Genomic DNA, 55579 nt, shown 5'->3' with positions numbered 1-55579 from the left:
CGATCCGGTCTCACAGCTTATATATGCCACCGGACGCGATAGCGTGAAACACCTTTGGGTCGCCGGCAAGCAGTTGCTCGACAACCGGCAGTTGACCCGCATGGATGAACCACAGTTGACCGCCATGGCCATTGCCTGGGGCCAGCGCATCAGCGGGCACCGCGAATAACGCCGGTCCTGAACCCGGGTTCAGGGCCGACAAACCGATTTATCCGATTTAGAGGAACCACCATGAGCAACGTCGACCACGCCGAAATCGCCAAATTCGAAGCCCTGGCCCACCGCTGGTGGGACCGCGAAAGCGAGTTCAAACCCCTGCACGACATCAACCCGCTGCGGGTCAACTGGATTGACGAACGCATCAACCTGGCCGGCAAGAAGGTGCTGGACGTCGGTTGCGGCGGCGGCATCCTCAGCGAAGCCATGGCCCAGCGCGGCGCCACCGTGCTGGGGATCGACATGGGCGAAGCGCCGTTGGCCGTGGCCCAGTTGCATCAGTTGGAATCCGGGGTGAACGTCGAATACCGCCAGATCACCGCCGAAGCCCTGGCCGAGGAAATGCCCGAGCAGTTCGACGTGATCACCTGCCTGGAAATGCTCGAACACGTACCGGACCCCTCCTCGGTGATCCGCGCCTGCTTCCGCATGGTCAAGCCCGGCGGCCAGGTGTTCTTCTCCACGATCAACCGCAACCCCAAGGCCTACCTGTTCGCAATCATCGGCGCCGAATACATCATGAAGCTGCTGCCGCGCGGCACCCACGACTTCAAGAAATTCATCCGCCCTTCCGAGCTGGGCGCCTGGAGCCGTCAGGCCGGGCTGAGCGTCAAGGACATCATCGGCCTGACCTACAACCCGCTGACCAAGCACTACAAGCTGGCCAGCGACGTCGACGTCAACTACATGATCCAGACCCTGCGCGAGGAGTAAGCCTGTGAAGTTGCGAGCGGTTCTCTTCGATATGGACGGTACCCTGCTGGACACTGCGCCGGACTTTATCGCCATCTGCCAGGCCATGCGCGCCGACCGTAACCTGGCGCCGATCAACGACCAGCATATCCGCGATGAAATCTCCGGCGGCGCGCGGGCGATGGTCGCCGTGACCTTCTCGATGGACCCGGAATCCCCGGGCTTTGAAGAACTGCGCCTGGAGTTCCTCGAGCGCTACCTCAAGGGCTGCGCGATCCACAGCGCGTTGTTCGACGGGATGGCCGAGCTGCTGGCAGACATCGAAAAATCCAAGCTGATCTGGGGCGTGGTCACCAACAAACCGCTGCGGTTTGCCGAGCCGATCATGCAGCAGCTGGGCCTGGCCGAGCGCTCGGCGCTGCTGATCTGCCCAGACCACGTGACGAACAGCAAGCCGCACCCGGAGCCGTTGATCCTAGCGTGCCAGATGCTCAACCTGGACCCGGCCAGCGTGCTGTTCGTCGGCGATGACCTGCGCGACATCGAGTCCGGCCGCGACGCCGGCACCCGCACGGCGGCGGTCACCTATGGCTACATCCACCCGGACGACAACCCACGTCACTGGGGCGCGGATGTGGTGGTGGATCACCCGCTGGAATTGCGCAAGGTGCTGGATAACGCGCTGTGCAGTTGCTGATGCTTGACCGGTCTTGCTGACCCATGAAGATCTAATGTGGGAGGGGGATCTTCAGTGTTTTCCAGCTCGGTGTTGGTCACCTAGTGAATTTTGTCGAGGCTATTTATGTTTGATTACTCTGCACGTCCCGAACTGCTCAAAGGCCGCGTCATCCTGGTGACCGGTGCCGGTCGCGGGATTGGCGCGGCGGCGGCGAAAACCTATGCCGCCCATGGCGCGACCGTGCTGTTGCTGGGCAAGACCGAAGCCAACCTGGCCCAGGTGTACGACGAGATCGAAGCCGCCGGCCACCCGCAACCGGTGGTGATCCCGTTCAACCTGGAGACCGCCCTGCCCCATCAATACGATGAGCTGGCGGCGATGATCGAAAAGGAATTCGGCCACCTCGACGGCCTGCTGCACAACGCCTCGATCATCGGCCCACGCACGCCGATCGAGCAGTTGTCCGGTGAGAACTTCATGCGGGTGATGCACATCAACGTCAACGCGATGTTCATGCTGACCAGCACGCTGTTGCCGCTGCTCAAGCTGTCCCAGGACGCCTCGGTGGTGTTCACTTCCAGCAGCGTCGGGCGCAAGGGCCGGGCGTATTGGGGTGCCTATGGCGTATCGAAATTCGCCACCGAAGGCCTGATGCAAACCCTGGCCGACGAGCTCGACACCGTTGCGCCAGTACGGGCCAACAGCATCAACCCCGGCGCCACGCGCACCAGCATGCGGGCCCAGGCGTACCCGGGGGAAAACCCGGCCGACAACCCGGCGCCGGAAGACATCATGCCGGTGTACCTGTACCTGATGGGGCCGGACAGCAGCGGGATCAACGGGCAAGCGTTCGACGCGCAGTAACGGCCGACACATGTGGGAGGGGGCTTGCCCCCGATAGCGGTGGGTCAGTCACAGATGCAGTGACTGACACCCTGCTATCGGGGGCAAGCCCCCTCCCACATTTATTTAGCGGTGTTCTTTAGTTTTTCACGACTTCCTCGAGGGTGAAGCGACCCAATGGGTTTTGCAGGAAGTTGCTCACATTCTTGCGTGAGATGTTGATGTACGGGCTGTAGTACAGGTCGATCCAGTTCACATCCTGTTTCGCCAGTTTCTGCAGGTCGACATACATCTGCTCACGCTTGGCCGGGTCGGCCTCGATGCGTGCGGCGGCGACCAGTTCCTTGACCTTGTCGTTCCTGTAGCGGGTCATGTAGTTCTTGTTGGTGTCGTGGCCCAGCACGAAGGTGGTCTTCTGGTCCGGGTCGAGGATGTCGTTGGTCCAGTACATCACCGAAATATCGTAATCACCGTCCACCAGCATCTGCCAGCTTTGGGTCGGGTCGACTTTCTGCAGGTTGGCCGTCACGCCGACCTTGGCCAACTGGTCCTTGATGATCACCGCGATCTGCTCGTCGGCTTCGTTGCCGGCGTTGACCACGTAGTTCAACTTCAAGTCCTTGGCACCGGCGTCGGCCAGCAGTTTCTTCGCCGCGGTCGGGTCATACGGGCGCTGCAGGTTGTTGGCGTAGTGGTACAACGAACCTTTGGGGATGTAGGAATAAGCCACGGTGCCTTGACCGTAAGTGGCCGTCTTTACCAGCGATTGTTTGTCGATGGCCATGTCCAGCGCCTGGCGTACTTCCGGCTTGGCCAGCAGGCCATGCTCGTGGTTGATCAGCAGGTGATCTTCGCGGGTGGACGGGTCGGAATGGATCACCACGTTTTTGTCTTTCTTCAGTTCTTCAACCCGGGAGAACGGTACGAAGATCGCCGTGTCCAGCTCGTTGTTCTGCACCATACGCATGCGCGTGTTGTCGTCGGTCACCGAGACCCACTCCACGCCATCCAGGCTGACGTTCCCGGCCTGCCAGAAGTTCGGGTTTTTCTTCAGGATCACCCGATCGCCCTTGCGCCATTCGCCCACGGTAAACGCGCCGGAGGTCACCGGGTTTTCCGCGTAGGCGTCTTCGCCCATTTTGCTCATGGCCTTTTCCGACAGGATCGACACCGTCGGCGACGCCAGTTGCGAGAGGAAGGCGACCGCCGGGGTCTTCAGCGTCACCACCAGGGTTTGCGGGCCGGCGGCCTTGGCCGTGTCGATCAGGCTGAACGGGTCGCTCCACAGCGAGGCCTTGTTGTCGCGGATGCGCAACAGGCTGAACGCCGCATCCTCTGCGGTGATCGGCGAGCCATCCGAGAACTTCGCCGCACGCAGCTTGAAGGTGTAGGTCAGGCCGTCCTTGGAAATCTCCCAGCTTTCAGCCAGCCCCGGCTCCATCTTGGTGCCCAGGTTGTCCACGCGCACCAGGGTGTCGTAGACGTTGGCAAAGACCCAGGTGTCGCGGTTTTGCGCGCTTTTGATCGGATCGAACGTGGTGCTGTCTTCCCGGCAACCGATGGTGAGAACACCGGCGGCCTGGGCAAGACCGGCGGTCAGCGACCAGGCGGTCAATGTGGCGGCGGCGAGCAACTTCAAGTGGCGCGATTGCATGTCATAACTCCTTGTTTATAACGGCGGTTGTTCAAGAATGGCAGGGGTCAAAGCAAAGGTTCTTCAAGCACGCAACTGTACCGATGCTCGTGCAGGAAATGGGTCGGCGGCAACACCACGGAACACACGGTCTGGGCATACCGGCAACGCGGGTGAAAAGCACAGCCTGTAGGCAAATTCAGCGGGCTCGGCGGCTCGCCGGGCAAGGGCTCCGTGGGCAACGGCCGATGCGGATCGATCTCGGGAATCGCCTGGATCAACGCCGCCGTATACGGGTGACGCGGTGAAGTGAAGACCGCTTCCACCGGCCCCTCCTCGACGATCTGGCCCAGGTACATCACCGCCACGCGGTCGCACAGGCGGCGCACGATGGCCAGGTCATGGGCGATGAACAGGATCGCCAGGTTCATGCGCTGTTGCAGTTCCAGCAACAGGTTGATGATCTGTCCCTGGATCGAGACATCCAGTGCCGCCACGCATTCATCGGCAACGATCAAGCGCGGCTCCACCGCCAGCGCCCGGGCGATGCCGACTCGCTGGCACTGGCCGCCGCTGAGGGAGCCGGGCTTGCGAGCGGCCAATTCAGGGCGCAGGCCGACCAGCTCGAGTAATTCGTCGACACGCCGCGCGATCTGCTGCGGCGCGACTTTGCGCTGCACCCGCAACACTTCGGCAAGGGTTTCGCCGATGGTGTGGCGTGGGTTCAGCGCGGCATACGGGTCTTGGAAGATCATCGCGGTTTCATGGCGCAGGCGGGCGATGTCGACGGCGCTGCCGTGGGCCATGTCGATGCCGTCGAACAGCACCTGCCCGGCGCTGATCGGGTTGAGGTGCAGAATCGCCCGGCCGAGGGTACTTTTGCCGCTGCCGGATTCGCCCACCAGCCCCAGGGTCTCGCCCGCCGCCAGGTTCAGCGACACACCGTTGACCGCCCTCACCCACTGTTTGTGCAGGCCGAACATCCCGCTGCCGGACGCGGCAAACCGCACCTCCAGGTCCTTGATCTGCAACAGGCTCATGGGCGATCTCCCAACGGATAGTGACAGGCCACCCGCGCACCTTCCGGCAAGCGTTCGCGACACAGGCTGCCGACTTGCGGGCAACGCGGGTGGAAGCGGCACCCGACGGGCAACGCATCGAGCAACGGCGGCTGGCCAGCAATGGTGCGCAGCAAGGCGTGGCCGCTGCTGTGGGCCGGCTGGCAATCGATCAGCCCCGCGGTGTACGGGTGTCGGGGATGGGCGAGCAACTCGTATTTACTGGCGTGCTCGCACAGGCGCCCGGCGTACATCACCGCGATGGTGTCGCAGGTTTGCGCCACCACGCCGAGGTCGTGAGTGATCATGATGATCGACAAGCCACGCTGGTCGCGCAGCTCCAGCAACAGCCGCAGGATTTGCGCCTGCACGGTCACATCGAGGGCCGTGGTGGGTTCGTCGGCAATCAGCACTGTCGGGTTGCAGCCCAATGCCACGGCGATCATGGCGCGCTGGCGCATGCCGCCGGAAAACTCGTGAGGGTAGTTGTCGACCCGCGCCTGGGGATCGGGAATGCCCACTTGGCGCAACACTTCGATGGCTTGCCGGCGCGCGTCTTTTTTCGACGCGCCTTGATGCAGACGGATGCCCTCGGCGATCTGTTCGCCGATACGCATCAGCGGGTCGAGGTGGCTGCTGGGGTTCTGGAAGATCATGCCCAATTGCCCGCCACGGATTGCGCGCATGCCTGCGTCGTCCAGTGGCAGCAAGTCCTGGCCGGCCAGGCGCACCGCGCCGCCCTGCACGCGCAGGTTGGGCGACGGCAACAGGCGGATCAGCCCGCGACAGGCCATGGTCTTGCCCGAGCCGCTTTCGCCTACCAGGCCGAGGATCTCGCCTTCGGCCAGGTCGAAGGAGACGCGGTCGACCAGGGTCACGTCGCGCCCGGCATTGTTGGCGATCACGCTCAGGTCGCGCACTTGCAGCAGGCTCATGGGCGCTCTCCCAACACTTGCGCCACGCCATCGGCCAGCAGGCTGAAGCCCATGGCCAGGGTCACGATGGCCAGCCCCGGAAAGGTGCAGATCCACCAGGCGGTGGTAATGAAGGCCTGCCCTTCGGCGACCATCGTCCCCCACTCGGCGGTCGGCGGTTGCACGCCCAGGCCCAGGTAACTCACCGCTGCGCCGTTGAGCAGCACCAGCACCGCGTCAGACATGGAAAACACAATCGAGCCAAACATCGCATTCGGCAGCAAGTGCCGGAACAGAATGCGCCCATGGCCAAAGCCGAGGCTTTTGGCCGCCAGGGCGAAGTCACTTTCCTTGAGCACCAGGATCTGCGAGCGGATCAACCGCGCATACGACACCCAGCCCACCAACGCCATGGCGATATAAAAACTCTTCAAGCCCGGACCGAGGATGGCCATGATTGCCAGCATCAACACCAGGAACGGGAACGCCAGGATCACGTCGATGACGCGCATGCAGACGCTGTCGAAACGCCCGCCGATATAGCCGGAGACCGCGCCGATAAAGGTACCGATCATGAACGGGAAGATCACCCCGACAATCGCTAATTGCAGGTCGATGCGTGCGCCCCAGATCACCCGCGAGAGAATATCGCGGCCATAATTATCCGTACCGAAGGGATGGCCCAGGCTCGGCCCGAGCAAGCTGAGATCGGTGTTCTGCGCGATCGGGTCGAACGGCGCGAGCCACGGCGCAAACAACGCCAGGCCCAGCCACGCCAGCAGAATCAGCAAACCCCACGCGGCGGTCAGCCGCCCGTCGCGCAAGCCAAAGCGCAGGCGCAGGCGCCATGGCGCGATCAGTGGACGAGTGCTCATTGCATCTTCACCCGTGGGTCGAGGGCGACGGTCACCACATCCGCGACGAAGTTGACCACCACCGTCGCACAGGCCAGCACCATGGCCACGCCCTGCACCACCATGTAGTCGCGGGTAAAGATGCCGCGCACCAGTAACTGGCCGATGCCGGGAATGGCGAACAGGCTTTCGATGACCACCGTGCCGCTGATCAGCCAACCGATATTCACCGCCAGCAGGTTGACCGTCGGCACCAGGGAATTGGGCAGTACATGCCGGCGAAACACCGCCGCTTCCGACAACCCGCGCGCCCGGGCAGCGGTGACATGGTCCGCCTGCAACTCCATCAACATGCTCGCCCGCAGGTTGCGCACCAGCACCGCCGACAGGGCCAGGGCGATGGTCAGGCACGGCAGGACCATATGGTGCGCCTTGTCCAGCCAGGTGCGACCGTAGCCAGACACCGGAAACAGGCCCCATTGCACGCTAAGCAGCAGGATCAGCATCAACCCCAGCCAAAATGCCGGCATACCCAGGCCGACAGTGGTGAACACGCGGATCAGGTTGTCCGCCCAGCCGCCTTTGCGCCGCGCCGCGACGGTGGCCAGCGGCACTGCGATCAGCAGCGCCAGCAGCACACTGCCGAGCACCAGCACCAGGGTCGGCTCGATACGGGTGACGATCAGCTTCAACGCATCGACCTTGTACAACAGCGATTGGCCGAGGTCGCCCTTGAGCAGGTTTTTCAAGAAGTAAAAATATTGCAGCCACAGCGGCTGGTCGAGCCCGAACTGTGCGCGGATCTTCAGCAACGCATCCGGCGTGCTGCGCGAGCCGAGCAGCGCGCGCGCCGGGTCACCGGGAATCGAGCGCACCAGCACGAAGGTGATCAGGCTGATGCCGAACAGCACCGGCAGCAATTGCAGCGGCCGGGTCAGCACGAAGCGGTAGCGCGCCAGGTTCATCCGTCAGCCTCGGTGACGAGCGAGGAAGTCCAGCAGTACCGGGAAGTACGCCTGGGGCTCTTCGTAAAATGGCATATGGCTGCTGTTGCGGAACACATGCAATTCGGCGTGCCGGGCGGCCAGTTTCATGCGCAGGGCGCAGGCCGGGGTGAGTTCGTCGTGCTGGCCGGTGGTGATCAGCATCGGCATGTTGAAATCGGCCATCTCGGCGATGCGGTTCCAGTCCTTGAGGTTGCCGATATACAGAAATTCGTTGGGACCCTGCATGGTTGCGTAAGGGCCCATGTTCCAGTCGTCAAGGGAGCGCCGGAGCGGCGCCGGCCATTCGTCCAGGCGGCACACATGGCGATAATTGAGCAAGGTGATCGCGGCCTGGTACTGCGGATGATCCAGCGTCCCCATGGCTTCATGGCGCTGCATCATCGCCACGGTTTCACTGCCGAGGGCGCCGCGCAGGCGTTCGAGTTCCTGGGAGAGGTGCGGAATGTCGCCGACGGTGTTTTCCAGGATCAGGCTTTTCAGCGCATCGGGGTAATGGATGGCGTATTCGATGCCCAGCCAGCCGCCCCAGGAATGCCCGAGCAAATGCACACGGCCCAGGCCCAGGGTTTGGCGCACGGTTTCGACTTCTTCGACATAACGGCCGATTTCCCACAGGGAAACATCGGTCGGTCTGGCTGAAGCACCGGTGCCAAGCTGGTCGAATGCAACCACTCGCAGGTCATGCTCTTTGAGCCAGCCATGGGCGTCGCGCAAATAGTCACACGGTAGCCCTGGCCCGCCGTTGAGGCACAACAGCACCTCATCGCCTTCGCCAAAGCTGTAGACCGCGAGGTCATGGCCATCGACTTGCACGGTGTACTGCTGGTCGGGGGCTATTTCACGCCACATGCATACGTTCCTTGTGTGGTATCGGCCTGGCGGGTTGCGGCCGCTTATGAGGCCATAAGCTACCGAGGATGCCGTGCATCCATAACCTAGTATTTCTTATAGGTTTGGCCTGGCAGTCCTTCGCCGGGGCGTGGCATTCTACTTGCAGCAAGTCGAGATTCATATGAATTCGGGAGCAGAACGGATGCTGGCCAAGCTAACTGCCTTCAATCACCGTCTCATGCCGGGCAGGAGCCTGGACGAGCAGATGGACAATGCGTTTATCCTAGCCCAACAGTTGGGTTTCGATGCGCTGGTGTATGACTACTCACCGGTGCCCATCGACCTCAACGGCACGTTGATCACACCTTCGGTGCTGCAACTGCGCAACACACCTTCCGATTGGCATGCCTTGTGGTGCGGCGAAGGGTTCTACCAGATCGATCCGGTGCAGCATCTGGCCTTGAATACGGTGTCGCCGTTTGTCTGGTCCTACGAGGCCAAGGCGCAGACGGCGCTGCAGAAGATCATCGACCCGTGCCACGCCCCCGTCTCGTCTTACCTGCATGACCAGCAACTGACCTGCGGCGTCAGCGTGCCGATTCATCTGCCCCGGGGCGGCTTCGCATCGTTGACCGGCTTGCGCACCGGCAAGGCGCATACGGTGCTGGAGGACGCGCAACAGAGCTTGTCGGATTTCGGCCTGATTTCCCATGCCCTGCAGGAAGCGGCCTACCCACTGTTCAGCAATGAACTACGCACCTACCCGCATATCCGTCTGACCAAACGCGAGCGCGAGTGCCTGAAATGGGCCGCCGACGGCCTGACCGCCGCCGAAATCGCCACGCAACTGAGCCGCTCGCTGGCGGTCGTCACCCTGCATCTTGCCTCGGCAATGCACAAACTGGGGGCGAAAAATCGCGTACAGGCCGTGGTGCGCGCCACTCATTACCGTTTGCTGGAAGATTGACCCTTCGGCAAAACCTAGCTGTTTTGCTAGTTACCTAAACGTCGCGTGCCGATTATCGTGTCCCTGATACTTTTTTTTCAAAGCAGGATACGAAATGGAATTCATCGAAAAAGTCCGCGAAGGGTTTGCGCCCTTCGGCCCCTATCAGACCTGGTATCGCGTCACCGGCGACCTCACCTCGGGCCGTACACCGCTGGTGATCATCCACGGCGGTCCCGGCTGCACCCATGATTACGTCGATGCCTTCAAGGACGTCGCCGCCAGTGGTCACGCCGTCATCCACTACGACCAACTGGGCAACGGCCGCTCCACGCACTTGCCCGACAAAGCCCCGTCCTTCTGGACTGTCAGCCTGTTCCTCGACGAACTGAACAACCTGCTGGACCACCTGCAAATCAGCCAGGACTACGCGATTCTCGGGCAATCCTGGGGCGGCATGCTCGGCAGCGAACACGCGATTCTGCAACCCAAGGGCCTGCGTGCGTTTATCCCGGCCAACTCGCCCACCTGCATGCGTACCTGGGTCAGCGAAGCCAACCGCCTGCGTCAGCTGCTGCCCGAAGGCGTGCATGAAACCCTGCTCAAGCATGAAGCCGCCGGCACCTACCAGGACCCGGAATACCTCGCCGCCTCGCGGATTTTCTACGACCAGCACGTCTGCCGGGTCAACCCATGGCCGGACGAGGTTGCGCGCACGTTCGCCCAGGTCGATGCAGACCCGACCGTGTACCACGCCATGAGCGGCCCGACCGAGTTCCATGTGATCGGCAGTTTGAAGGACTGGAACGTGATTGGCCGTCTGTCGGCAATCAAGGTGCCGACCCTGGTGATTTCCGGCCGGCATGACGAAGCCACGCCGCTGGTGGTCAAGCCGTTCCTGGATGAAATCGCGGATGTGCGCTGGGCGCTGTTTGAAGACTCCAGCCACATGCCCCATGTCGAAGAGCGCCAGGCGTGCATGGGGACAGTGGTGAAGTTTTTGGATGAGGCCTGTTCAGTGCCGCACAAGACCCTCAAAGCAAGCTGACGAGCAATGTGGCAGCGGGCCTGCTCATGATGGCGGTGGTTCAGTCAGCGCCTGACCGCCATCGCGAGCAAACCCGCTGCCACCGTTTCAAACCTCGCTGGTCTCGGCCTTCGCGGTTTTTCTCGGCACCTCGGCCACCAGTGGAATCTCCTTGCCTTCGGCATCGAACAGCTTGCCGCCCCTGAAGTAATCGCCTTCGCGCAAGACGGCCACATCCTGGAAACACAGGCTGCGCTCAGTCCCGGCCACAAACACCGACTGCTGGTCCGAATTGCCGGCGGTGAAGTGGTTGAACGCCAGGTTCAGCAAGATCGCCATGATCGCCGACGAACTGATGCCCGAATGGAAAATGGTCGCGAACCAGCTGGGAAAATGATCGTAGAAGCTCGGCGCGGCAATCGGGATCATGCCGAAACCGATGGACGTGGCCACGATGATCAGGTTCATGTTGTTGCGGTAATCCACCTTGGACAGTGTGCGAATACCGCTGGCCGCCACGGTGCCGAACAACACGATTCCGGCACCGCCCAACACCGAGGTCGGCACTGCCGCAATCACCCGCCCCATGAACGGCAGCAGGCCGAGGACGACCAGGAACAACCCGCCCGTCGCGACCACAAAACGACTTTTCACCCCGGTGACCGCCACCAGGCCGACGTTCTGGGCGAACGCGCTCTGGGTAAACGAACCAAAGATCGGCGCGAACAGGCTCGACAGCATGTCGGCACGCAAGCCATTGCCCAGGCGTTTGGAGTCGACTTTGGTGTCGATGATCTCGCCCACGGCCAGGATGTCCGCCGAAGTCTCCACCAGCGTCACCATCACCACAATGCACATGGAAATGATCGCGGCCACATGGAAGGTCGGCATGCCGAAATGGAACGGCGTGGGGAAGCCGAACATCGGCCCCTGGGTCACGCCGGAAAAGTCCGCCATGCCCAGGAACACCGCAATCACGGTGCCGATCACCATCGCCAGCAGGATCGATAACCGCGAGATCGTCGCGCTGCCGATCTTGCTCAGCAACAACACCAGCAACAGGGTCAACGCGGCCAGGCCGACGTTCGCCATGCTGCCGAAATCCGCCGCGCGGCTGTTGCCGCCCATGGCCCAGCGTGCGGCTACCGGCATCAGCGTCAGGCCGATGGTGGTGATCACAATGCCGGTCACCAACGGCGGGAAAAACTGGGTGATCCGCGAGAACACCGGCGTGATCAGCAGCCCGATAAACGACGCAGCCATCACCGCCCCGAGAATCGCCGGCACCCCACCGGCGCCATCACTGCCGACAATCGCCACCATCGTCGCCACGCCGGCAAACGACACGCCCTGCACCAGCGGCAACTGACAACCGAAGAACGGCAGGCCAAGGGTTTGCAACAACGTGGCCAGGCCGCCGGCAAACAGCGACGCGGCGATCAACAGGCCGATATCCGCCGGCGACAACCCGGCCGCCTGGCCGACGATCAACGGTACGGCAACGATGCCGCCGTACATGGTGAGCACATGCTGCAGGCCGTAAGCCATGTTGGCGGCGACGCCGAGATTCTCATCTTCGGGTCGTTGCGATGACGCCTTCGGGATAGTCATGGTGAGGGGTTCTCTGTTTTTGTTGTGGCGCCACTGTATGCAATACCGAGACTAGATGTCCATAGAGTTGTATACAATCATTCGAACAAGATACCCTCCACCGGCGTTACAAAAACAATCCGGCCGTCATGAGCCAGAACGCCATAGGACCTAAAACAATGAAAAAGGCATTACAGGGCGCAACCGTTGCATTGACCCTCCTCGGCGGCGGGGAGGCTGTCGCGCTGGAATGGATGAACAACAGCGTAGGATTTCGCTACGGCCAGCAATTCACCAACCCGAACAACCCCGACGCATTCAGCAAGCGCATCTACAGCGTCACCCACGCCAGTGGCTACCAGTACGGCAGCAACTTTCTGAACCTCGATGTGTTTTTGTCCGACAGCCGCGACCCGCGCAAGGGCACCGACCACGGCGGCAGTGAGGTGTATGCGGTATACCGACACCAGTTGTATGCCTCCCGCGTTTTCGATACGCCGCTGGGCACCGGGTTGATCAAGGACTACGCCCTGACCCTGGGCTTCGATGCCAACCGCAACAACAACTTTGCCTCGGCGAAAAAACGCGCGCTGGTGCTCGGCCCGACCTTGAAGTTCAACACCGTCGGCGTATTGGACCTGAGCCTGATGTATTACAAAGAACGCAATCACAGCGGGATTCCCGGCGCGAAAGAGTCGGACCATACCTTCGACGACACCTACATGCTCAACCTGACGTGGATGCGTCCGTTCGAGATCGGCAGCCACGCGGCCAAGTTCCAGGGGTTTATCAACCATGTCGGCAACAAGGGCGAGGACTTCCACGGCCGCGATACCGCAGCGGAAACGCTGATGCGTAGCGCGCTGATGGTCGCGGTGCGACCCGGCAAGCGCGTAACGCCGAACCTGTACCTCGGAGTGGGCTACGAGTACTGGCATAACAAGTTCGGTGTGGACGGCGGTCGGGGCAGTCGCACGTCGACACCCACGCTGAACATGGAAGTGACGTTCTAGGATTTACCGCTCAAGCCCCTGAAGAAACCGTAATCACGTGTGGGGGTTGGCTTGCCTGCGATCGCATCGGCTCGGTAAACCTGATGCAGCGCAGGCAATCCAGCACCCACCTGTCAGATCAAGCATTCGCCAATTGCGAATCATCGGTTTTCGGCCGCGCCAACCAGTAACCCAGCACCGCCAGCGGCGCGGTCGCCAGCATCACGATCACGGTGATCAGCAGCGGCTGCTCGAGCATCGACGACACCAACAGGCTGCTGAGAAAACACAGGCCCAGTTGCAGGGTGTTTTGCAGCGCCGCTGCCTTGCCGGAATTTTCCGCAAACGGCATCAGCGCATTCGCCACCACGATGGGATAACTGGCGCCGTTGACCAGCGCCATCAGGCAGAACGGGATCAGCAAGGTGGTCAGGGTCGGCACGCTCAAGGTGGCGACCAGGTACAACGCCAGCATGCTGATGCAGTAGGCCACCAGCAGCCAGGGCAACAGCGTCTTGCCCTGGAATCGCTGCAACGCGCTGCGGCAGCTGTAGCCTCCGATCAGGAACGCGAGGGTCGGCAGCACATAACTCAGGCCGATGTCATTCGGGCTGTAGCCCATATCGCCGAGGATGAACGGCGAGGCGGTCAACCAGGCGAAGAAACTGGCGGAGCAGGCAGCAAAGATCATGACGTTGCCGGTGAACACGCGCGAGCCGAGCAGTTGTCCATAACCGAGGCGCGTCGGTTCGCCTTCCTCCGCCAGCCGTTTCGGCGCCGTGCGCAGGAACAGAGTCGGCAGCAGCAACAGCAGCGACACGCCCAGCAACACCGCGAAAATCGCCTGCCAGCCAAAGTGATTCAGCACCATGGCCCCCAACAGCGGCGCCAGGGCCGGCGACAACGACATCAGCGGCATGATGCTGGCGAACACGCGGTGAGCCTTGTCGGCCGGGTAGCGGTCAATCACCAGTGCCTGCCAGCTCACGGCGGCGGAACACACGCCAATCGCCTGGATAAAACGCAGTGCCAGCAGTTGCGTGGCGGTCTCGACCCAGAACATGCCGACGCAACCCAGCACGAACAGGCTCAGGCCCGTGAGCAGGATCGGTTTGCGCCCCAGTCGGTCAGACAACGGCCCCCACAACAACTGCCCCACGGCAAAGCCCGCGAGGAAAATACTCAAGCTGGCGCCCACCGCGCCCGCGCCGATGTGTAATTGCTCGCCCATGGCACCGAACGCCGGCAAGTACATGTCCATGGCGAGATAACCGAGCATGCTCAGCCCCGCCAGGTACCAGGTGAAACCAAAAGAATTTTTCATTGAAGCCTTGTTGAACCTGCCATCAAACTATTTGCTGACTGCTGCCCATTATGAAGCTGGCAGCCTCTCTGTGAAGCGATAATAATTGGATACTTCTATCAATTAATTTGAAGGCAACCGCGATGTGGTCCGAATACTCCCTGGATGTGGTCGATGCCGTCGCACGCCATGGCAGCTTCAGCGCCGCCGCCCAGGAATTGCACCGTGTGCCGTCGGCCATCAGCTACACGGTGCGTCAGTTGGAAGAGTGGCTGGCCGTGCCCTTGTTCGTGCGGCGCCATCGCGACGTCGAGCTCACCGCGGCCGGCCGTCTATTTATAGACGAAGCCCGCGGCGTGATGAAAACCATGCTCGGCACACGGCGCCTGTGCCAGCAAGTGGCCAATGGCTGGAGCGGCCAGTTGAAGGTCGCGGTGGACTCCATCGTCAAACCCCAGCGCTGCCGGCAACTGGTGCTGGATTTCTATCGGCAGTTCCCTGACGTGGAATTGCTGCTGGAGTACGAGGTATACAACGGCGTGTGGGACGCCCTCGCCGATGAGCGCACCGACATCGTGATCGGCGCCACCAGCGCGGTGCCGGTGACGAGTCACTTCACATTTCGCGATATGGGCCTGTTGAACTGGTTGTGCGTGGTCAGCGCGAAACATCCGCTGGCGGCGCAGGATGGTTTGCTCAGTGACGATCAACTGCGCCCGTTCGCGTCCCTGTGCATGACCGATACCTCGCGCAACCTGCCCAAGCGCGATACTTGGACCCTGGATAACCAGCGCCGGCTGGTGGTACCGAACTGGGCCTCGGCCATTGACTGCCTGCGCGACGGCCTGTGCGTCGGCATGGCGCCGGCGCATCAGGTGTTGCCGTGGATCGAACGCGGTGAGCTGGTCGCGCTGCAACTGCACAGGCCGTTCCCGGCCAGCCCGTCATGCGTGGCCTGGGCACAGAACAAACTGTCCCCGGCGATGAGTTGGTTGCTGGACTACCTGGGGGATAGCGAGACGATGAACCAAGAGTGGTTGAATGGGAGTGACCACTGAAGGTCACCGGAATCCCTTGTAGGAGGGGGCTTGCCCCCGATGGCGGTGTGTCAGTTGCAGATTGCTCGACTGATACACCGCCATCGGGGGCAAGCACCCTCCCACAGGGGATCTCATTTCAATCCAGCAAGCGGGTGATGGCCCGCACGATCATCTCGACCTCCTTGGCCTCCAGGGTCAGCGGCGGCAGCAGGCGAATCACCTTGCCCCGCGTCACGTTGATCAACAACCCATGTTCCTCGGCGGCGCGCAGGGCCAGCTCGCGACACGGGTCTGCCAGCTCGATGCCGATCATCAAGCCCTTGCCGCGAATCGCCAGGACCTGCGGGTGCTCATCCAACTCCACCCGTAAGCGGGCCAACAAGCGCTCGCCCTGTTGCGCGGCGTTCTGCAGCAGGCCTTGTTCTTCAATGATCTCCAGCACGGTGCAACCCACCCGGCAGGCCAATGGGTTGCCGCCGAACGTGCTGCCGTGGCTGCCCGGGGTGAACAAGTCGGCCGCCACGTTCCTGGCCAGGCAGGCACCGATGGGCACGCCGTTGCCGAGGCCTTTGGCCAGGGTCATCACGTCCGGCACGATGCCCTCGTGCTGGAAGGCAAACCAGGCGCCGGTGCGGCCGATGCCGGTCTGGATTTCATCGAGCATCATCAGCCAGCCGTGGCGCGTGCAGTGAGCGCGCAGGGCTTTCAGGTAACCCGGCGGCGCCACTTGCACCCCGCTTTCGCCCTGGATCGGTTCCAGCAAGACCGCTGCGATGCGCGTGCCGAACGTCTGCGTGATCGCCTCCAGCGCCGCCAGGTCGCCGAAGCCGACTTTGAGAAAATCCCCCGGCAAGCGCTGGAACCCCAAGCGTACCGAAGGCCCGTCGCTGGCCGCCATGGTGCCCAGCGTGCGGCCGTGGAAGGCGTTTTCCATCACCACCACCAACGGCGCCTCGATGCCTTTTTTCCAGCCGTGCAGCCGCGCCAGTTTTAGCGCGGTCTCGTTGGCTTCGGCGCCGGAGTTGTTGAAAAACGCACGATCGAGGCCCGACAGTTGGGTCAGACGCTGGGCCAAGCGTTGTTGCCAATCGATGCTGTAGAGGTTGGAGGTGTGCAACAGCAGCCCGGCTTGTTCGCTGATGGCTGTCACCAGTTTCGGATGGGAGTGTCCGACGTTGGTCACGGCCACGCCTGCCACGGCGTCCAGGTATTCGCGCCCCTGCTGGTCCCACAGGCGCGTGCCCAGGCCACGCGTAAAGCTCAAGGCCAAGGGTTGGTAAGTGGTCATCAGGCAAGCGGCGGTCATGGTGGCAAGCTCCAGTGCAGGGTTGGGATGGGTCCAGTATCGTTAGCCACCCAAGCTGGATAAACTGTGCTTTTCTGCAATGACTTTAAACCAGGGCTTGATAATGGATCTGTTCCAGGCGATGTCGGTGTATGTGAAAGTGGTCGAGACCGGCAGCATGACCGCCGCGGCCCATGCCAGTGGGATGTCGACCACCATGGTCGGCAACCATTTGCGTGCCCTGGAGCAACGCCTGGGGGTCAGCCTGCTCAAGCGCACCACGCGCAAGCAAAGCCTCACGGAATTCGGCGGGCAGTATTACCAGCGCTGCCTGGAAGTGCTGGGGCTGGTGGCCGACTCCGAGCAATTGGCCGAACAGGCCCACAGCGACGTGCCCAAGGGCACCCTGCGCATCACCGCCCCGCCCGCCTTCGGCACCGAACGCCTGGCGCCGGCCTTGAGCGAATTTTCCCAACGTTACCCGCTGATCAAGCTGTACGTGGTGCTCAGCAATCAACGCATGGACCTGGTCGACAGCGGCTTCGACGTGGCCATCCGCCTGGGCGAGCTGGAACCCTCAAGCCTGATCGCCCGGCCCCTGCAGGACTACACCATCACCCTGTGCGCCGCACCGGATTACCTGGCGCGACGCGGCACGCCGCAAACGCCCGAGGATCTGCAACAACACGACTGCCTGGCCTTCGCCTACCCATCCGGCGACGATTGGCGTAACGCCGACAAACTGTGGCGCATGAGCGACGCGGACGGCGAAGTGGAGATTCCGGTGTCCGGCTCGCTGACCATCAACAGCTCGCAAGCCCTGCGCCAGGCGGCAGTGCAAGGCATGGGCATCGTCATGCTGCCCGATGCCCTGGTGCAGCCCGACCTGCAGAGCGGGAAGCTGGTGGCCTTGCTGACCGCCTATCAACTGCCCCGCCGGCCCATGCATTTGCTGTACGGCCAGGATCGTTACCGCCTGCCTAAACTGCGGGCTTTCGTGGATTTTGCCCTGGAGAAATGGGCGCGCTAAAAGCCCACGCCCAATTCACGCAGACGCTCAGCGGTGCGCTCGGCGCAAACGTGGTGAATGCCTTGCCAGCCCAGCGCGATAGCCGCGTCGATATTGCCCGCGACATCATCGATGAACACCACTTCGGCAGGCTGGATATCCGGCAGATGAGCGCGCACCTGGCCGAGGCTGGCGTGATAGATCGCGGCATCGGGCTTGATCACCTTCAACTCGCCGGAGACCACGATATCGCGAAAACACTGCAGGAACGGGTAGTTGGCCCGCGCATAGGGGAACGTCTCGGCCGACCAATTGGTGAGCCCGAACAGCGGCACGTCGGCCTGATGCAGCGCCTTGAGAATGGCCACGCCCTCGGGCAACGGCCCGCGCAGCATTTCATGCCAGCGGTCGTAGTAGGCCGTGATCAAGGTTTCGTGCTGGGGATATTGCGCGACCAGGCTGCGCGTCGCCTCGGCCAGGGTGCGACCGGCGTCTTGCTCGGTGTTCCAGGCCTGGGTGCAGATGTTGTCGAGGAACCATTGCCGCTCGTCATCATCGGCGATCAGCTGGCGGTACAGGTGCTGCGGGCTCCAATCGAACAGGACACCGCCAAAATCAAAAACGACTGCACGAATCGTCATCAGATCCTCCGTTAGCGTGAGTTGATAGCGGATGGAGTCTGGCAGATCGCGATGGCTTTACACACAACGAATGTGGGAGCGGGCTTGCTCGCGATGGCGGTTTGTCAGTGCCGGAGGTTTCGGCTGACCCACTGCAATCGCGGGCAAGCCCGCTCCCACATGTTTTTCGAGCGTGTTTAGGCTTGGACCAGACCGTTGATCTTCACGGTCGGATTCACATCAGCCTCGTAGTCCACGCCGTCGATCTCAAAGCCGAACAAGCGCAGGAACTCAGCCTTGTAGCCGGCAAAATCGCTGATCTCGTTGACGTTGTCGTCGGTGACCTGATTCCACAGCGCAGCCACGGCGTCCTGGACTTTCGGTTGCAGCTCGGCCAGGTCGGCACGCAGGCGGCCGTCGGCGTCGAGCTTCGGCTCGCGGCCGTACAGGCTGTCCTTGAACAGGCCATAGACCTGCTCGATGCAACCTTCGTGAGTGCCCTGCTCTTTCATCACTTTGAACAGCAACGACAGGTACAGCGGCATGATCGGGATCGCCGAGCTGGCCTGGGTGACCACAGCCTTGAGCACCGACACGCGGGCGTCGCCCTTCAGTGCGGCCAGGTTGTCGCGCAGGGTCAGGACTTTCTTGTCCAGGTCCTTCTTGGCTTCGCCGATGGAGCCGTTCCAGTAGATATCCTGGGTCAGCTTCTCGCCGAGGTAGGTGAACGCCGTGGTCTTGGCGCCTTCAGCCAGCACGTCCGCTTCACGCAGGGCGTCGATCCACAGCTGCCAGTCTTCGCCGCCCATGACTTTCACGGTGCCGTCGATTTCTTCCTGGGTGGCCGGCTCAAGGGTGGTGTCGACGACAACGCCCTTGTCGGTGTTGATCCCGCGCAGGGTCACGGCCTTGCCGATCGGCTTGAGCGTGGAGTTGTGCACCACGCCCTGCGGGTCGGTGCGGCGTGGCGCGGCCAGGCTGTAGACCACCAGGTCGATCTTGCCCAGGTCTTTCTTGATGGTCTCGATGGTCAGGCGCTTGATCTCGTCAGAGAACGCGTCGCCGTTGATGCTCTTGGCGTACAGGCCTTTTTCGACGGCAAACTTCTCGAACGCGGCGCTGTTGTACCAGCCGGCGGAGCTCAGCTTGCCTTCTTCGCCTTCTTTCTCAAAAAACACGCCCAGGGTATCGGCGCCGCAGCCAAACGCAGCACTGATGCGCGCGGCCAGACCGTAACCGGTGGAAGCACCGAGGACCAGCACCTTTTTCGGGCCGCCTTCGATGACGCCGTGTTGGGTGACGTAGTCGATCTGTTCCTTGACGTTCGCTTCACAGCCAACAGGGTGAGCGGTCACACAGATAAAGCCACGAACCCGCGGTTTGATGATCATAAAATTTCTGCCTCTTCCAAGGTGCCGAAGGCCAATGGTGACCATTCAACGTAATCGTACCGGTCTATGACGTCCAAAAAACCGAAGCGTCACGATAGTCGCAAATCTTCTGTTTACAAAATCCAATCCCAAACTCGCCGCGCAAGCCGCGCCGCGGGTTAAAAACTGTGTCAGTTCTTCACAATTTCGCAATATTTAAAACGCCCATCGACCTGAGAACGTCTTATCATGACGAGGTTATTTCAATATGTTTCGCAACCCCACCACTCGCAGCCACGCATCTGGACCTGTCGAATGGAGTCCAGCTGGAGCTGAGTTTCATGAGTAAATCTGCGTTACGCAAAAAAGCCGTGTCGTTCGCCTGGGCATTCGGCGTCCTGCTGATTATCTACCTCTTTCCCCTGACCACCGTGGTGTTCCTCGGCCTCGTGCTGGTCTGCGGTATCTATGATTTCCTGCGTAACGGCCTGTATGACCGCGACACCTTCAAGAAATACTTCATCGGCAGCGGCCGCAATACCTGGCTGCTGGCACCGTTCAACACCCTGTTCGACCTGCTGAGCAGCCGCAACCGCCACGTCTACACGATGCGCGACCTGCCGCCCGCCTGGCGTGAAGACCTGCAACAGGTGATCGACGACGCCATGGCCCACAAGGATGAAATCATCGGCTACCTGGACGAACGCATGGCCGAGAAGAAACGCGGCATGCTGTTTTTCCAATGGTACGGCCGGCCGATCGAAACCACCCTGGACATCCCGGAACTGCGCAAGAAATTGCCGTTCGTGAAGACCATCGGCGTGTCGGTGTTCAACGAAAACCGTTCGACCTCCTTCCACTTCGGCCCCCTGCGCATGATGTTCCGGGTGCTCTATAACATGGCGCCGGCGCCTCACCATGAGGGCGTGTACATCCAGGTGGGCAAACACAAGCATTACTGGCACGACGACCCACTGTTTATCTTCGATGACACGCTGATGCATGCGTCCTTCAACAAGAACGATGCCAAGCGCTACTGCCTGTTCATTGATATCGTGCGGCCGACCGCGTTGCCCGCCGTCCTCAATGCCGTGATCACAGGGTTTGCCGGCCTGGTGTTCACGCTGCGTCGGGTTTTCTACAAAAACTGGAAGCTGATCCAGTAGGTTCTGCGGCATGATGGGGCTGGACAGTATTTGCGTAGCGCCTGCGGGCCAGCGAAAATAGCCGTCTCGTGCGACCGTATCCGGCGCCCATTCTTCTCAAGCCATCGCCCCCATGACGGGCGCGGTGGCTGTGCTTTCAAGGAATCAGAATGCCCCAACGTCAAGTCATCAATGCCTCCGTCAGCCCCAAGGGCAGCCTCGAAACACTCTCCCAGCGTGAAGTCCAGCAACTGAGCGAAGCCGGCTCCGGCAGCATCTATACCCTGTTCCGCCAGTGCGCCCTGGCCATCCTCAACACCGGCGCGCACATCGACAACGCCAAGACCATCCTCGACGCCTATAAAGACTTTGAAGTGCGTATCCACCAGCAGGATCGCGGCGTGCGCCTGGAACTGCTGAACGCCCCGGCCGACGCCTTCGTCGATGGCGAAATGATCGCCAGTACCCGCGAAATGCTGTTCAGCGCCCTGCGCGACATCGTCTACACCGAGAACGAACTGGACAGCCAGCGCATCGACCTGAGCAACTCCCAGGGCATCACCGACTACGTGTTCCACCTGTTGCGCAACGCACGCACGCTGCGCCCGGGTGTCGAGCCGAAGATCGTGGTGTGCTGGGGCGGGCACTCGATCAACACCGAAGAATACAAATACACCAAGAAAGTCGGCCACGAACTGGGCCTGCGCAGCCTCGACGTCTGCACCGGTTGCGGCCCCGGCGTGATGAAAGGGCCGATGAAGGGCGCGACCATTTCCCACGCCAAGCAACGCATCAACGGCGGGCGCTACCTGGGCCTGACCGAGCCGGGCATCATCGCTGCGGAAGCACCGAACCCGATCGTCAATGAGCTGGTGATCCTGCCGGACATCGAGAAGCGCCTGGAAGCCTTCGTGCGCGTCGGCCACGGCATCATCATCTTCCCGGGCGGCGCCGGCACGGCGGAAGAGTTCCTCTACCTGCTGGGCATCCTGATGCACCCGGACAACCGCGGCCTGCCGTTCCCGGTCATCCTCACCGGGCCAAAGCACGCCGCACCGTACCTGCAACAGTTGCACGCATTCGTCGGCGCCACCCTCGGCGAGGCCGCGCAGGCGCACTACCAGATCATCATCGACGATCCAGCCGAAGTGGCCCGCCAGATGACCGCCGGGCTCAAGGCCGTCAAGCAGTTCCGCCGCGAGCGTAACGATGCGTTCCACTTCAACTGGCTGTTGAAGATCGACGAAGGCTTCCAGCGCCCGTTCGACCCGACCCACGAAAACATGGCCAGCCTGCAACTGAACCACGCGCTGCCGCCCCATGAACTGGCAGCCAACCTGCGTCGCGCGTTCTCGGGGATTGTGGCGGGCAACGTCAAGGACAAGGGCATTCGCCTGATCGAGCAGAACGGCCCTTACCAGATCCATGGCGACCCAGCCATCATGAAGCCGCTGGATGAACTGCTGCAGGCGTTCGTCGCCCAGCACCGCATGAAGTTGCCGGGTGGCGCGGCATATGTGCCGTGCTACCGCGTGGTGCAATAAGTCAGCACACATGCTGTAGCGCTTTAACCTTGTGTTCAGGCTTGTCGGCGGGAGACGTCGGGCTATCGTTTTTACGAAGCCCGACTGACCCACACCGAGGAGCGACCTATGGACCAACGGATCTTGTTCTCCCAGGCGCCTTACCCTAATGTAAGGAGCATCACGATGGAGACCTTCAATATGGCGACCGCCACGCTGACTTCAAAAGGACAAATCACCATCCCCGTCCAGGTCAGGACAGCCCTGGGCCTGGAAACGGGAGACCGGGTTGAATTCGTCGAAATGGAAGACGGCAAATTTTCCATTATTGCCGCGAGCAAAACCGTTCACGACCTCAAGGGGCTGATCCGCAAGCCTGCCCAGGCCATTTCCATCGAGGACATGAACCGCGCGATTGCGGCACAGGGAGCGAAAGCCCGATGATCGGCCTGGATACCAATGTGCTGGTGCGCTATGTCACCCAGGATGATCCGGTCCAATCCGCCAAGGCATCCGAGCTGATCGAATCCCTCACCACCCTGTCGCCAGGCTTTGTCAGCCTGGTGTCGGTGGTGGAGTTGGTATGGGTGCTACAAAGTTGCTACCAGTCAGCCAAGAGCGATGTGGTGGCGGTGCTGGAAACGCTGCTGCGAACCCGTGAATTGATCGTCGAGCATGCCGAGATCATCTGGCAGGCGCTCCGGCGGTTTTCGGCGAACAAAGCCGATTTCGCCGACTGTTTGATAGCGCGCTGCGCCCACGCAGCCGGCTGCGAGTACACCGCCACCTTTGACCTCGATGCGGCCAAGGCTGCGGGCATGAAGCGACTGGCCTGAGCGGGGTTCAGCGAACCCAGCCACCATGCTGCCAGTGGTAACCGTCATTTCGTTGCACCCAATGCGGATGCACATAACGGTAGCCCTCGCGCACCGGCTCCCAATGGCCGTGTACCGCCACATAACGCCCGCCTTCCCAACGCCAGTACCCGCGTGACCATACATAACCTTCGCGCACCGCCGGCTCGACTTCGATCACTTGCATCGGCGGCGGTTGTGGCGCGACCACTTCCACATACTCACGTTCTACCGGTCGACGCTCATGCACGACACGCTCTTGCACACACCCGGACGCCGCGACGACCATGGCCGCCAATGCTGCATAACGTAGCAACATACAAACCCCTCGGGCGCTAACGCCCCACACCTGCCTCAGTAAAAAATCCCCCCTTGTTCCAGCCGCGCTCCTGCAAGGCCTGGGTACTTTTTAACAGGTGGTGTCTGTCGGGTTGCTGAACCTGCCGACAGTGCATCCCGAGGAACAGACGGAAGGCCGAGTCGCGATTTGAACGCTCAAGCCGGGCCAAAGCGCTCCAGCACAGCCTCGACAAAACGCCGCAACTTGGCGGTACGCTGGCGGTTGGCGGTGTAGACCAAATGCATGGGCCGGCTCGGCGCGTCAAAGTCCGGCAGCACTCGCACCAACTCGCCCCTGGCCAGGGCCGGGCGCAGAAAATCTTCCGGGCCGAGCACAATGCCAAACCCATCCAGCGCGGCCGACATCAAGGCCCTGCTTTCGTTGATCTGCAAACGGCTGGCAACCTGCACGGTGTGCGGGACCGAGCCCTGGCAGAACACCCATTCGCGATCTGCCGGGCGTGACCAGAAGGCGTAGCCCAGGCATTCATGCTGTTGAAGGTCCGCCGGCCACAGCGGTGTGCCTCGTGCCGCCAGGTAGGCCGGCGCCGCGCAGACCACCAGGCGATACGGCGCCAGGGGCCTGGCGGTCAGCCCCGTGATCGCCGGGGGGCCAATGCGGAAGGCGGCTTCGTAGCCTTCCTCCACCAGGTCGACAAAACGATCGGTGAGGTGCAGGTCGATGTTCACATCGGGGTTGTCACGCAAAAACGCGGTCACCAAGGGCATCAGGCTGTAGGAGCCGAAGGTCACCGGAGCGGTGATTTTCAGCGTGCCGCGTGGGGTGTCATTCATGATCTGCGCCAGGGAATCGGCGGCCTCAGCCTCCGTCAGAATATGCTTGCAACGCTCGTAGTAAGCGCTACCCAACTCCGTCAGGCTTTGTCGGCGCGTGGTGCGATTGAGCAAGCGCGCACCCAGGCGCTGCTCCAGCGCTGTGACATGCTTGGCCACCATCTGCGCCGACATATTCAAACGCTCGGCGGCTCGCGCATACGAGCCCAACTCGGCGGCGACCACAAAGGCATTCATGCTCGAAAGACGGTCCATCATTCCCAACTCCCAGTAACGACACTCACGCCAATACGCTCGTTTATCACCCTGTGATTGTTAATCATCATAACCGCTCCCCTACTTTGCAGGAGCAAGGCCATGAAGATTGGCGTGATTGGAGCAGGTTTCATCGGACGCGCGGTGGCCCAACTGGCGCTGGCGGCCGGTCACGAAGTGATGTTGAGCAACTCCCGCGGCCCGCAGTCCATGAGCAGCGTACTCAGCGGCATCTGGGGCGTTAAAGTGGGCAGCGCGCAAGACGCAGCCAGATTTGGCGACGTGGTCCTCGTGGCGATCCCCCTGGAACATTACCGCAGCGTGCCCGCGCAGTGGCTGGAAGGCAAAACAGTGATGGACGCCAACAATTACTACCCCGAGCGCGACGGGCATATCCCTGAATTGGACCGTTTTGAAACCACCACCAGCCGGCTGCTCGCCGAGCATTTGCCGCATTCCCATGTGGTGAAGGTATTCAACGCAATCTTTGCACCGGACCTGACGCGGGACGCCCGCCCTCACGGCGCACCCGACCGCCGCGCACTGCCGGTGGCGGCGGATGACGCCGCGGCGAAAGCGCAAGTGATCGAGTTACTCGACGAACTCGGTTTCGACGCCGTGGATGCCGGTGGGCTGGATGAAAGCTGGCGGTTCGAGCGGGCCAAACCGGCCTATTGCGTTGTGCTGGACCGAGCCGGCTTGACGGCGGCGCTGGCGGCAGCCGAACGAACGGTTGAACTGCCTGCGGTGGAGCGCACCCACCCCCGCGCATAAATACGCGCCCACAAAAAGCCCGCTGAGCGTCATCGGCTCAGCGGGCTTTTTTTGACCGATCGGCCCCAGTCTCAGGGCCTGGTCTTACAGCGCCAGATCAGACGCCGGTTTGCTCGGCTCAGCCGCAGGCTTGGCAGCCTCGGTGGCCTTGGGAGCGGTCATCTGCGGAATCGCTGGTGGTGGAGTCAGTTGCAGGATACCGGCGGTGTAGGCCCATTCCTTGGCAACAGCCTCAGGACTGTCGTTCAGCTTGGTGCCGTAGCTTGGCACGATCTGATGCAGTTTTTCCTGCCAGGCCGGAGTCGCCACCTTGTCCTTGAACACTTTCTGCAGCACGGTCAGCATGATCGGCGCCGCGGTCGACGCGCCTGGCGATGCACCCAACAGGCCGGCGATGGTGTTGTCGGCGGAGCTGACCACTTCGGTGCCGAGTTTCAGCACGCCGCCCTGCTCTTCGTCACGCTTGATGATCTGCACACGCTGGCCGGCTTGCCACAGGCGCCAGTCGGACTGCTTGGCGTTCGGGAAGTACTCTTGCAGTGCCTTGAAGCGGTCGTCATCCGACAGCATCAGTTGCCCGGCGAGGTACTCGACCAGCGGGTATTCGCGAATACCGACTTTGGTCATCGGCCAGATGTTGTGGGTGGTGGTGCTGGTCAGCAGGTCCAGGTACGAGCCTTCTTTCAGGAACTTGGTCGAGAAGGTCGCGAACGGGCCAAACAGAATCACGCGCTTGCCATCCAGCACGCGGGTGTCCAGGTGCGGCACCGACATCGGCGGCGCGCCCACCGAAGCTTTACCGTAGGCCTTGGCCAGGTGCTGCTCGGCGATGGTTGGGTTATCGGTCACCAGGAACGAACCACCCACCGGGAAGCCCGCGTATTCCTTGGCTTCAGGAATGCCCGACTTTTGCAGCAGGTGCAGGGCACCGCCGCCGGCACCGATGAACACGAACTTGGCGTCGGTTTCGGTCTTGCTGCCATCTTTCAGGTTTTTGTAGCTGACACGCCACGAACCGTCGGCGTTCTTGGTGATGTCCTGCACTTCGCTCGACAGTTTCAGGTCGAACTTAGGCGTGGTTTGCAGGTGAGCGACGAACTGGCGGGTGATCTCGCCGAAGTTCATGTCCGTACCCAGCGGGCTCCAGGTGGCCGCGATTTTCTGGTTCGGGTCACGCCCTTCCATCATCAGCGGAACCCACTTGGCGATCTGCGCCGGGTCTTCGGAATACTGCATGCCAGCGAACAGTGGGCTCGCTTGCAAGGCTTCGTAACGCTTTTTCAGGAACTTGATGTTGTCATCGCCCCACACAAAGCTCATGTGCGGAGTGGAGTTGATGAACGAACGCGGGTTCTTCAGCACGCCCTGCTGGACCTGCCAGGACCAGAACTGGCGGGAGATCTGGAACGCTTCGTTGATTTCGACCGCTTTCGGGATCTCAACGTTGCCGTTCTTGTCTTCCGGGGTGTAGTTCAGCTCGGCGAGGGCCGAGTGACCGGTACCGGCGTTGTTCCAGCCGTTGGAGCTTTCTTCGGCGACGCCGTCGAGGCGCTCGACCATTTCCATCGACCAGCCCGGCTCCAGCTCGTTGAGCCAGACACCCAGGGTCGCACTCATGATGCCGCCGCCGATCAGCAGCACATCGACTTTCTTTGCCTCTTCCGCATGAACGGACGTGATCCCCATCGACAAAGCCAGCCCCAGCAGGGCCGTGTTTACTTTCTTAAACATCAGTAGCACCTATGATAAAACGCCATCCGCCCCACTGCCCCTGAGCCCGGGCAACCCTCGATCACGCGGCGTCAGGCAACGCAGCGCCGGGTTTGCACATTCACTCAAAGACCGCAGGGTGGGCACACAAGGCCGACGTATCGACCTCACTTTTATGTCCCTTCTGCGCTGACTTCTTATCATTATTGGCTTCAGCTACCTGGGCGACAGCCAGCCGCCGGGACGTATACGGGTGTACGTTCCGGAGAAAGACTAGACCAAGATGGCGCGCAGAATATCACGCCAACCGGCGATCATGCGCTGTTTGGCTAATTGACAGCTCTAAAATAGGCGTTTTGGCAAGGCTGATCGGGGTGAGTGTCAAGCCTGACAGACGCGACGTGAAGTCACAGGCATGGCTATTTGATAGCGTGCAGCCTCACGCGCCGGGGCCCCTCATGTGGGAGGGGGCTTGCTCCCGATAGCGGCGGTTCAATCAACACATCCCTGACTGCCCCACTGCCCCATCAGTCATCATGCAACAACCCAGAACCATACTCACCATAACTACTACCCAGCCCACTGCCGCCAAAATTCATCTTGGCGGCCTTGTTGGGGCTGTGGTCACCAAACGCCTGGCATCCCCCTGCAAAACAAGGGTCGCGACTCACGCCCGACGAATCCGACGAACAAGCGCTCAACAGCAACGCGCCGGCGATCATCACGACTTTGACAAGGTTCGAGATCATTTTTTCAGCTCCCTGTGGGTTCGGGGGTTTCCCATAGAGATAATCGTAGGCCTCAACGGCACAGGGAATGATGAAACTTCGCCAGAAGACAGAATGGGTTCAGGTTGCCGCCTTGGGCTAAGGCGGCAGAGGTCGATTGTCAGGCTGTAGCCGGGCTGATGACACGAGCGACTTGGTCATGGGCCCGGTCAACGAGTAGCGCACTCAGGTCGATCAGTTGCTGAATGCCCAAGACAATGGAGCGCTGTGACTCGTCGAGGTTGAAAGCCACGGTAGCGGCCATTTCGCTGGCGGACGCGAGGTTTTCGGAAGCGTTGGCCAGGAGGGTTTCGGTGTCTATGTCGGGGCTGACGAGGAATAGGTTGTGGGTTGGGTGTTCGTCAGGCGCATTGTCGGTGGATTGAGGCAAGTCACGAGCAATGACACGTTGAGCTGTGGCGTGAAGCTTGGTATCGACGGGCGAAGGGTCGCGATCAATAGAGCGACTGGGCGTGTTGCTGTGCATGGGCGAAGCTCCAAATAGTGACGGGAGTTAAAACGCCTTTAGCGATACGGACTTCCACCTCCGGCCGCTGGATTGGCAGCGGCTTGAGGAGGTTAGCGGCGGGAGGTTTGAGGAGCAAGTCGAGAAGAATGCGGGATATTTCACCGATATTCCTGGCATATTCCACACATGGCAACGCCCCGCTCGAAGTGGTGAAGAGCACGGTATACACCTCCCCGACACCTAAGAAACATCCCCGATAAACTACGCCATTCGCCTCGTTGACTCAGATTGCCAATGTCCCTACAGACAGGTCCACTTTCCCGCCGTTTATCTGTCGCGCCGATTATGGATTGGAACTGCTAATCCTGTAGGCCACGTATTCCTTGCCCTACAGAGCCGACCTGAAAGCCGCGTACCACTTTGTACCAACGTTACTTCTTTGATAAAGCAAACAGTGTCCGGTGCTAGCTAACTTCAACGCCAAGCTGGTCGCAATAACTTGGGCTGTAAGCTCCAACAGATGCTTATCGGCCTTGAATAACCGAAAATGCTGCCCTCACTCATTTTGTTCGCTCTCCTCCTTCCTCCACTCCTGTTCTGTGCACCGTATTTTTTTATCGAGCCTTATAGGATTCATAGCCGAGCTGTATTCATATTGGCTCTCGGCATACGCTTCGATGCCGAGTACGACAAGGTCTCGGGTTTCACACAAATATGATTCCGAACCAAACTCTCGAGTGTTCAAATACAACGCGTGATACGAGAGTTGCATTATCAATGTTTTTCTCCAGTGCTTTTTCTCCGGTGTGCTCAGTATTTCGTCGACCGAGTGCAGCAACAGTGAAACGAAAAACTCGTATGCCTCTCGCTGATTGGAGCCGTATTTGAAGTGGCTGTATCGGGGGGCGTACAAAGGGTAGGAGGCACCCGCGTACTCTGGGTTCGCCAAGGCAAGGCTCAAATAGTCTTTGTAAACCCCTTTGGCTGACGTTGTGTTGTTCGCGTCCAGTTGATCGATCGACACTTTCACTGCGAAAGCTGCAAGGGTGACGGTTGACAGGGTGCTCCATACAGCCAGTGAAAAAAGTTTTTTGATGGGAGACAGTTTTTTTTGCACCAGAAAACTGTAAATTCGGGCGCGCATGAAGAAGTTGCTTGGCACGTGGGAGTTCTCGGTTTTTGTGTGAGCTATGAGGTTTGGTGTACGCAATCGTAGTGCCGTGTGATGGGCAAAGGTGCTGTTGGCAGATTGGTCCCAGTAGGTGGACTACGAAGGGCTTCAATTTTTTCGGTATCTACGCGAGGTGTCTATCAGTGACACAGCTCAACCTGATCGGCTGAATTGTACGCTAGAGGGGACGTGCCTGAAGACTCAGCCGTTCGTGGCGAGCGTCCGCTATGGATCGACTTCTACCGGTCACGACAGGCAGAAACCGGCCAGAAGGAGTCACTGGACACCTCTGCCGTCAGTCGCTAGCCTCAGCCGTCACTGACATTCAGGTGTCTCACATACAGCCAAAAGTCAGGAGACGGCACACCTATGGCCTACGAAATCCATATGGCGAAAAGAGGACAGATTTATTTATAACATCGCTGAAAAAAAGCTAATCACCAGACAGCAAAAAGCCGCCTCATCACCTGCTAATTATTTTGCCGATATCGAAGTCAGACTACGATACCCGGCACCCGGCTTCGAGCTGGCAGAGTAAAAGCCCAGCCACACCTCACGACGACCTGCTGATTCAACCCAGCGTTCCACGGTGTAAGATGCTCCATAACCTTCCACCTTCGAGGCTGTCATGACCGGGATATCCCTAAACCTGCCGGAAGACCTGTCCAACTCTCTCGCCGACCTGGCCAAAACCAACGGCCAGACTGCGACCTACCTGGCGATGGACGTCCTCCGCGACTACATCGAGCACGAAAAAACGCTAACCGCTCAAATCGAGCTGGCGGTGAAAGAAGCCGACCAGGGCAAATTTGCCACCGATGACCAGGTAGCAGCCATGCGCGCCAGGCGCTGGAGCCGGAATGCGGGTTGAGTGGCTTGAAAAAGCACTCAAAAATCTGGAAGACGAAGCAAACTATATAGCTCTCGAAAACCCCAAAGCAGCTGACGACTTCTCCGATGCCATTTTCGCCAGCGTCGACAAACTGGCGCAGTTTCCCTCTATGGGCCGTGAAGGTCGAGTCACAAACACGCGCGAATGGGCAGTACCCAATTGGTCTTATCTGATCCCCTATCGCATACGCGGTGATCGTCTGCAGATCCTCGGCGTATTCCACACACGGCAACGTCCCCGTTCGAAGTGGTGAATGCCGCGGAACACACCTCCAGCACACCCAAGATCCATCCCTGATAAACTACGCCCCATTCGCCCCGCAAACTCAGATCCCCCATGCCCCTACAAACCACCCTCTTCTCCCGCCGCTTCTCCGTCGCACCCATGATGGACTGGACCGACCGCCACTGCCGGTTCTTCCTGCGCCTGCTCTCCAAACACGCCCTGCTCTACACCGAGATGGTCACCACCGGCGCGATCCTCCACGGCGATCACGAGCGCTTCCTGCGCCACAACGACGCTGAGCACCCGCTCGCCCTCCAACTGGGCGGCAGTGTCCCCGCCGATCTGGCCGCCTGTGCCCGTATGGCCGAGGCCGCGGGTTACGATGAAGTGAACCTGAACGTCGGCTGCCCCAGCGATCGGGTGCAGAACAATATGATCGGCGCGTGTCTGATGGGCCATCCGGCGTTGGTGGCGGATTGTGTGAAGGCGATGCGCGATGCGGTGTCGATTCCGGTGACGGTGAAGCACCGTATCGGGATCAATGGGCGGGACAGTTACGCCCAGTTGTGTGATTTCGTCGGGCAGGTGAAGGACGCGGGGTGTACCAGTTTTACCGTGCATGCGCGGATTGCGATTCTGGAGGGGTTGTCGCCGAAGGAGAATCGCGACATTCCGCCGTTGCGTTATGACGTGGCGGCGCAGTTGAAGCGCGATTTTGCCGAGTTGGAGATTATTCTCAACGGCGGGATCAAGACGCTGGAGCAGTGCCATGAGCATTTGCAGACGTTTGACGGGGTGATGCTGGGCCGGGAGGCTTATCACAATCCGTATTTACTGGCGGAGGTGGATCAGCAGTTGTTTGGCAGCGCGCGGCCGGTGATCAGTCGGGCAGAGGCGTTGGCGCAGTTGCGGCCTTATATCGCGGAGCATTTGGCAAGCGGTGGCTCGATGCATCACATTACGCGGCATGTGCTGGGGTTGGGCACGGGTTTCCCTGGGGCGCGCAAGTTCCGGCAGTTGTTGTCGGTGGATATTCATAAAGCGAGTGACCCGCTGGCGTTGCTGGATCAGGCGGCGGGGTTGTTGGAGGGCCGCTGAAACCGGCGCCCACAGGTTGATCGCAGTGCTCATCGAGCTGTTGGGTTGAACCTGCGGGCGATTTTGCCCTCCTATTTACCAGCAAGGCCAGTCATTCAAACGGCTGTTTTCAGGTTGTTGCCCTCGCAAACGATCGAACGCATTTGCGCCCTTGAGCGCCTGCCAGCGCTCGGGTAATGTCATCAGACCCATAGGACAGAGCACGCTCATGACTTCCAAGCTGGAACAACTCAAACAGTTCACCACCGTCGTCGCCGATACCGGCGATTTTGCGGCCCTCGCCAATCTCAAGCCGCAAGATGCCACCACCAACCCCTCCCTGCTACTCAAGGCCGCGTCGATCCCGGGCTATGCCAAGTTGCTGGATGAGTGCGTGAAGGACTGCAACGGTGATGTCGGCCTGGCCAGCGACCGTTTTGCGGTGGCGGTGGGTCAAGAGATCCTGAAAGTGGTGCCCGGCCGTATCTCCACCGAGGTGGATGCGCGCCTGTCGTTCGACACTGACGCCGTACTCAAGCGCGCGCACCGTCTGATCGACCTGTACGAAAAAGCCGGGGTTGGCCGTGATCGCGTGCTGATCAAGATCGCGTCCACCTGGGAAGGCATCCGCGCGGCGGAGAAGCTGGAAAAAGAAGGCATCCAGACCAACCTGACGCTGCTGTTCTCCTTCGCCCAGGCCGTGGCCTGTGCCGAAGCGGGCGTGTTCCTGATTTCGCCGTTCGTGGGCCGTATCTACGACTGGTACAAGAAAGCCAACGGCAACGACTACACCGGCGCCGACGATCCGGGCGTGCAGTCGGTGACGCGCATCTACAACTACTACAAGGCCAATGGCTACAAGACCGTGGTAATGGGTGCGAGTTTCCGCAACCTGAGCCAGATCGAAGAGCTGGCCGGTTGTGATCGCCTGACCATCAGCCCGGACCTGCTGGAGAAACTGGCGGCCGATACCGGCAAGCTGGAGCGCAAGTTGTCGCCAGGCCATGCCGGTGAAGCGCGGGTGCATCTGACTGAAGCGCAGTTCCGTTGGGAGTCCAACGAGGATGCGATGGCGACCGAGAAGCTGGCCGAGGGGATTCGTCAGTTTGCCCGCGACCAGGAGAAGCTGGAGGCGTTGCTGGCTGCCAAGCTGTAACAGCGGCGGCAGCAAAAAGGGCGGGACCTGTGAGGGTTCCGCCCTTTTTTTGTGTCAATCCGTTAGGCATGTACTGACAGGTCTGGGGCAATCGGAAGCAAGCCCCCTCCCACACCTGGAGAGATCAGTGGCGTTCGAGGGCGTTGACGAGGTCGTGGAAGGCTTCGCGGTTGGACTCGTTCAAGCCCATCAGGATTTTGTGCGCTTCCAGCACCTTGATCCGCACGATTTCCTCGGATTGGTCCTGGGACGGCAGGTCGGTCAGGCATTCCGGGCAGGGGATCGGGCGGTCAACGATGTTGAACACTTGATCGAAGCCCATGGATTGCAGCAGACGGGTGATGTCTTCGTGGGTGGTGACGACAGTGGGCAACAGGCCGACCTTCTGCCGAGACAGAATGGACAACTTGGCCAACAGCCCAAGCGTGGTGCTATCGATGCTGCGGGTTTCGGTCAGATCGATCACGATCGCCGAGAAATTCAGCGCTGTGAAGATCCGCTCAATCGTTGCATCCAGCGCCGAACACAAGGTCAGGCGCACTTCACCGACAAACTTCAGGACAAACGTCCCGTCTTGCTCGGCGAATTGGATTCTTCCGGTACTCATCAAAGATTCCTGCTCAACACCAATAGGGCGATATCATCCGGCATCTCCCCTAGCGTGGCCAATCCAAAAACCTGCCGCAGGCCATCCAGGCTGCCGCCCGCCGACTTGACCCGTTGGGGCAAGGCGGCTTCTTTCTCTTTGAGTGTAGGCTCTGGAAGAAGGTCGAGGATGCCATCGGACATCAGCGTCAGGCTGAAGGTCGGCGGCAGCTCCAGGATGTGGTCTTCGTAGGTGGCTTCATTGAACAAGCCGACGGGCAGACCACGCCCTTCCAGGTAGCGCACACTGTCAGGAGTGTATAAAACCGGCATCGGCAGGTGACCGCCGATGCTGTAGGTCAAAAGACCGGTTTCTTCATCAATCACGCCGCCCACCATCGTCACGTGCTTGCCCAGCTTGCAGCTGATCAGGCCTCGGTTGATGTGGCCCAGCACCTCGGAGGGGGTGAACTCCGGCAAGGTGCCATTGCGCTTGGATTCGAACAGCAGCCGTGTGGTCATGAACTTCAACAACACGGTGACAAATGCCGAGGACGCGCCGTGGCCGGACACGTCGGCCAGATAAAACGCCACCCGCCGCTCATCTACGCGGAAATAGTCGACAAAATCACCCGACAGATACAGCGACGGGATGATCTGGTGCGCAAACTTGAACTCATCGATGGTCCACGGGCTGACCGGCAGCATGTTCATCTGCACCTGGCGACCGGCGTTCTGGTCTTCCTGGAGCAGGTTCAGGCTGGCTTCGAGTTCGCGGTTGGCGGTTTCGAGCTTTTCGCGGTAGCGCTGGTTTTCCACCAGCAGGCGTGCACGATCCAGGGCACGGCGCACCGAGTGCTCCAGCACCGCCAGGTCTTCCAGGGGCTTGATCAGGTAGTCGGCGGCGCCCAGGCGCAGGGCCTCGACGGCATCGTTCATCACCCCGGCACCGGACACGACAATCACCGGCGTCTGCGGAGCAAGCTCGGTCACCTGGCGAATCAGTTCGAGGCCGCCCATCTGGGGCATGCGCAGATCGCAGATCACGAGGTCGGGCTTGTCGCGCTCGAATACCTGGAGACCCTGTTGGCCATTGCTGGCCTGCAGGACGCTGAAGCCACTGTCTTCCAAATAGGCCGCAAGGCTTGCGCGCACTACTTCGTCGTCATCGATTATCAGCAGCGTGGCACTGGTTTTTGGCATGTGGGCAAACGGCGCCAGAATTAGGTTGGCGTAGGCGGCTCGGCAATGGCCGGGCTCACGCTACTGGATTCGCTTTCTAGCCTCTCTGTCCTACAAAGCATAGGCTTTTTGCCCACGCACAAAGGTAAAGCAGAGGTGCCCTTCTAAGGCGCAGACGGTACTCCCATCCGACAGGGGTTTCAAGCTCATGCCGATGGTCGCCGAACGTCTTTACATCGCAAATCACCGGGAGTTATAAGAACAGCCATCACCACAACACAAAGTAAGGATGGAAGCTGTGAGCGAACACGAGCGCGACTACGCTGAAAAGCGCGATTTCATCCGCATGCGAGTGGATGCCAATGTCTCTTTGATCCATGCCGGGCAAGAAATTGACGGGGTTTGCGTGGACCTCTCCAGCTCCGGCATGCAGGTGCAGGCACCTCGCCAGTTCACGGTGGGCGATCTGCTGACCGTGCGTATCGAGTCGGAGCACGCGGCCCTCGCGGGCCTGGAAGCGGACACCCAGGTGGTATGGGCGAAGAACGAGGGCGACGGCCAGCATCTGGGGCTGAAGATCCTGAAAATGCGCTAATACCCGCGCACAAAAAAGGCGACCACATGGTCGCCTTTTTTCGTTTCAAGAGGTCTCGACCTAGAAGTCGTCGACAACCTTGCCGTCCTTGACCTTGAACTCGCGGTTCTGCAGGTAGGCGTTGCGGATGAAGGTGTACTTGTCGCCGGTGATCAACTTCTCGCTGTCGAGCAGGCTGGCACGGGTGTCGACGATGTTCAGGCCGAAGGTGCTGTTGCGCCAGCCGATGTCGTTCATGTAGCGGTACGGTTGGGTGTAGCTGTCCACGTATTTGGACGGCGCGTCGCGCAGGGTGCTTGGGCCCAGCAGCGGCAGCATCACGTAAGGACCGCTGCCGACGCCCCAGTAACCGAGGGTCTGGCCGAAGTCTTCGTCGCTGCGGTGCAGCCCCATTTTGGTGCCGACGTCGATAAAGCCCAGCACGCCGAAGGTGGTGTTCATCAACAGGCGGGCAGTGTCCACGCCGGCCGCGTGTGGCTTGAGTTGCAACACGTTGTTGGCCAGGTTGCCGACATCGCCGATATTGCGGAAGAAGTTGTGCACGCCGTCCTGCACGAATTGCGGGGTCACAAACTGATAGCCTTGGGCCAATGGTTTGAGGGCGTAGGTATCAACGGTGTCGTTGAAGGTGAAGATCGGGCGGTTGATGCTTTCCCATGGATCATCTTCCGACGCGGCCTGTGCGGCGAAAGGGGCCATCAGGATAGCGGCACACACCGAAAACTGAGCGAAGTAGTGGCTCCAGCGCATAGCTTTTGCTCCTTGAATAGTCTGTCATGGGCGCTATGCCCTGAATAAGGCGCCAGTATATGACGGAAGTGTCCTTTTAGGCAGCTGCCAGGAAACGACATACGGAAAATGTACAAAATTCCTACAAACTGTCACGGACTTGTCACGCCACTCCGATAGCGTCGTAGCTATTTCAGGGATGTCGAAATGCCTCACGCCGAGATTGCCGTCGCCACTGCACCCACCTTGACCGCCGTGTTGTTTGGCCTGAGTGGCTGCCTGGTCGATTTCGGTTCCCAGGCGCGCACCGATTCACCCTCCCCGCACGCCGAAGCCACGCCAGGTGCGCTGAAGGTCCTGCGCAGCCTCAAGGAACAAGGCGTGCCCTGCGCCTGGCTGGATGAGCTGCCGCCCTCGGTGACGACCCCGCTGGCCGCTGCGCTGCCCGATTGGCTCAAGGCCGCAGCGCCCTCTAGCATCCGCTGGCCCGCCCCACATGCATGCTGGCAAGCCTTGATGGAATTGAACATCGAACGCCTGGAAGGCTGCGTGCTGGTCAGCGGCGAGCCGCGCCTGCTGCAATCGGGCCTGAATGCCGGGCTGTGGACTATCGGCCTGGCGTCCTGCGGTTCGCTGTGCGGCCTGGCGCCCGAGCAATGGCAGGCACTGACCGACCAACAACGCGAATACAAACGCGGCAAGGCCACCGTGGCGCTGTATGGGCTGGGGGTGCATTCGGTGATCGATCACCTCGGCGAGCTCGGCACCTGCCTGGCAGACATCAGCCTGCGCCAGCTCAAAGGCGAAAAGCCCTGATTGAGATCATGCACAGACGGCGCCGGTAGATTAATCTACAGCTCCTCTCGTAGACCTTTCTCGGCGTGCCGTGGTCTATGCCAGTGCCTATCGATAAAAGGAACAACACCATGCCTGCCCGCGAAAAACTGCAAGAACAGGTCAACATCCTGCGCGAGCAACTGGACCAGGAACCACCGCTGCCAGCCGAAAAACGTGAAGCGCTGGAAGCCTTGCTGGCCAAGTTTGAAGTACAACTTGAACTGGAACCGGCCACCCAGCCGCCCAGCATCGTAGACGATGTGAACCGGGCGGTAGAAGGTTTCGAGTTAGACCACCCAGGCATTGCCGGGACGCTGCGCAATATCGTGATCACCCTGGGCAACATCGGCATTTAGCCCGCGCCCAAACCAAGCACAGAACCAAATGTGGGAGGGGGCTTGCCCCCGATAGCAGTGGGTCAGGCACAGAGACTGTGACTGACACTCCGCTATCGGGGGCAAGCCCCCTCCCACATTGGGTTTGTGTAAAGGTTACTGGCGCGCCAGGCGCAGGTTCTGGAACGGCACCGCCTCAGTACTGCGATACGGGTTGATATCCAACCCACCCCGCCGCACATACCGCGCATATACCGTCAACTTCTCCGGCTTCAGCAGGCGCTGCAGATCCAGGAAGATCCGCTCCACGCACTGCTCATGGAAGTCCGAGTGCTGGCGAAAGCTCACCAGATACTCCAACAGGCTGGCGTGATCCAGCTGTGCGCCGCGGTATTGCACGGCCACGCTGCCCCAGTCGGGCTGGCTGGTGACCGGGCAGTTGGATTTGAGCAGGTGGCTGTACACGCTCTCCTCGACAATGCGCGAGTCATCGCAACGCAGCAGTTCCGGACGCGGATGTTCGTAGTTGCTGACGCTGATATCCAGGTCATCGATGCACACTCCCGGCAACGCCACCACGCCTTCGGCTTCAACCTCGGCCAGGCTGCGCACGCGCACGCCCACCGGCTTGCCGGCAGCAGCGCTGAGGTCGGTGCGCAACGTCGCCTCCAGACTTTGCGTATCGGCAAACACGGTCTGGTTCAGCGAGTTGAGGTACAGCTTGAAGGACTTGGACTCGATGATATTCGGCGAGTCGGCCGCAATGCTGAATTCACCGATGGCCACCACCGGCTTACCCGACGGCAGCAGCCAGGACAGTTCGAAGCAGTTCCAGAAATCCACGCCCGTGTACGGCAGGGTCTCGGCGCTCAGGCCCAGCTCGGCCCATTTCGCGGCGCGCGGAATCGGGAACAGCAACGAAGGGGTGTAGGTGGAGATGTATTCACTGGACTTGCCCAGCGGCGAATGTTCGGCTGCGGGATGCATGGCGGAAACCTGGCTAAATTAACCCCACCAGTCTACCAGCCTTTGCCCCCGCCTCTAACAACCGCCGCATCGACACCGTCAATCGCCGCAGCGGCTCAATCGACGTTGATCTTGCCGACCATGCCCGCCTGGTAGTGCCCGGGAATATTGCAGGCAAACTCCAACCCGGTGGCTTTGCTGAAGGTCCAGGTCAACTCAGCGGTTTTACCCGGTCCGACCAGAACACTGTTGGGATCATCGTGCTTCATCCCGCCCATATTGCCCATATTGCCCATATCGCCGTGCTCCATGGCGCCGTGGTCCATCTTGCCCATGCCGGTGGCGTTCAGCATGCCGCTGGCCTGCATCTGCATCATTTGCTTCTGATGCTCCGCATGCATGGCCGCATCGCCCAGGTTGAACTCATGGAGCAACTGGCCTTTGTTGACCAGCACAAAGCGCACGGTCTCACCGGCCTTTACGTCCAGGGACTTGGGCGAAAAGGACATATCCTGCAGCACCACTTCCACGGTGCGCGTGGCCTTATCGGCAGATGCCGGCTGGCCGAACGCATAGGTGTGGGCCGTGCCGGCCATTGCTCCGACACTCAACGCCAACAGGCAGCCCGCCAACAACAAGGGGGTACGCAATGCCATCTCAATTCTCCAAAGGTGTGGGATCAGTCTGAGGACCACTCTAAGATTGCAGCGCTGCCAGCCAGCTGACTGCTAGATTACAACTTTGTCAGGTTGCGCCCCTCCCCTGGCCACCACGGTATAAAGCCTGACGTGACCCGCCGCCAAGAGCTGCCCATGAAACTGCTGATCGTCGAAGACCAACCCAAAACCGGCCATTACCTGCGCCAAGGCCTGACCGAAGCCGGTTTTACCACCGAGCTGGTGGCCGACGGCACCAGCGGCCAACACTTGGCGCTGACCGGCGATTACGACCTGCTGATCCTCGATGTGATGCTGCCCGGTCGCAATGGTTGGCAGATCCTACAGGCCGTGCGCAGCGCTGGCCTCGACGTCCCGGTGCTGTTTCTCACCGCCCGCGACGCAGTGGAAGACCGCGTACACGGCCTGGAACTGGGCGCCGACGATTATCTGGTCAAGCCGTTCGCCTTCTCCGAACTGCTTGCGCGGGTGCGTAGCCTGTTGCGCCGTGGCAGCAGCGCACCGCAGGAAACCACCCTGCAACTGGCCGACCTGCGCCTGGACCTGATCCGTCGCCGCGTCGAGCGCGACGGCCAGCGCATCGACCTCACCGCCAAGGAGTTCGCCCTGCTCGAACTGCTGCTGCGGCGCCAGGGCGAAGTATTGCCCAAGTCGCTGATCGCGTCCCAGGTGTGGGACATGAACTTTGACAGCGACACCAACATCATCGAAGTGGCGATCCGCCGCCTACGCCTGAAAATCGACGACAACTTCCCCAATAAACTCATCCACACCGTGCGCGGCATGGGTTATGTGCTGGAGGAACGATGCAGTTGATCAAGCGACTGTCCCTGGCCAGCCGCCTGGCCCTGTTGTTTGCGGCCTGCACCGCGGTGGTCTCGTTGCTCGCCGGCGTGCTGTTCAACCGCGCCAGCGAGGCGCATTTTGTCGAGCTGGACCAGCAACTGCTCGAAAGCAAACTGGTGGCGCTGCGCAGCACCTTGCAGGGCGTCGACTCACCGCAGCTATTCGCCCAGCGCGAAGCGCAACTGCGCGCCGAGCTCAATCGTCAGCCCGACCTCGCAGTACGCATCACCGCCGCCGGCCAGCGCTGGTTTGACGGCGCGCCGACCATTGCCCTGCCCGAGTCGCCCGGCCTGCACAGCCTGCAAAACGCCGGCATCGACTACCGCGTGTACAACGCGCCGCTAAGGCCGGGCCAACCCGACTCGCCGCAACTGAGCCTGATGCTCGACATCACCCACCATCAGCACTTCCTGCAACGCATGCAGCATTTGATCTGGCTCACAGTCAGCCTCTCGGCCCTGGCCACCGCGCTGCTCGGCGCCTGGGCGGCGCGCAGCGGGCTGCGACCGTTGCGGCGCATGGGCGAAGTGGCCGCCAGCGTGTCGGCCCACTCCCTGACCCAGCGTTTGCCCGAGCAGGGCATGCCGGTGGAACTGGCGGAACTGGCCCAGGCCTTCAACGCCATGCTGGGCCGACTGGACGACGCGTTCCAGCGCCTCTCGGCGTTCTCCGCCGATATCGCCCACGAACTGCGCACGCCCCTGTCGAACCTGTTGACCCACACCCAAGTCATCCTCACCCAGCCGCGCCCGATGGAGGATTACCGCGAGGCGCTGCACAGCAACCTGGAAGAGTTGCAGTGGATGGCGCAGTTGGTGAACGACATGTTGTACCTGGCCAAGGCCGATCACGGGCTGTTGGCGCCCACGCGCGAACCGTTGAAGCTCGCGGACGAAGTGGACGCGCTGCTGGAGTTCTTCGTCTTGCTGGCGGAAGACGCGCACGTCAGCCTGGTGCGCGAGGGTATGGCTCACACAACCGGCGATCGCGGCATGTTGCGCCGGGCATTGTCGAACCTGCTGGATAACGCGCTGCGCTTTACACCCGCGGGCGGCGAAGTGCGGGTGCATCTGGCGCAGGGCGCACAAGGCGTGACGCTGACAGTGGAGAACAGCGGCGAAGGCATTCCGGCGGAGGTGTTACCGCGGTTGTTCGACCGCTTCTACCGGGCCGACCCGGCGCGGCATGAAGGCAGCAGTGAACACGCGGGGCTGGGGCTGGCGATTACCCAGTCGATTGTGCGGGCGCATGGCGGGCGGATTTATTGCGAGTCTGAGCCGGGGTGGACGCGGTTTGTGATCGAGTTGCCAGGGGGGGTTGATGCAAGCTGTGCCGGCGCTATCGGGAGCAAGCTCCCTCCCACATTTTGAATGTATTCACAGATCAAAATGTGGGAGGGGCTTGCTCCCGATAGCGGTCTTAAATCCTACGAATACCTGAGGGCATGCGCCGGCTCGATCTTCGCCGCCCGATACGCCGGGTAAACCGTGGCCAAAAAGCTCAACACAAACCCGGCCGAGCAGATCAGCAGCACATCCCCACCCTGCAATTGCGAGGGCAGGTTGCTGACGAAGTACACGTCCGAACTGAAGATATGCTGCCCGCTCACGCGCTCCAGCCAACCCACCAGCTCACTGACGTTGAGCGCCGCAATCACGCCCAGCACACCGCCGATCAGGGTGCCGATGATACCGATCACCGTGCCCTGCACCATGAAGATCGCCATGATCTGCCGTGGCGTGGCGCCGATGGTCCGCAGGATCGCGATGTCCGCGCCCTTGTCGTTCACCACCATGATCAACGTGGCAATGATGTTGAACGCCGCCACCGCGACGATCATCAGCAACAGCAGGCCGATCATGGTTTTTTCCATCTTCATCGCGCTGAACAGACTGCCCTGGGTGTGGGTCCAGTCATCCGCCTTGTAGGCCGCACCGAGGCTGGCGGCGATGTCCGCCGAGACCTTGGGCGCCGCGTACAAGTCCTTCACCGCCAGGCGCACGCTCTGCACCTGGTTCGGCTGCCAATGCTGAATTTCTGCGGCGTCGGCCATATGGATCAACGCCATCGAACCGTCCAGCTCGGCGCCGACCTTGAAGATACCGACCACGTTCAATCGCTGCATGCGCGGGGTGATGCCACCCGGCGCACTGCTGATTTCCGGGACGATCAGGGTCAGCTTGTCGCCCACGTTCAGGCGAAAGCGCCGCGCGGTGATTTCACCGACCACCACGCCGAACTCGCCGGGCTTCAAGTCTTCCAGTTTGCCCTGGACGATATGCTGGGCCACGATCGACACCTTGCCTTCCTGGGCCGGGTCGACGCCGCTGATCTCGATCGGCTGCATCGCGCCCTTGTAGGAGAACATACCGTCCATCTGCGTGAACGGTACTGCGGCGGTCACTTCGGGATTCTTCATCGCGGCCGCGGCCACTGGCTGCCAGTTGTCGATCGGGTTCACGCCGACGATGGTGGCGTGAGGCACCATGCCAAGGATGCGCGAGCTCATTTCGCGTTGAAAGCCATTCATCACCGACAACACCACGATCATCGCCAGCACGCCCAGGGCGAGGCCGATCATCGAGGTCATCGAGATAAACGAAACAAAACGGTTGCGGCGCTTGGCGCGGGTATAGCGCGTGCCGATGAAAATCGATAACGGTCTGAACATTCGCTTGCACCGCCTGAAAAAATGAAAAAACCCGGCGTCATGCACCGGGCTTGAAACAGGTCAGATGGCGACCAGATGACCTTCCTGCAGGTGCAGTACGCGGTCCATCTGCCGGGCCATGCTCATGTCATGGGTCACCACCAGGAACGCGGTACGCATCTGGGTGCTCAGTTCGAGCATCAAGTCCTTGATGCCCTGGGCGGTGTGGGAATCGAGGTTGCCGGTCGGCTCGTCGAGCATCACCAGGCCCGGGTTGTTCACCAGGGCACGGGCAATCGCCACACGCTGGCGCTCACCGCCAGACAATTCGGCCGGTTTGTGCTCCAGGCGATGGCCGAGGCCAACGCGCTCCAGCAAAGCCTTGGCACGCTGGCGCGCCTCTGGGATCGCGGTCTTGCCGATCAGCAGCGGCATGCACACGTTTTCCAGGGCGGTGAACTCCGGCAACAGGTGGTGGAACTGGTACACGAAACCCAACGAACGGTTGCGCAGTTGGCCGCGGGCCTTTTCGCCGAGGGCCGAGAGTTCTTCGCCGGCCAGCCACACGCTGCCCTGGGACGGCGTATCGAGGCCGCCCAACAGGTTGAGCAAGGTACTTTTGCCGGAACCGGAACTGCCGACGATCGCCACGCGCTCGCCGGGGTGCAGCTCAAGTTGCAGGTTGGACAACACCACCACCGATTCCGGACCTTCCTCGTAGGACTTGCCCAGGTTGCGGCAGCTCAGGATTGCTTTTTCACTCATGCCCGATTCACTCATAACGTAAGGCCTGTGCTGGCTGGGTACGTGCCGCGCGCCAGGCTGGATACAGGGTGGCAAGGAAACTCAGGACCAACGCAGCGCCGCCCACCATCAGCACGTCCTGGGCCTGAACCTGGGACGGCAAGTAATCGATGAAGTAGACGTCGGCGTTGAGAAACTTGTGGCCGATCAGGGTTTCGAGGCCGGCGATGGCAGCGCTGACGTTGAGCGCCGCCAGAATGCCCAGCGCGGTGCCGATCAAGGTGCCGACCACGCCGATCACCGTGCCCTGCACCATGAAGATCGCCATGATCTGCCCCGGCGTGGCGCCCAGGGTGCGCAGGATGGCGATGTCGCCCTTCTTGTCGTTCACCACCATCACCAGGGTGGAGATGATGTTGAAGGCCGCGACGGCGACGATCAGCAGCAACAGCAGGCCGATCATGGCTTTTTCCATGCGGATGGCCTGGTACAGGTTGCCGTGGGTACGGGTCCAGTCACGGGCGTAGTACTGGTTTTCACCCAGGTGCTGGGCGATTTCCCAGGCGCCGCGCGGGGCGTCGAACAAATCGTTGAACTTCAGGCGCAGGCCCTGCACCTGATCCGGCTTCCAGCGATGCAGACGCGCCAGGTCGGTGAGGTTGGTCAGGCCGAGGTAGCCGTCGATCTCGCCAGCGCCGACGTGGAAGGTGCCGACCACGGTAAAGCGCTTCATGCGCGGAAACATGCCGGCCGGGGTCACGGTGACTTCCGGGGCGACGAAGGTCAGCTTGTCGCCGATGCCCACGCCGAGCTTGGCCGCGGCCTTGTCGCCGATGACGATACCGAAGCTGCCGGGCGCCAGGTCGTCAAGTTTGCCCTGCAGCATGAACTTGTCGATGATCGAGACCTTGCGCTCCTGGACCGGGTCGATGGCATTGAGCAGGATTTTCTGCACCTTGCCGTCATTGGTCAGCAACCCTTGCATCTGGGTGAACGGCGCCACGGCCACGACCTTGGGGTTCTGCTTGACCTTGTCGGCCAGGCTTTGCCAGTCGCTGATCGGTTCACCCGACTCGATGGTCGCGTGGGGCACCATGCCCAGCACGCGGGTACGCATCTCATGATCGAAGCCGTTCATCACCGACAACACCACGATCATCACGACCACGCCAAGGGCGAGACCGATCATCGAGGTCAAGGAAATGAACGACACAAAATGATTGCGACGCTTTGCACGGGTATAACGCGTGCCAATAAATACGAAGAGAGGTCTGAACATGTCGGGGCTTGTTCGGAGGAAAAGAAGACGTCCCGGTGGCGGGGTCTGGTAAGCAGCTTTACACTCAGACCATTACCGCTACTTTGGGTTCGCCATGTCGACATTAGATGAAGAAGAACGCCGCGAATACTACCGTATCGACGACATGATCGCACTTCAAATCAAAAGCCTGTCCGCCCCCGAAGCGGCGAGCAAGGAAGTGTTGCTGGATGATTCGCCGCTATTCAATCTACTCAGTGAACTGCACCTGAGCGAATTCGAAGCCCAACACCTGTTGCGCCAGCTCAGCGAGAAAGATCGCAGCCTGGCCGCCCTCCTCCGAATCCAGAACAAACGCCTGGATCTGCTCAGCCAGATCATGGCGCGCGGCCTACTGGATGAAGTCGGCGCACCGCAGCCGGTGATCATTTCCGAAGGCGGCATCGACTTCCTGCACCCGACGCCCCTGGCACTCGACGCCCACCTGGCGGTCAAGCTGGTGCTGATGCCCCAGGCGCTGGGCCTGCTGTTACGGGCGCGGGTCACCCATTGCGATGCCAAGGGCGGCGCTTTTGCCATTGGCACGGAATTCGAATCGATGACCGACGCCCAACGCCAACTGCTGGCGCGCTACATCCTGCAGAAACAGGCGCAGCAACGGCGCCTGGCGCGGGAACAGAGCGACGCCAAAGACACCTGAATTCGTATTCACCCCGCCAGACGACCTGGCGCAAAGGAGCAACTGTGACCCTGATCTACGGCCACCGCGGTGCCAAAGGCGAAGCACCAGAAAACACCCTGACCAGCTTCCAGCAGTGCCTCAAGCACGGTGTACGCCGTTGCGAATTGGATTTGCACCTGTCCATGGACGGCGAACTGATGGTCATCCACGACCCGACCCTCAAGCGCACCGCCGACCGGCGCGGCAAAGTCGTCGAGTATTCGGCGGCAGACCTGGTGAAGATGGACGCCCGCAAAGGCGGCCCCGGCTGGATCAACCCCTGCCCGATCCCGCGCCTGGAAGAACTGTTTGAAAAGTGCGACTTCGATCACTGGCAACTGGAAGTCAAAAGCGCCTCGCGCACCCGCGCCGCGACCACCGTGCTGGCGATCCGGGAAATGGCCGTGCGTTTCGGCCTCATGGACAAGGTCACAGTGACCTCAAGCTCACGGGAAGTGTTGAAAGCGGCGGTGGAACTCACCCCGGACCTGTCGCGCGGGCTGGTGGCCGAATACGCCTGGCTCGACCCGCTGAAGGTCGCGCAAAACTATGGCTGTGAGTTTCTGGCGTTGAACTGGACGTTGTGTACCCCCGAGCGTCTGGAAAAAGCCCAGCGCCAGGGATTGCACGTGTCGGTGTGGACAGTCAACGAACCTGCGCTGATGCGCAGGCTCGCCGACTTCGGCGTAGATAGCCTGATTACAGACTTTCCCGGTTTGGCCACTGCCACGCTCGAGAATTACTGAAATCGGTCTCCCCGGCCGGCTCAGGCCACCGGCCGGAGCCGCTCAAAAAAGCCGGTTGAGGCCGTCGTAGGCCGCGACCCGATAGGCTTCCGCCATGGTTGGGTAGTTGAACGTGGTGTTGACGAAATACTTGAGGGTATTTTGCTCACCCGGCTGGTTCATGATGGCCTGGCCGATGTGGACAATCTCCGAAGCCTGGTAGCCGAAGCAATGCACGCCGAGGACTTCCAGGGTTTCACGGTGGAACAGAATCTTCAGCATGCCTTGCGGCTCGCCGGCGATCTGCGCACGCGCCATGCTCTTGAAGAACGCCTTGCCCACTTCGTAAGGCACCTTGGCCTTGGTCAGTTCGTGTTCGTTCTTACCGATCGAGCTGATCTCCGGAATCGTGTAGATCCCGGTCGGCACGTCGTTCACATAGCGCCAGCTGCCATTGTCGACAATGCTGCCGGCGGCCGAACGGCCCTGGTCATGGGCGGCGCTGGCCAGGCTTGGCCAGCCGATCACGTCGCCGGCACCGTAGATATTCGACACGCAGGTGCGATAGTTCTCGTCCACTTCAATCTGGCCACGGTTGTTGACCTTGACCCCGACATTTTCCATGCCCAGCTTGTCGGTGTTGCCGGTACGACCGTTGCACCACAGCAAGGCGTCGGCCTTGATCTTCTTGCCGGACTTGAGGTGCAGGATCACACCGTTGTCCAGGCCTTCGACGCGCTCGTACTCTTCGTTGTGGCGCACGGTGATGTTGTTGTTGCTGAAGTGATAACTCAACGCCTGGGAAATTTCCGAGTCGAGGAAGCTCAGCAACTGGTCACGGTTGTCCACCAGCTCTACCAGCACCCCCAGGCCGCTGAAGATCGAGGCGTATTCGCAGCCGATCACGCCGGCGCCATAGATGATCAGTTTGCGTGGGGTATGGCCCAGGCTGAGGATGGTGTCGCTATCGTAGATACGCGGGTGGAGGAAATCGATATCCACCGGGCGATACGGGCGCGACCCGGTAGCGATGATGATGTGCTTGGCCACCAGCTTCTCGACCACACCGTTGGAGCAGACCACTTCGACGGTTTGCTCGTCGGCGAAGCTGCCGGTGCCGAAGAACAGGTCGACACGGTTACGGGCGTAGTAGCCGGTCCGCGACGCCACCTGCTTGGCGATGACTTTTTCCGCGCTTTTGAGCACGTCCGGGAACGAAAACCAACGCGGCTCGCCAATGGCCCGGAACATCGGATTGGTATTGAACTGCATGATCTGGCGCACTGAGTGACGCAAGGCCTTGGACGGGATGGTACCCAGGTGGGTGCAGTTTCCGCCGACCTGGCGACGGCTATCGACCATTGCCACCTTGCGCCCTGCCTTCGCGGCGTTCATCGCCGCACCTTCTCCAGCCGGGCCGGAACCCAGTACTACCACGTCGTAGTTGTAGACAGCCATGCGTACTCCTCAGAACAGGCCAGGCGCGCGGTTTGACGCCTGGCTAAATCATGCCGCGGCCAGCGGTCATGAAGGACAATTTGGCTCAAGTGTGTGAACCGGGGCACAGTCTATATAAGGCTCAACGCCGCGCACATTAACCCTTGGTCGCGTCGTAGGCCAGTTTTGCCTTTACTACACAGCGTGGATTACGGTTTCACAGCGGTCATCTGTTCGAACGCCTGATTACTGCGCGTGACAAAAACATCCCCCTCGCGCTGCACAAAAAACGCGGCGATCTGGTGCTGTTCGGCGTAGTCCCAGCCTTGCTCCGGCCCAAGGATCAACAGCAACGTCGACAACCCATCGGCCATCAGCGCCGACGGGTGCAACACTGTCACCGATGCCAGTTGATGGGTAATCGGCGCGCCGGTCCGCGCATCCAGGGTGTGGGAATAGCGCCGACCACCCTGCTGGAAATAATTACGATAGTCACCCGATGTGGACACACCAAAGCCGTCTACGCGGATGATTTTTTCGGCGACCTGCTGGTCATCGCGAGGCTCTTCCAGCGCGACGCGCCAGGGCGAACCATCCGGTTTGTGGCCGGCAGCCTTGAGTTCGCCGGTGGCTTCGGCGAGGTAGTGATGGATACCCAAGCCGCTCAACAGCTCGGCGATACGATCCACCGCGTAACCGGCAGCAATGCTGTTGAAGTCGACCTCGACGGCGGCGTCCTTGCACAGTTGCTCGCCGTCGATGCGCAGATGCTGGTGACCGACCCGTTGACGCACCTCGGCCAGCGTCGCGGCGTCCGGCACCTTGAGTTGCCGGGCCTGGGGCCCGAACCCCCACAGGTTCAGCAGCGGTTCCACCGTCAGGTCGAACGCACCCGCGCTGGCCTGGGACAGTTGCTCGCCGGTACGCACCAGTTGCAGCACCGGCGCGGGCATCGGCTGGCAGCTATTGGCTGGCAGATTGTTGAAACGCTCGATATCCGAGTCGCTGCGGTAGGTCGACATCTGTCGGTCGACATCCCCCAGGATTTTTTCCACCTGGCGCTGCAGCTCTTTCGGCGTAGGTGCCGTCGAGCTTCTGACATACTGGATCGAATAGGTGCTGCCCATGGTCGGCCCCCCAAACTGCTCCAGCGTATCGCCGCCACAGCCGGCCAGCGCCGCAAAACCGCACACCATCACTATCTGTCGCAGATTGCCCATAAACCTGATCGCCGTCGAAAAGTGAATTAACCCGCAGGCACACACCCTGGCAGGACCGCCCATTATGCGGCATGCCGTTATCTGTTTATGGCTGATGTTCGCACTCCCGGCGCTCACCAATGAGGCGGATCGTCTCACCTTGGCCGGCCACAGTTGACGGCGTATCGCCTGAAAAAATGCATGCCCCTGTGGGCGCGGGCTTGCGCGCGATGCCTCCCACACAGCCGAAACCCACAGGCAGAAAAAAGCCCCGAACCAGTCGGGGCTTTTTCATTCAACCTGGACGCTTAGCGCGGGAATGCAGGCGGGTTGACCCCAGCCATGTCTTCCATCACGCGAACGACCTGGCAGCTGTAGCCGAACTCGTTGTCGTACCACACGTACAGCACAACACGGTTGTCCTGGGTAATGGTCGCTTCCGCGTCCACCACACCGGCGTGGCGCGAGCCAACGAAGTCGGTGGAGACCACTTCCTGGGAGTTGACGAAGTCGATTTGCTTATGCAGATCGGAGTGCAGCGCCATGTAGCGCAGGTACTCGTTCATCTCGTCGCGGGTAGCGGCTTTCTCAAGGTTCAGGTTGAGAATGGCCATCGACACGTTAGGCGTCGGCACGCGGATCGCGTTACCGGTCAGCTTGCCGGCCAGCTCAGGCAGGGCCTTGGCGGCAGCGGTGGCGGCACCGGTCTCGGTGATCACCATGTTCAGCGCGGCGCTGCGACCACGGCGATTGCCCTTGTGGAAGTTGTCGATCAGGTTCTGGTCGTTGGTGTACGAGTGAACGGTTTCGACGTGGCCGTTGATGATGCCGAACTTGTCATTGACTGCCTTCAGCACCGGCACGATGGCGTTGGTGGTGCAGGAAGCGGCGGACACGATCTTGTCGTCAGCGGTGATTTCCGTGTGGTTGATGCCGTGAACGATGTTCTTCAGCTTGCCTTTGCCAGGCGCGGTCAGGACAACGCGGGCAACGCCCGGGCAGGTCAGGTGCTGGCCCAGGCCTTCGGCGTCGCGCCATACGCCGGTGTTATCCACCAGCAGGGCGTCCTTGATGCCGTACTGGGTGTAATCCACCTCGGTCGGGTTCTTCGCGTAGATCACCTGGATCAGGTTACCGTTGGCGGTGATGGTGTTGTTTTCTTCGTCGATGACGATGGTGCCGTTGAACGGACCGTGTACCGAGTCGCGACGCAAGAGGCTCGCGCGCTTGGCCAGGTCGTTCTCGGCGCCCTTGCGTACCACGATGGCGCGCAGGCGCAGGCCGTCGCCGCCGCCGGTTTTACCGATCAGGATGCGTGCCAGCAGGCGGCCGATGCGACCGAAGCCGTAGAGCACAACGTCAGTGCCTTTACGGGCGGAGGCGTTCTGCTTGCCGACCACGTCGGCCATTTCTTCACGCACGAATTGCTCGACGGAACGGCCGTTGGCTTCAGCGCGGAACTTGGCGGCCAACTTGCCCAGGTCTACCGAAGCCGCGCCGAGCTTGAGCTCGCTCATGGCTTTGAGCAGAGGGAATGTTTCGTGGACGGAGAGTTCGCTGTCGTTGGTCGAACGATGGCGAGCAAAGCGATGCGCCTTGAGAATCGCGATGACTGACTGGTTGATCAGACTGCGGCCATAGATCGAGCTCACCACATTGTTATTGCGGTACAGCTGACCGATAAGCGGGATCATCGCTTCAGCGAGTGCTTCACGGTCGATCCATTCACCAAGACACTGGTCGGGCTTCTGAGTCACGGGAACCTTCCACATGTAGGGGCTGAAAAAAGGGGCTACATTATGCCGCCCGGCCGCCCCCGGAGCAATGCGCGTCCTACAACAAAAAGCGCTTACCCAAAAAAGCCACCTCGCTGCAGCCCAGTAAATACGCGGGTTCCAGAAGGCCACTAGTGGAGCGGGCAGCACGACTTGTCCGTAACCCTCCGAAAACTATATGCATTTTGGCACTACATATTGAGTCAAAACGCGCCATTGTTTGTCTTAGCCACCACATTTCCCGCAAACCGTAATAGGCTCAGTCAGCAACTGACAGGCGGCACCTCGGGCCGTTACAATTACCGACTTTGTCGCAACGCTTGGAGCTCAACCTTCCGTGCCCGTTCTGCGTCTACCGCAACTCCCTGCCGCGGCAGGTAAACAGCACTGGGGCAATTTGCCCGGTGCCGCCCTGAGCCTGGCCATCGCCGAGGCTGCCAGCGCAGCCAAGCGCTTTACCCTGCTGCTTACCGCCGACAGCCAAAGCGCCGAACGGCTGGAGCAGGAGCTGAGCTTCTTCGCCCCCGATTTGCCGGTGCTGCATTTTCCCGACTGGGAAACCCTGCCCTACGACCTGTTCTCGCCGCACCAGGACATCATTTCCCAGCGCATCGCCAGCCTGTACCGCCTGCCGGAACTGGTCCACGGCGTGCTGGTGGTGCCGATCACCACGGCGCTGCACCGCCTGGCGCCGACCAAGTTCCTGCTGGGCAGCAGCCTGGTGCTGGATATCGGCCAGAAGCTCGACGTGGAGCAAATGCGTACACGCCTGGAAGCCAGCGGCTACCGCTGCGTCGACACGGTGTACGAGCACGGCGAATTCGCGGTGCGCGGAGCGCTGATCGACCTGTTCCCGATGGGCAGCAAGTTGCCGTACCGCATCGACCTGTTCGATGACGAAATCGAGACCCTGCGCACCTTCGATCCGGAAAACCAGCGCTCCATCGACAAAGTCGAGTCGATCAAACTGCTGCCGGCGCGGGAATTCCCGCTGCAGAAAGACGCGGTGACGCGTTTCAAGGCGCGCTTTCGCGAACGCTTCGACGTCGACTTCCGCCGCTGCCCGATCTTCCAGGACTTGAGCAGCGGGATTACCCCCGCCGGTATCGAGTACTACCTGCCGCTGTTCTTCGACGAAACCTCCACCCTGTTCGACTACCTGCCCCAGGACACCCAGGTGTTCTCGCTGCCGGGCATCGAGCAGGCGGCGGAAAACTTCTGGAGCGACGTGCGCAACCGCTATGAAGAGCGTCGCGTCGATCCGTCCCGTCCTTTATTACCGCCGGCTGAACTGTTCCTGCCGGTGGAAGACTGCTTCGCCCGCCTGAAAAACTGGCCGCGCGTGGTCGCCAGCCAAGAGGATGTGGACGCAGGCAGCGGCCGCACGCGCTTCCCCGCGCAAAACCTGCCGAACCTGGCGATTGAAGCCAAGGCCAGCCAGCCGCTCGAAGCGCTGTCCAACTTCCTCGGCGATTTCGCCGGGCGCGTGTTGTTTACCGCCGAATCGGCCGGGCGCCGCGAAGTGCTGCTGGAGCTGCTGGAACGCCTGAAGCTGCGCCCGAAAACCGTCGACAGCTGGCCGGACTTCGTCGCCGGCAAAGAGCGCCTGGCGATCACCATTGCGCCGCTGGATGAAGGCCTGTTGCTGGACGATCCGGCCCTGGCGCTGATCGCCGAAAGCCCGCTGTTCGGGCAACGGGTGATGCAGCGCCGTCGCCGCGAAAAACGCGCCGACGCCAACAACGACGCGGTGATCAAAAACCTCACCGAACTGCGCGAAGGCGCGCCGGTGGTGCATATCGACCACGGCGTCGGCCGCTACCTGGGCCTGCAAACGCTGGAAATCGACAACCAGGCCGCCGAATTCCTCACCATGGAATACGCCGAAGGCGCCAAGCTGTATGTGCCGGTGGCCAACCTGCACCTGATCGCCCGCTACACCGGCAGCGACGACGCCCTGGCGCCGTTGCACCGCCTGGGTTCCGAGACCTGGCAGAAAGCCAAGCGCAAGGCCGCCGAACAGGTGCGCGACGTCGCCGCCGAGCTGCTCGACATCTATGCCCGTCGCGCCGCCCGCGAGGGTTATGCGTTCGCCGACCCGAAAGCCGACTACGCCACCTTCAGCGCCGGCTTTGCCTTCGAAGAAACCCCGGACCAGCAAACCACCATCGAAGCCGTGCGCGCCGACATGCTCGCGCCCAAGCCGATGGACCGCCTGGTGTGCGGCGACGTGGGCTTCGGCAAGACCGAAGTGGCGATGCGCGCCGCCTTCATCGCGGTGCATGGCGGCAAGCAAGTGGCGATCCTGGTGCCGACTACCCTGCTCGCCCAGCAGCACTACAACAGCTTTCGCGACCGCTTTGCCGACTGGCCGGTGACCGTCGAAGTGATGAGCCGTTTCAAATCCGCCAAGGAAGTGAACGCCGCCGTCGCCGACCTGGCGGAGGGCAAGATCGACATCGTGATCGGCACCCACAAGCTGCTGTCGGACGATGTGAAGATCAAGAACCTGGGCCTGGTGATCATCGACGAAGAACACCGCTTCGGGGTGCGTCAGAAAGAACAGCTCAAGGCCCTGCGCAGCGAAGTCGACATTCTGACCCTCACCGCCACGCCGATTCCGCGCACGCTGAACATGGCGGTGTCGGGCATGCGCGACCTGTCGATCATCGCCACTCCACCGGCGCGGCGCCTGTCGGTACGCACCTTCGTGATGGAGCAGAACAACAGCACGGTCAAGGAAGCGCTGCTGCGCGAATTGCTGCGCGGCGGGCAGGTGTATTACCTGCACAACGATGTGAAAACCATCGAGAAATGCGCCGCCGACCTCGCCGCACTGGTGCCGGAAGCACGCATCGCCATCGGCCACGGGCAAATGCGCGAGCGCGATCTCGAACAGGTGATGAGCGACTTCTACCACAAACGCTTCAACGTGCTGATCGCCTCGACCATCATCGAGACCGGCATCGACGTGCCGAGCGCCAACACCATCATCATCGAGCGCGCCGACAAGTTCGGCCTGGCACAACTGCATCAACTGCGCGGCCGCGTCGGACGCAGTCACCACCAGGCCTACGCCTACCTGCTGACGCCACCGCGCCAGCAAATCACCGGCGACGCGGAAAAACGCCTGGAAGCCATCGCCAACACCCAGGACCTGGGCGCCGGCTTTGTGCTGGCCACCAACGACCTGGAAATCCGTGGCGCCGGCGAACTGCTCGGCGACGGCCAGAGCGGGCAGATCCAGGCCGTGGGCTTCACCTTATATATGGAGATGCTCGAACGCGCAGTGAAAGCCATCCGCAAGGGCGAGCAACCGAACCTCGACCAACCCCTGGGCGGCGGTCCGGAGATCAACCTGCGCTTGCCGGCATTGATCCCCGAAGACTACCTGCCGGATGTCCACGCGCGACTGATCCTGTACAAGCGCATCGCCTCGGCCACCGACGAAGAAGGCCTCAAGGACCTGCAGGTGGAGATGATCGATCGCTTCGGCCTGTTGCCGGAACCGACCAAGAACCTGGTGCGCCTGACCCTGCTCAAATTGCAGGCCGAGCAACTGGGGATCAAGAAGGTCGACGCGGGGCCGCAGGGCGGGCGCATCGAGTTCGAAGCGCAGACGCCGGTGGACCCGTTGGTGCTGATCAAGCTGATCCAGGGCCAGCCCAACCGGTACAAGTTCGAAGGGGCTACGCTGTTCAAGTTCATGGTGCCGATGGAACGTGCCGAAGAACGCTTCAATACCTTGGAGGCGCTGTTTGAGCGCCTCATCCCGAAATCTGTTTGAAGGACGCCCCAATGCGCGTGTTTCGCATTCTGAGCTTGTTATTAGTGGTACTCGCACCTTCGGCGTTTGCCGACAGCCTGTACCAAGTGGAAATGGTCCTGGTGCGCCAGAACGCGGAGCCGGTGATCAACAGCCGCGCCGCGCCGGAAGACTGGGATGCCGGCGCCGAGCGCCTGGGCGACAGAAGCAGCCCGGCGCGCCTGGGCACGATCGTCGACAAACTCCGCGCAGACGCCAACTACACGGTGCTGGCGCATAAGGCCTGGGAACAGAACCTCGGTGAGCAGCCGGTAAAAATCGCGATCACCGACGGCCGGGAGCAGTTCGGTCAGTTTCCCCTCGAGGGTGTACTGAGCCTGCAACTGGGGCGCTTTACCGATATCGACGCGGACTTCTGGATCAACCAGTTCGACGGCAACGGCAGCGTCATCGCCAGCGAGCATCTGGCGCAGAAAGACGTGCGGACCAAGAACAACCAGCTCAACTACCTGGATGGCGGCCACCTGGCGCTGCTGATCAAGATCACTTCGTTGACCGCCAAACAGCCCAGCGCACCGCCCGTCGACTTTCAGGACTGATCCAGCGCCATGCCCCTGACGTCGCCGCTCACCAAGCCCCTGGCCCCTTCGTGGGCCAATCGCTTCAAAGAACAAAGCCTGGAGCGCGGGCGGCGCTATGCCTTGGAGAACCGGGTACGCATCGTCGAGTCGGGCGACAGCACCATCATCGCCAGTTGCGAAGGCTCGGGCAGCAACGTCTACCGGCAGACCATCTCGTTGCGCGAATCGGCCAAGGGCACGCTGATCCTGGTGGACAGCCGCTGCACCTGCCCGGTACACACCAACTGCAAACACATCGCGGCGGTGCTGCTCAAGGTCCAGGAAACCCTGGCCTACCCGGCGGCGGCCCAGGACGCCGAACTGCTGGAAAAACTCCAGGCCGTGCTGGACAACCGCGTGGTGCTGCCGCAGGTGGTGATGGACGACGTGCTGCCCGTGCCGCGCCTGTGGCTGGCCAGTGTCGCGTTCAGCGCGTTCGAGCCGCGCAACGGCAAGATGCAGCGCTATATCCAGCACCGTGCGGCGCTGTCGTTCAACTATCTGGGCAACTACGTCAGCGGGCAAAAGAACGCCGACATCATCGTCCGCCAGGAAACCCAGAGCCTGCGGATCAAGCGGCACCCCGAGCTGGAACAGCGCTATCGCGAACAACTGCGCCTGCTCGGTTTCAAGATCGCCACGCGCCAGAGCAAAGCGTTGCCGGAAAGTGCCGGCGAACTGTTCGAGATGATCAATGACAGCGCCTGGCTGAACTTCACCCTCAACGCATCGCCGACACTACGGGCCGAAGGTTGGGAGTTGCAGATCGACGACGACTTCGGCTTCGACCTGAGCCCGGTGGACGACTGGTATGCCACCGTCGACGAAGGGCCGGAGCGCGACTGGTTCGACCTGGAACTGGGGATCATC

General features: G+C 61.1%; 57 protein-coding genes (2 of these 57 cut by a window edge). 28 read left to right on the top strand and 29 right to left on the bottom strand.

Annotated features, from left to right (window positions below; all coding sequences use genetic code 11):
- From C8K66_RS04710 to C8K66_RS04695, 4 genes are all read left to right on the top strand, one after another.
- Positions 1-169 carry the final stretch of a TRZ/ATZ family hydrolase gene (locus C8K66_RS04710; RefSeq protein WP_046384283.1) on the top strand. 1163 nt of this gene lie to the left of the window's left edge, so 169 of the gene's 1332 nt are visible here — the last part of the coding sequence; its start codon lies beyond the left edge, outside the window; it ends in the stop codon at positions 167-169.
- A 62-nt stretch (positions 170-231) separates the two neighbouring features.
- Positions 232-930, top strand: coding sequence for a bifunctional 2-polyprenyl-6-hydroxyphenol methylase/3-demethylubiquinol 3-O-methyltransferase UbiG (gene ubiG / locus C8K66_RS04705; RefSeq protein ID WP_017848856.1), 699 nt, complete (start codon positions 232-234; stop codon positions 928-930).
- A 4-nt stretch (positions 931-934) separates the two neighbouring features.
- Entirely contained in the window at positions 935-1606 is a 672-nt protein-coding gene (mupP, locus tag C8K66_RS04700; protein WP_046384284.1) for an N-acetylmuramic acid 6-phosphate phosphatase MupP, read from the top strand.
- A 105-nt stretch (positions 1607-1711) separates the two neighbouring features.
- Positions 1712-2452 (top strand): YciK family oxidoreductase, encoded by a 741-nt coding sequence (locus C8K66_RS04695; RefSeq protein ID WP_017848858.1) that lies wholly within the window; start codon positions 1712-1714, stop codon positions 2450-2452.
- 118 nt (positions 2453-2570) lie between these two features.
- Here C8K66_RS04695 and C8K66_RS04690 read toward each other — a convergent pair whose 3' ends face one another.
- Genes C8K66_RS04690 through C8K66_RS04665 form a run of 6 tightly spaced genes read right to left on the bottom strand, consistent with a single transcriptional unit; the run spans position 2571 to position 8746 of the window.
- A complete protein-coding gene (locus C8K66_RS04690; protein WP_046384285.1) occupies positions 2571-4085 on the bottom strand; it encodes an ABC transporter substrate-binding protein in 1515 nt (504 codons plus the stop codon).
- 47 nt (positions 4086-4132) lie between these two features.
- Entirely contained in the window at positions 4133-5104 is a 972-nt protein-coding gene (locus C8K66_RS04685; protein ID WP_108524373.1) for an ABC transporter ATP-binding protein, read from the bottom strand.
- Positions 5101-6057: an ABC transporter ATP-binding protein gene (locus tag C8K66_RS04680; protein WP_079443132.1), complete on the bottom strand. Its 957-nt coding sequence runs from the start codon at positions 6055-6057 to the stop codon at positions 5101-5103. The genes C8K66_RS04685 and C8K66_RS04680 overlap by 4 nt, the downstream gene beginning before the upstream one ends.
- Complete coding sequence (locus C8K66_RS04675; RefSeq protein ID WP_057003760.1) at positions 6054-6911, bottom strand: ABC transporter permease; 858 nt, start codon at positions 6909-6911, stop codon at positions 6054-6056. Before C8K66_RS04675 ends, C8K66_RS04680 begins: the two co-directional genes overlap by 4 nt.
- The gene (locus C8K66_RS04670) at positions 6908-7855 is read right to left on the bottom strand and encodes an ABC transporter permease (protein ID WP_046384288.1); all 948 of its coding nucleotides are present in this window, start codon (positions 7853-7855) and stop codon (positions 6908-6910) included. The genes C8K66_RS04675 and C8K66_RS04670 overlap by 4 nt, the downstream gene beginning before the upstream one ends.
- A gap of 3 nt (positions 7856-7858) precedes the next feature.
- The gene (locus C8K66_RS04665) at positions 7859-8746 is read right to left on the bottom strand and encodes a proline iminopeptidase-family hydrolase (RefSeq protein ID WP_017848864.1); all 888 of its coding nucleotides are present in this window, start codon (positions 8744-8746) and stop codon (positions 7859-7861) included.
- Positions 8747-8930: 184 nt separating this feature from the next.
- On the opposite strand from C8K66_RS04665, the gene C8K66_RS04660 reads away from it, so the two are divergent.
- Both C8K66_RS04660 and C8K66_RS04655 read left to right on the top strand, forming a co-directional pair.
- Positions 8931-9695 (top strand): LuxR family transcriptional regulator, encoded by a 765-nt coding sequence (locus tag C8K66_RS04660; protein ID WP_046384289.1) that lies wholly within the window; start codon positions 8931-8933, stop codon positions 9693-9695.
- 94 nt (positions 9696-9789) lie between these two features.
- Positions 9790-10722: a proline iminopeptidase-family hydrolase gene (locus C8K66_RS04655; protein ID WP_057003762.1), complete on the top strand. Its 933-nt coding sequence runs from the start codon at positions 9790-9792 to the stop codon at positions 10720-10722.
- Positions 10723-10809: 87 nt separating this feature from the next.
- On the opposite strand, the gene C8K66_RS04650 is transcribed toward C8K66_RS04655, so the two are convergent.
- Positions 10810-12312, bottom strand: a complete 1503-nt coding sequence (locus tag C8K66_RS04650) for a nucleobase:cation symporter-2 family protein (RefSeq protein WP_108524372.1) — start codon at positions 12310-12312, stop codon at positions 10810-10812.
- A 158-nt stretch (positions 12313-12470) separates the two neighbouring features.
- Between C8K66_RS04650 and C8K66_RS04645 the strand changes: the two genes are divergently transcribed.
- Positions 12471-13304 carry a hypothetical protein gene (locus C8K66_RS04645; RefSeq protein WP_046384292.1) on the top strand — a complete coding sequence of 278 codons (834 nt, stop codon included), beginning with the start codon at positions 12471-12473 and terminating at the stop codon, positions 13302-13304.
- 118 nt (positions 13305-13422) lie between these two features.
- Here the strand turns inward: C8K66_RS04645 and punC are convergent, their stop codons facing one another.
- Positions 13423-14607, bottom strand: a complete 1185-nt coding sequence (gene punC / locus C8K66_RS04640) for a purine nucleoside transporter PunC (RefSeq protein WP_017848869.1) — start codon at positions 14605-14607, stop codon at positions 13423-13425.
- A gap of 122 nt (positions 14608-14729) precedes the next feature.
- Between punC and punR the strand changes: the two genes are divergently transcribed.
- On the top strand, positions 14730-15644 hold the full coding sequence (punR, locus tag C8K66_RS04635) for a DNA-binding transcriptional activator PunR (RefSeq protein WP_108524371.1): 915 nt from the start codon (positions 14730-14732) through the stop codon (positions 15642-15644).
- A 118-nt stretch (positions 15645-15762) separates the two neighbouring features.
- On the opposite strand, the gene C8K66_RS04630 is transcribed toward punR, so the two are convergent.
- Entirely contained in the window at positions 15763-16932 is a 1170-nt protein-coding gene (locus C8K66_RS04630; RefSeq protein WP_108524370.1) for an aspartate aminotransferase family protein, read from the bottom strand.
- Positions 16933-17035: 103 nt separating this feature from the next.
- Between C8K66_RS04630 and C8K66_RS04625 the strand changes: the two genes are divergently transcribed.
- Positions 17036-17941 (top strand): LysR family transcriptional regulator, encoded by a 906-nt coding sequence (locus tag C8K66_RS04625; RefSeq protein WP_017848872.1) that lies wholly within the window; start codon positions 17036-17038, stop codon positions 17939-17941.
- Here C8K66_RS04625 and C8K66_RS04620 read toward each other — a convergent pair.
- Positions 17938-18561: an HAD family phosphatase gene (locus tag C8K66_RS04620; protein WP_108524369.1), complete on the bottom strand. Its 624-nt coding sequence runs from the start codon at positions 18559-18561 to the stop codon at positions 17938-17940. The genes C8K66_RS04625 and C8K66_RS04620 overlap by 4 nt on opposite strands.
- 176 nt (positions 18562-18737) lie before the next feature.
- On the bottom strand, positions 18738-19931 hold the full coding sequence (gene fabV / locus C8K66_RS04615; RefSeq protein ID WP_046384297.1) for an enoyl-ACP reductase FabV: 1194 nt from the start codon (positions 19929-19931) through the stop codon (positions 18738-18740).
- Positions 19932-20251: 320 nt separating this feature from the next.
- Between fabV and C8K66_RS04610 the strand changes: the two genes are divergently transcribed.
- The 4 genes from C8K66_RS04610 (at position 20252) to C8K66_RS04595 (ending at position 23414) form a co-directional block, all read left to right on the top strand.
- The gene (locus C8K66_RS04610) at positions 20252-21076 is read left to right on the top strand and encodes an aspartyl/asparaginyl beta-hydroxylase domain-containing protein (protein ID WP_046384298.1); all 825 of its coding nucleotides are present in this window, start codon (positions 20252-20254) and stop codon (positions 21074-21076) included.
- A 149-nt stretch (positions 21077-21225) separates the two neighbouring features.
- The gene (gene ppnN / locus C8K66_RS04605) at positions 21226-22599 is read left to right on the top strand and encodes a nucleotide 5'-monophosphate nucleosidase PpnN (RefSeq protein WP_046384299.1); all 1374 of its coding nucleotides are present in this window, start codon (positions 21226-21228) and stop codon (positions 22597-22599) included.
- 165 nt (positions 22600-22764) lie between these two features.
- Positions 22765-23022, top strand: a complete 258-nt coding sequence (locus C8K66_RS04600) for an AbrB/MazE/SpoVT family DNA-binding domain-containing protein (RefSeq protein ID WP_026140263.1) — start codon at positions 22765-22767, stop codon at positions 23020-23022.
- On the top strand, positions 23019-23414 hold the full coding sequence (locus tag C8K66_RS04595) for a PIN domain-containing protein (protein ID WP_057003768.1): 396 nt from the start codon (positions 23019-23021) through the stop codon (positions 23412-23414). The genes C8K66_RS04600 and C8K66_RS04595 overlap by 4 nt, the downstream gene beginning before the upstream one ends.
- A 7-nt stretch (positions 23415-23421) precedes the next feature.
- Here the strand turns inward: C8K66_RS04595 and C8K66_RS04590 are convergent, their stop codons facing one another.
- Positions 23422-23751 carry a YXWGXW repeat-containing protein gene (locus tag C8K66_RS04590; RefSeq protein WP_046384301.1) on the bottom strand — a complete coding sequence of 110 codons (330 nt, stop codon included), beginning with the start codon at positions 23749-23751 and terminating at the stop codon, positions 23422-23424.
- Between the two features lie 176 nt (positions 23752-23927).
- Entirely contained in the window at positions 23928-24824 is an 897-nt protein-coding gene (locus tag C8K66_RS04585; protein WP_108524368.1) for a LysR family transcriptional regulator, read from the bottom strand.
- A gap of 99 nt (positions 24825-24923) precedes the next feature.
- Between C8K66_RS04585 and C8K66_RS04580 the strand changes: the two genes are divergently transcribed.
- Entirely contained in the window at positions 24924-25595 is a 672-nt protein-coding gene (locus C8K66_RS04580; protein ID WP_046384302.1) for an NADPH-dependent F420 reductase, read from the top strand.
- A gap of 84 nt (positions 25596-25679) precedes the next feature.
- Here the strand turns inward: C8K66_RS04580 and mqo are convergent, their stop codons facing one another.
- The 5 genes from mqo to C8K66_RS04560 form a co-directional block, all read right to left on the bottom strand.
- Positions 25680-27326, bottom strand: a complete 1647-nt coding sequence (gene mqo, locus C8K66_RS04575) for a malate dehydrogenase (quinone) (RefSeq protein WP_046384303.1) — start codon at positions 27324-27326, stop codon at positions 25680-25682.
- 506 nt (positions 27327-27832) lie between these two features.
- Positions 27833-28054 (bottom strand): hypothetical protein, encoded by a 222-nt coding sequence (locus tag C8K66_RS04570; RefSeq protein ID WP_057003769.1) that lies wholly within the window; start codon positions 28052-28054, stop codon positions 27833-27835.
- 139 nt (positions 28055-28193) lie between these two features.
- Positions 28194-28559, bottom strand: coding sequence for a DUF6124 family protein (locus C8K66_RS04565; RefSeq protein WP_108524367.1), 366 nt, complete (start codon positions 28557-28559; stop codon positions 28194-28196).
- Positions 28528-28761, bottom strand: a complete 234-nt coding sequence (locus C8K66_RS30520; RefSeq protein WP_128192164.1) for a hypothetical protein — start codon at positions 28759-28761, stop codon at positions 28528-28530. Before C8K66_RS30520 ends, C8K66_RS04565 begins: the two co-directional genes overlap by 32 nt.
- 336 nt (positions 28762-29097) lie before the next feature.
- Positions 29098-29703 (bottom strand): hypothetical protein, encoded by a 606-nt coding sequence (locus C8K66_RS04560; protein ID WP_128192163.1) that lies wholly within the window; start codon positions 29701-29703, stop codon positions 29098-29100.
- A gap of 637 nt (positions 29704-30340) precedes the next feature.
- Here C8K66_RS04560 and C8K66_RS04555 point away from each other — a divergent pair.
- The 4 genes from C8K66_RS04555 to tal all read left to right on the top strand — a co-directional run bounded on the left by C8K66_RS04555 (position 30341) and on the right by tal (position 33062).
- Positions 30341-30583, top strand: coding sequence for a CopG family ribbon-helix-helix protein (locus C8K66_RS04555; protein ID WP_017848887.1), 243 nt, complete (start codon positions 30341-30343; stop codon positions 30581-30583).
- Positions 30573-30857 carry a type II toxin-antitoxin system RelE/ParE family toxin gene (locus C8K66_RS04550; RefSeq protein WP_017848888.1) on the top strand — a complete coding sequence of 95 codons (285 nt, stop codon included), beginning with the start codon at positions 30573-30575 and terminating at the stop codon, positions 30855-30857. The genes C8K66_RS04555 and C8K66_RS04550 overlap by 11 nt, the downstream gene beginning before the upstream one ends.
- An 83-nt stretch (positions 30858-30940) precedes the next feature.
- Positions 30941-31927, top strand: coding sequence for a tRNA dihydrouridine(20/20a) synthase DusA (gene dusA, locus C8K66_RS04545; protein WP_108524365.1), 987 nt, complete (start codon positions 30941-30943; stop codon positions 31925-31927).
- 208 nt (positions 31928-32135) lie between these two features.
- A complete protein-coding gene (tal, locus tag C8K66_RS04540) occupies positions 32136-33062 on the top strand; it encodes a transaldolase (RefSeq protein WP_017848890.1) in 927 nt (308 codons plus the stop codon).
- A 124-nt stretch (positions 33063-33186) separates the two neighbouring features.
- Here the strand turns inward: tal and rssC are convergent, their stop codons facing one another.
- Together rssC and rssB are read right to left on the bottom strand one after the other, a co-directional pair.
- On the bottom strand, positions 33187-33669 hold the full coding sequence (gene rssC / locus C8K66_RS04535; protein ID WP_017848891.1) for an anti-sigma factor antagonist RssC: 483 nt from the start codon (positions 33667-33669) through the stop codon (positions 33187-33189).
- Positions 33669-34850, bottom strand: coding sequence for a two-component system response regulator RssB (gene rssB, locus C8K66_RS04530; RefSeq protein WP_017848892.1), 1182 nt, complete (start codon positions 34848-34850; stop codon positions 33669-33671). Before rssB ends, rssC begins: the two co-directional genes overlap by 1 nt.
- Before the next feature lie 277 nt (positions 34851-35127).
- Here rssB and C8K66_RS04525 point away from each other — a divergent pair, with 277 nt between their 5' ends.
- Positions 35128-35424 (top strand): PilZ domain-containing protein, encoded by a 297-nt coding sequence (locus tag C8K66_RS04525; protein ID WP_057003772.1) that lies wholly within the window; start codon positions 35128-35130, stop codon positions 35422-35424.
- A gap of 60 nt (positions 35425-35484) precedes the next feature.
- Here the strand turns inward: C8K66_RS04525 and C8K66_RS04520 are convergent, their stop codons facing one another.
- Complete coding sequence (locus C8K66_RS04520) at positions 35485-36123, bottom strand: VacJ family lipoprotein (RefSeq protein WP_371928131.1); 639 nt, start codon at positions 36121-36123, stop codon at positions 35485-35487.
- A 237-nt stretch (positions 36124-36360) separates the two neighbouring features.
- Between C8K66_RS04520 and C8K66_RS04515 the strand changes: the two genes are divergently transcribed.
- Both C8K66_RS04515 and C8K66_RS04510 read left to right on the top strand, forming a co-directional pair.
- On the top strand, positions 36361-36969 hold the full coding sequence (locus C8K66_RS04515) for a phosphatase (protein WP_108524364.1): 609 nt from the start codon (positions 36361-36363) through the stop codon (positions 36967-36969).
- 110 nt (positions 36970-37079) lie between these two features.
- On the top strand, positions 37080-37346 hold the full coding sequence (locus tag C8K66_RS04510) for a DUF4404 family protein (RefSeq protein ID WP_108524363.1): 267 nt from the start codon (positions 37080-37082) through the stop codon (positions 37344-37346).
- 135 nt (positions 37347-37481) lie between these two features.
- Here C8K66_RS04510 and queF read toward each other — a convergent pair whose 3' ends face one another.
- Positions 37482-38312: an NADPH-dependent 7-cyano-7-deazaguanine reductase QueF gene (queF, locus tag C8K66_RS04505; RefSeq protein WP_046490437.1), complete on the bottom strand. Its 831-nt coding sequence runs from the start codon at positions 38310-38312 to the stop codon at positions 37482-37484.
- Between the two features lie 95 nt (positions 38313-38407).
- Positions 38408-38947: a plastocyanin/azurin family copper-binding protein gene (locus C8K66_RS04500; protein WP_057005004.1), complete on the bottom strand. Its 540-nt coding sequence runs from the start codon at positions 38945-38947 to the stop codon at positions 38408-38410.
- Between the two features lie 156 nt (positions 38948-39103).
- Between C8K66_RS04500 and C8K66_RS04495 the strand changes: the two genes are divergently transcribed.
- A complete protein-coding gene (locus tag C8K66_RS04495; protein WP_046384314.1) occupies positions 39104-39784 on the top strand; it encodes a heavy metal response regulator transcription factor in 681 nt (226 codons plus the stop codon).
- On the top strand, positions 39781-41184 hold the full coding sequence (locus C8K66_RS04490) for a heavy metal sensor histidine kinase (protein WP_108524456.1): 1404 nt from the start codon (positions 39781-39783) through the stop codon (positions 41182-41184). Before C8K66_RS04495 ends, C8K66_RS04490 begins: the two co-directional genes overlap by 4 nt.
- Positions 41185-41240: 56 nt before the next feature.
- On the opposite strand, the gene C8K66_RS04485 is transcribed toward C8K66_RS04490, so the two are convergent.
- Genes C8K66_RS04485 through C8K66_RS04475 form a run of 3 tightly spaced genes read right to left on the bottom strand, consistent with a single transcriptional unit; the run spans position 41241 to position 44487 of the window.
- Positions 41241-42485 carry a lipoprotein-releasing ABC transporter permease subunit gene (locus C8K66_RS04485; RefSeq protein ID WP_046384315.1) on the bottom strand — a complete coding sequence of 415 codons (1245 nt, stop codon included), beginning with the start codon at positions 42483-42485 and terminating at the stop codon, positions 41241-41243.
- A 60-nt stretch (positions 42486-42545) separates the two neighbouring features.
- A complete protein-coding gene (lolD, locus tag C8K66_RS04480) occupies positions 42546-43229 on the bottom strand; it encodes a lipoprotein-releasing ABC transporter ATP-binding protein LolD (RefSeq protein ID WP_017477213.1) in 684 nt (227 codons plus the stop codon).
- Between the two features lie 7 nt (positions 43230-43236).
- Entirely contained in the window at positions 43237-44487 is a 1251-nt protein-coding gene (locus C8K66_RS04475) for a lipoprotein-releasing ABC transporter permease subunit (RefSeq protein WP_046384316.1), read from the bottom strand.
- A gap of 94 nt (positions 44488-44581) precedes the next feature.
- Here C8K66_RS04475 and C8K66_RS04470 point away from each other — a divergent pair, with 94 nt between their 5' ends.
- Both C8K66_RS04470 and C8K66_RS04465 read left to right on the top strand, forming a co-directional pair.
- A complete protein-coding gene (locus C8K66_RS04470; RefSeq protein ID WP_017848787.1) occupies positions 44582-45166 on the top strand; it encodes a PilZ domain-containing protein in 585 nt (194 codons plus the stop codon).
- Positions 45167-45210: 44 nt separating this feature from the next.
- The gene (locus C8K66_RS04465; protein WP_017848786.1) at positions 45211-45933 is read left to right on the top strand and encodes a glycerophosphodiester phosphodiesterase; all 723 of its coding nucleotides are present in this window, start codon (positions 45211-45213) and stop codon (positions 45931-45933) included.
- 42 nt (positions 45934-45975) lie between these two features.
- Here the strand turns inward: C8K66_RS04465 and sthA are convergent, their stop codons facing one another.
- The 3 genes from sthA to C8K66_RS04450 all read right to left on the bottom strand — a co-directional run bounded on the left by sthA (position 45976) and on the right by C8K66_RS04450 (position 50320).
- A complete protein-coding gene (gene sthA, locus C8K66_RS04460; RefSeq protein WP_046384317.1) occupies positions 45976-47370 on the bottom strand; it encodes a Si-specific NAD(P)(+) transhydrogenase in 1395 nt (464 codons plus the stop codon).
- A 188-nt stretch (positions 47371-47558) separates the two neighbouring features.
- On the bottom strand, positions 47559-48569 hold the full coding sequence (locus C8K66_RS04455) for an FAD:protein FMN transferase (RefSeq protein ID WP_108524362.1): 1011 nt from the start codon (positions 48567-48569) through the stop codon (positions 47559-47561).
- Between the two features lie 287 nt (positions 48570-48856).
- Complete coding sequence (locus C8K66_RS04450) at positions 48857-50320, bottom strand: glyceraldehyde-3-phosphate dehydrogenase (protein ID WP_046384318.1); 1464 nt, start codon at positions 50318-50320, stop codon at positions 48857-48859.
- Between the two features lie 340 nt (positions 50321-50660).
- Between C8K66_RS04450 and mfd the strand changes: the two genes are divergently transcribed.
- The 3 genes in view from mfd to C8K66_RS04435 are tightly spaced (at most 11 nt apart) and all read left to right on the top strand, a layout consistent with a single transcriptional unit that may run on beyond the window.
- Positions 50661-54110: a transcription-repair coupling factor gene (mfd, locus tag C8K66_RS04445; RefSeq protein ID WP_026140243.1), complete on the top strand. Its 3450-nt coding sequence runs from the start codon at positions 50661-50663 to the stop codon at positions 54108-54110.
- A gap of 11 nt (positions 54111-54121) precedes the next feature.
- Positions 54122-54688: a CsiV family protein gene (locus C8K66_RS04440; RefSeq protein ID WP_017848781.1), complete on the top strand. Its 567-nt coding sequence runs from the start codon at positions 54122-54124 to the stop codon at positions 54686-54688.
- A 9-nt stretch (positions 54689-54697) separates the two neighbouring features.
- On the top strand, positions 54698-55579 hold the 5' end (the start) of the coding sequence (locus C8K66_RS04435) for a DEAD/DEAH box helicase (RefSeq protein WP_108524361.1). 1812 nt of this gene lie beyond the right edge of the window; 882 of the gene's 2694 nt are visible here — the first part of the coding sequence; its start codon is at positions 54698-54700; its stop codon lies off the right edge, out of view.

It is taken from the genome of Pseudomonas sp. GV105, assembly GCF_003058185.1.
GTDB lineage: Bacteria > Pseudomonadota > Gammaproteobacteria > Pseudomonadales > Pseudomonadaceae > Aquipseudomonas > Aquipseudomonas veronii.
This window is presented reverse-complemented; position numbering and strand designations above follow the sequence as displayed.

Excerpts from the sequence above, each read along its gene's own strand:
- C8K66_RS04655 (WP_057003762.1), top strand. The coding sequence starts at position 9,790 with ATGGAATTCATCGAAAAAGTCCGCGAAGGGTTTGCGCCCTTCGGCCCC.
- C8K66_RS04675 (WP_057003760.1), bottom strand. The coding sequence starts at position 6,911 with ATGAGCACTCGTCCACTGATCGCGCCATGGCGCCTGCGCCTGCGCTTT.
- C8K66_RS04450 (WP_046384318.1), bottom strand. The coding sequence starts at position 50,320 with ATGTGGAAGGTTCCCGTGACTCAGAAGCCCGACCAGTGTCTTGGTGAA.
- C8K66_RS04455 (WP_108524362.1), bottom strand. The coding sequence starts at position 48,569 with ATGGGCAATCTGCGACAGATAGTGATGGTGTGCGGTTTTGCGGCGCTG.
- sthA (WP_046384317.1), bottom strand. The coding sequence starts at position 47,370 with ATGGCTGTCTACAACTACGACGTGGTAGTACTGGGTTCCGGCCCGGCT.
- C8K66_RS04585 (WP_108524368.1), bottom strand. The coding sequence starts at position 24,824 with ATGATGGACCGTCTTTCGAGCATGAATGCCTTTGTGGTCGCCGCCGAG.
- tal (WP_017848890.1), top strand. The coding sequence starts at position 32,136 with ATGACTTCCAAGCTGGAACAACTCAAACAGTTCACCACCGTCGTCGCC.
- C8K66_RS04650 (WP_108524372.1), bottom strand. The coding sequence starts at position 12,312 with ATGACTATCCCGAAGGCGTCATCGCAACGACCCGAAGATGAGAATCTC.
- C8K66_RS04670 (WP_046384288.1), bottom strand. The coding sequence starts at position 7,855 with ATGAACCTGGCGCGCTACCGCTTCGTGCTGACCCGGCCGCTGCAATTG.
- C8K66_RS04595 (WP_057003768.1), top strand. The coding sequence starts at position 23,019 with ATGATCGGCCTGGATACCAATGTGCTGGTGCGCTATGTCACCCAGGAT.
- fabV (WP_046384297.1), bottom strand. The coding sequence starts at position 19,931 with ATGATCATCAAACCGCGGGTTCGTGGCTTTATCTGTGTGACCGCTCAC.
- C8K66_RS04665 (WP_017848864.1), bottom strand. The coding sequence starts at position 8,746 with ATGTGGCGTGAAATAGCCCCCGACCAGCAGTACACCGTGCAAGTCGAT.
- rssC (WP_017848891.1), bottom strand. The coding sequence starts at position 33,669 with ATGAGTACCGGAAGAATCCAATTCGCCGAGCAAGACGGGACGTTTGTC.
- C8K66_RS04610 (WP_046384298.1), top strand. The coding sequence starts at position 20,252 with ATGAGTAAATCTGCGTTACGCAAAAAAGCCGTGTCGTTCGCCTGGGCA.
- C8K66_RS04695 (WP_017848858.1), top strand. The coding sequence starts at position 1,712 with ATGTTTGATTACTCTGCACGTCCCGAACTGCTCAAAGGCCGCGTCATC.
- C8K66_RS04645 (WP_046384292.1), top strand. The coding sequence starts at position 12,471 with ATGAAAAAGGCATTACAGGGCGCAACCGTTGCATTGACCCTCCTCGGC.
- dusA (WP_108524365.1), top strand. The coding sequence starts at position 30,941 with ATGCCCCTACAAACCACCCTCTTCTCCCGCCGCTTCTCCGTCGCACCC.
- C8K66_RS04625 (WP_017848872.1), top strand. The coding sequence starts at position 17,036 with ATGGATCTGTTCCAGGCGATGTCGGTGTATGTGAAAGTGGTCGAGACC.
- C8K66_RS04470 (WP_017848787.1), top strand. The coding sequence starts at position 44,582 with ATGTCGACATTAGATGAAGAAGAACGCCGCGAATACTACCGTATCGAC.
- rssB (WP_017848892.1), bottom strand. The coding sequence starts at position 34,850 with ATGCCAAAAACCAGTGCCACGCTGCTGATAATCGATGACGACGAAGTA.
- C8K66_RS04685 (WP_108524373.1), bottom strand. The coding sequence starts at position 5,104 with ATGAGCCTGTTGCAGATCAAGGACCTGGAGGTGCGGTTTGCCGCGTCC.
- queF (WP_046490437.1), bottom strand. The coding sequence starts at position 38,312 with ATGCATCCCGCAGCCGAACATTCGCCGCTGGGCAAGTCCAGTGAATAC.
- C8K66_RS04565 (WP_108524367.1), bottom strand. The coding sequence starts at position 28,559 with ATGCACAGCAACACGCCCAGTCGCTCTATTGATCGCGACCCTTCGCCC.
- C8K66_RS04520 (WP_371928131.1), bottom strand. The coding sequence starts at position 36,123 with ATGGCCCCTTTCGCCGCACAGGCCGCGTCGGAAGATGATCCATGGGAA.
- C8K66_RS04630 (WP_108524370.1), bottom strand. The coding sequence starts at position 16,932 with ATGACCGCCGCTTGCCTGATGACCACTTACCAACCCTTGGCCTTGAGC.
- C8K66_RS04440 (WP_017848781.1), top strand. The coding sequence starts at position 54,122 with ATGCGCGTGTTTCGCATTCTGAGCTTGTTATTAGTGGTACTCGCACCT.
- ppnN (WP_046384299.1), top strand. The coding sequence starts at position 21,226 with ATGCCCCAACGTCAAGTCATCAATGCCTCCGTCAGCCCCAAGGGCAGC.
- C8K66_RS04680 (WP_079443132.1), bottom strand. The coding sequence starts at position 6,057 with ATGAGCCTGCTGCAAGTGCGCGACCTGAGCGTGATCGCCAACAATGCC.
- C8K66_RS04660 (WP_046384289.1), top strand. The coding sequence starts at position 8,931 with ATGCTGGCCAAGCTAACTGCCTTCAATCACCGTCTCATGCCGGGCAGG.
- C8K66_RS04620 (WP_108524369.1), bottom strand. The coding sequence starts at position 18,561 with ATGACGATTCGTGCAGTCGTTTTTGATTTTGGCGGTGTCCTGTTCGAT.
- punR (WP_108524371.1), top strand. The coding sequence starts at position 14,730 with ATGTGGTCCGAATACTCCCTGGATGTGGTCGATGCCGTCGCACGCCAT.
- C8K66_RS04515 (WP_108524364.1), top strand. The coding sequence starts at position 36,361 with ATGCCTCACGCCGAGATTGCCGTCGCCACTGCACCCACCTTGACCGCC.
- punC (WP_017848869.1), bottom strand. The coding sequence starts at position 14,607 with ATGAAAAATTCTTTTGGTTTCACCTGGTACCTGGCGGGGCTGAGCATG.
- C8K66_RS04550 (WP_017848888.1), top strand. The coding sequence starts at position 30,573 with ATGCGGGTTGAGTGGCTTGAAAAAGCACTCAAAAATCTGGAAGACGAA.
- C8K66_RS04495 (WP_046384314.1), top strand. The coding sequence starts at position 39,104 with ATGAAACTGCTGATCGTCGAAGACCAACCCAAAACCGGCCATTACCTG.
- C8K66_RS04580 (WP_046384302.1), top strand. The coding sequence starts at position 24,924 with ATGAAGATTGGCGTGATTGGAGCAGGTTTCATCGGACGCGCGGTGGCC.
- lolD (WP_017477213.1), bottom strand. The coding sequence starts at position 43,229 with ATGAGTGAAAAAGCAATCCTGAGCTGCCGCAACCTGGGCAAGTCCTAC.
- C8K66_RS04485 (WP_046384315.1), bottom strand. The coding sequence starts at position 42,485 with ATGTTCAGACCGTTATCGATTTTCATCGGCACGCGCTATACCCGCGCC.
- C8K66_RS04690 (WP_046384285.1), bottom strand. The coding sequence starts at position 4,085 with ATGCAATCGCGCCACTTGAAGTTGCTCGCCGCCGCCACATTGACCGCC.
- C8K66_RS04590 (WP_046384301.1), bottom strand. The coding sequence starts at position 23,751 with ATGTTGCTACGTTATGCAGCATTGGCGGCCATGGTCGTCGCGGCGTCC.
- C8K66_RS04600 (WP_026140263.1), top strand. The coding sequence starts at position 22,765 with ATGGAGACCTTCAATATGGCGACCGCCACGCTGACTTCAAAAGGACAA.
- C8K66_RS04555 (WP_017848887.1), top strand. The coding sequence starts at position 30,341 with ATGACCGGGATATCCCTAAACCTGCCGGAAGACCTGTCCAACTCTCTC.
- C8K66_RS04570 (WP_057003769.1), bottom strand. The coding sequence starts at position 28,054 with ATGATCTCGAACCTTGTCAAAGTCGTGATGATCGCCGGCGCGTTGCTG.
- ubiG (WP_017848856.1), top strand. The coding sequence starts at position 232 with ATGAGCAACGTCGACCACGCCGAAATCGCCAAATTCGAAGCCCTGGCC.
- C8K66_RS04475 (WP_046384316.1), bottom strand. The coding sequence starts at position 44,487 with ATGTTCAGACCTCTCTTCGTATTTATTGGCACGCGTTATACCCGTGCA.
- mqo (WP_046384303.1), bottom strand. The coding sequence starts at position 27,326 with ATGTTTAAGAAAGTAAACACGGCCCTGCTGGGGCTGGCTTTGTCGATG.
- C8K66_RS04500 (WP_057005004.1), bottom strand. The coding sequence starts at position 38,947 with ATGGCATTGCGTACCCCCTTGTTGTTGGCGGGCTGCCTGTTGGCGTTG.
- C8K66_RS04510 (WP_108524363.1), top strand. The coding sequence starts at position 37,080 with ATGCCTGCCCGCGAAAAACTGCAAGAACAGGTCAACATCCTGCGCGAG.